We start from the raw sequence: 57671 nt of genomic DNA, 5'->3' as shown, positions 1-57671 counted from the left end.
AGCATGGCCGCGACGGCGCCGGGATCGGTGACGTCCGCCTGCATCGCCAGGGCGCGCTCCCCGAAGGGTGCGGCCACGGCGGCCGCCCCCTCGGCGCTCCGGCGGTAGTTCACCACCACCCGCGCGCCCTCCCGCCCGAAGGCGGCGGCGATGGCCGCCCCCAGCCCCCGCGGCCTGCGCCGGTGACGAGGACGACCTGCTCGCCGATCCTCACATACCACCGATGTAGTTGGGCCCGCCGCCGCCCTCCGGCGTGCGCCAGTCGATATTCTGGGTGGGGTCCTTGATGTCGCAGGTTTTGCAGTGGACGCAGTTCTGCGCGTTGATGACAAGCTGCACGGCGGCGTCGCCGGCCTCGGTCGTCGCACCCTGGCCCGTTGCCTCGGCATCCGGCGTGCCGCGCAGCTCTCGCTCCGCTTCCGGTCCAACCGCCTCATAGACGGCGGCGGGGCAGTAGCGGCTCTCGGGACTCCGGAACTGGTCCCAGTTCACGGGCTTCCAGCGCGTCGGCTCGCGCAGCACGAGGTGCGCGGGCTGGTTCTCCTCGTGGTTCGTGTTCGAGAGGAACACGGAGGAGAGGCGATCGAAGGTCAGCACGCCATCGGGCTTGGGATAGGTGATGCGCTTGCTCTCGGCAGCGGGCTTGAGCGTCTCGTGGTCGGCATGGTGCACCCAGGTCCAGGGAGCCTTGCCGCGGAAGACGTAGGTGTCGAGCGCCGCGGCGGCCATGCCGCCCCAAAAGCCGTATTTCGCAAAGCCCGGGCGGATGTTGCGCACGCTGTGCAGCTCGTCCCAGACCCAGGAGTTGCGGATGGCCTCGGGGTAGCTCTCCAGCACCGGCGGCGGGCTGCCGCTGGCGAGCGCGGCGGCCACGGCCTCGGCCGCCACCATGCCGCTCTTCATCGCGGTGTGCGTGCCCTTGATCTTCGGCACGTTGAGGAAGCCCGCCGTGTCGCCCACCAGCATGCCGCCGGGGAAGACGAGGCGCGGCACGGATTGCGCACCGCCCTCGTTCAGCGCGCGGGCGCCATAGGCGATGCGCTTGCCGCCCTCGAGGAAGCCGCGCACGGCCGGGTGGGTCTTGAAGCGCTGGAACTCGTCGAAGGGCGAGAGCCAGGGGTTCTTGTAATCGAGCCCGACGACGAAACCGATGGAGACGAGGTTCTCGCCGAGCATGTAGAGCCAGGAGCCGCCATAGGTGTCGCTCTTCAGCGGCCAGCCCGTGGAGTGCCACACCAGGCCCGGCGTGTGCTTCTCCTTCGGGATTTCCCACAGCTCCTTCATGCCGAGGGCGAAGGTCTGCGGCTGGCAGTCCTTGCGCAGGTCGTACATCTCGAACAGGCGCTTGGTTAGCGAGCCGCGGCAGCCCTCGGCGAAGATCGTGTAGGTGGCGCGGAGCTCCATGCCCGGCTGGTAGTCCGGCCCCTCCTCGCCCTCCTTCGTGATGCCCATCACGCCGGCGACCACGCCCTTCACCTGCCCCTCCTCGACCACGAGGTCGGAGGCGGCGAAGCCCGGGTAGATCTCGATGCCCATCGCCTCGGCGCGCGCGCCGAGCCAGCGGCAGACATTGCCGAGGGAGACGATATAGTTGCCGTGGTTGTCCATGGCCGGCGGCGTGGGCAGCTTGATGGCGCGCTTCTCGGTCAGCAGCATGAAGCGGTCGTCGCCGGCCGGCGTCATCAGCGCCGGCGGGTCGTCGCGCCAGTCCGGGAACAACTCGTCCAGCGCGCGCGGCTCCAGCACCGCGCCCGACAGGGTATGGGCGCCGATCTCGGAGCCCTTCTCCACGAGGCAGACGGTAGCGTCCGGCGCGGCCTGTTTCAGCCGGATGGCGGCCGCCAGCCCGGCCGGGCCACCGCCGACCACCAGGACGTCGAATTCCATGCTCTCGCGGTCTGACACGGGGGCTCCTCCTGAACTTGCCTCGGATGTAGCGCTGGCCTGGGCCGGCTGTAACCCCATGCCCCTGCATGGCATTGCACAGGGGTCATCGGGGAGGCGATACCAGGGGAATGGAGTTGGACGAGGCTGAGACCGCGGCCCTGCTCGCCGCGCTGGAGCTGCAGATCGCCTGGGGCGCCGACGAGGCGCTTGAGGAGGTGCCGCAGGACCGCACCCGCGCGCGGGCGGCCCCTATGGCGGCGCCCGCGGTGGCCGAGGTCGCGCGGCCGGCCATGCCCTCCCCGCCACCCTCCCCCGCCCGCCCGGCCGCCCCGCCTGCCGCAGCTTTCGCTCCTGCCGCCCTCCGCGCCGGCGAGCTGGCGGCGGGGGCCGACAGCCTGGAGGCGCTGCGGGAGGCGCTCGCCGCCCTCAACCACCCGCTGCGGGAGACGGCGGGGAACCTCGTCCTGGCCGATGGGGTTCCGGATTCGGGCCTCGTCCTCATCGGGGAGGCGCCGGGGGCGGACGAGGACCGGCAGGGCAAGCCCTTCGTCGGTGTCTCCGGCCGACTGCTGGACCGGATGCTTGCGAGCATCGGGGTGGAGCGGGCGCGGAATGCCTATCTGACCAATATCCTTCCCTGGCGGCCGCCGGGAAACCGCACCCCGACCGACGCGGAGATGACGGTCTTCACGCCCTTCGTTCTGCGCCACCTCTCCCTCGTGCGGCCGCGCCACATCGTTCTTCTGGGCGGCACCGCGGCCAAGGCGCTGCTGCGGCGGAACGAGGGGATCACCCGACTCCGCGGCCGCTGGCACAGCCTCGATGTGCCCGGGCTGGGACCGGTTCCGGCGCTCGCAACGCTGCACCCGGCCTATCTCCTGCGGCAGCCGGCGGCCAAGCGGGATGCCTGGACCGACCTTCGGCTGCTGCGCCGCGCCCTGGATGCTCCGCCGCCTGAAGCGGTTCATTGAACGGAACGTGAAGAGCGCACGACCGCCAAGCCATTGATTCTCGTCCGTCGGAGGCCGCCATCACGCGCTCGCGGGTTGTCCAGCTCGGCATCAGCCCTTAACGCCTGCGTCCTTATGCGAGCTTCCCCCCCCGGGCTCGATCGCCGTCCCCCCCGGCGAAGGCGCGCGGCGTGGCTGGCTTTGGTGATGGCGTTCGCCCTGTGCGCGCCAGTTGCCGAGGCCGCCCCGCATCGCGCATCGGAGAGCCATCCGCGCCGCGAGCAGGTCCTGCCGCGCGACCACCAGCGGGCGACCCGTGCCGCCGCACCGCGGCCAGGCCCCGCCCGCGCGGCCGGACGCCAGGCCCATGCGGCGGCCGAGGCGCCCCGGAAGGCGCGGCACGGCCGTGCCCAGGCCACGGCCCAGCCGGCATCGCGGGGTTCAAAGGCGCGCGGCGCCCGCACCGTACAGCGAGACACGCGGGGCCGCCCGCCGCTCCGCCTCGTCGAGGTCATCCCGCACGAGCCGGAGCCTATTACGCTCACCCGCCCCGCCGGGCGGCTGCGGGAGATGGTGACACCGCAGGAGATCGCCCTCTCCTTCGCGCGCACGCCGCTCGCGGCGGCAGCCCAGCCGCCCGCGCCCATGCGGCTGCCCCAGCCCCTTGCCCCTTCCGATGCGGCCCGGCTGCGGCGGATCTTCGAGCTGCAAGCGCGCGGCGAGATGGCTCAGGCCATGCGCGAGGCCGAGCGGCTAGAGGATCGCCGCCTGATCGGCCACGTGCTGGCGGACCGCTGGCGCTCCGGTGGGGTAGAACCGAGCACTGCCGAGCTGCGCGCCTGGCTCTCCGAGAACGCGGACTACCCGGACGCGCCGCGGCTGCACGCGATGCTGGTCGCCCGTCTGCCGCGCGGCGCGGAGGTGCCCCCCCTGCCCGGCGAGCCCGCGGCCGAGGCGGTGCCCGCCCCAGGCCAGGAGGTGCCGCCAGAGGAGCGCGAGCCGCCCACCGCCGCCCGCGCGCCGATGCTGCGCAACCCTGCCCTCGACCGCACAGTGCGGGAAATGGCCGCCCGTGGCGAGGTGGCGGAGGCGCTGCGGCACATCGCGAGCACCCGCGGCATGACGCCGTCCTATGCCGCGGCGCTCCAGACGGATGTGGCGCAGGCCCTCTTCACCTCCGGCAAGGATGCGGAGGCCTTCCGCGTCGCCTCCATGGCCGCCCGCGTGCCTGGGGCGCCGGCCCAGGCGGCCTATCTCGCCGGGCTCTCCGCCTGGGGGCTCGGGCAGTACGACGGGGCCCTGCCCTTCTTCGAGATGGCCGCGCGCAACGAGGCGGCGCCCGCCGTGCTGCGCTCCGCCGCCGCCTTCTGGACCGCCCGCGCCGCCGTCCGCTCCCGCCGGCCGCAGGGCTACGTGCCCTGGATGCTCCAGGCCTCCCAGGAGCCGCGCACCTTCTACGGGCTGGTCGCGCGCCGCGCCCTCGGCCTGCCCCCTGGCTTCGCCTGGGAGAGCGATGTGGCCGGGGAAGCCGAGGCCGCCGCGCTGGCCGAGACTGCCGGGGGCTGGCGCGCTCTCGCCCTCATCCAGATAGGCCAGAAGGCGCGCGCCGAAGCGGAGCTGCGCCGCCTCTGGTCGGTCGCGCAGGGCAATCCGGCACTCGCCCGCGGCATGCTGGCCGCGGCGACGGGTTCGGGCATGACGGAGCTGGCGACGATGCTCGCCTCCCAGGCCCAGGCCGCGGACGGGCGGCCGCGCGACTACGCCCGCTTCCCCGTGCCGCGGCTGGAGCCGCAGGGCGGCTGGCGGGCCGATCCCTCGCTCATCTACGGGCTGGCGCGGCAGGAATCGAACTTCGACCCCGATGCCGTCTCCCCGGCCGGAGCGCGCGGGCTGATGCAGGTGATGCCCGCCACCGCCGCCTATATCACCGGCGACGCGGCCCTGCGCGACGGGGGCAGCCGCCGTCTGCACGACCCCGGCTACAGCCTGGAGCTCGGGCAGCGCTACCTGCTCCAGCTCTCCGGCCAGGAGAACGTGCAGGGGAACCTCATTCGACTCCTCGCGGCCTACAATGCGGGGCCAGGCAATCTCTCGCGCTGGATGCCTGCCAACGGGCACCGCGACGACCCCTTCCTGTTCATGGAAAGCATCCCTTTCAACGAAACGCGCGCCTATGTGCAGCGCGTGCTCGCCTATTCCTGGATCTACGCCAGCCGCCTCGGCCTGCCCGCGCCGAGCCTCGACGCCCTGGCCGCCGGCAGCGCGCCGCGCTTCCTCGGCGTGGACGAACTGGCCCGGATGGTGGCGCGCGGGCGGGCTTCCTAAGGGCGGGCCTCGTTCTCGGCTGGTGACGCTGGGGAGGGAAAGAAGGAATTCTCCCCCTCCCCAGCCCCCTCACCATCATCTTTCTCTACCTGTTTGAACGGCTTCGTGGCCGGTGCGCCTCGGGTCACTCACCCGGGGCGACCGCACGCCCAGGAAGGGCGCTCAAGAACACCGCCCCCGATCATCGCATCCGCGACAGCCAAGCGGGGATCCAAGCGCCTCAGGCCCTTGGCGGGTGAGGTGCCGGAGAGGGCAGAGCCCTCTCCGGCGGCCACCAGAACCGGCCTCAGGTACCGACGCGCAGCGGTGCCCTCATCCGGCGCAGGCAGGCGAGGACCGAGAGGGCGGTGATGCGGCCGGTCTTGGGGTTCTCGCTCGGGATGTTCTCGATCAACATGGAGAAGCTGGCCGAGTCCGCCTCCACCTCGATGCGGTGGGTGTTGCGGGTCAGCGCCGGGTCCGCCCAGATCTCGAGTTCGGTCCGGTCCGGGCCGATCCCGGCGAGCGAGAGGGCCACGGCGACGTTGAGGTTCGCCGGAAAGCCGATCGCGGCTTCGCGCGGGGTGCCCTTGAAGACGCGCAGGGGTTCCGTGATGTCATCGATCGCGATGTTGTTCTCGACGAGGTAGGGGGCGCCGAGAAGGCCGCGCACGGGCTTTCGCGTCACCATCCTCACGGAGTGGATCACCCCTTCCGCCGCGGCGGCCACGGCGTCGAGGCCGAGCAGCGCGCCGGTGGGCACGGTGATCTGCCCGCCGTGCTCGCGCGCGAGGTCGATCAGGTGCCCTGCCCGCAGCAGCGCGCCGGCGCTCAGCACGACCACGCCCTTGCCAGAGCGCAGGAAGGGTTCTGCGATGGCCGGGAGGAGCGCGGCCGGCGCGGCTTCCACCACGATATCAGCCAGGGTTTCGAGGTCCTCGAGCGGCACGACGGGCACGTCCGCGGCCAGACGGGCGCGAGCGGCCCCGAGGTCGCGCGCGGAAACGGCGGCGAGCGTGCAGCCGGGCAGCCCCGCTTCCAGCGCGGCGACGACCGCCGTTCCCACCGCGCCCAGTCCGGCCACGGCGACGCGCAACGGTGCCCCTCTGCTCATCTGAATCCCTCTATTTCACCTAGTGCGACAAGAGCCCTCTTCGCCCACGGCCGCAACCCGCACCGGTCTTGTCATCGTCTTCCAATCCTTCGTTACCGAACAATCCCCGTTTCTCCGCGTTATGCGTGCGGAGGATTGCATGAACTTGCCCGGGCCGAACTTCGACGTGGTGGTGCTGGAAGACGACGACCTTGTGCGGGATGTCCTGACGGACATCATCGAGGCGGAAGGCTTTGCCGTTCGGCCGGCCACCACGGCCGACGATGCGCTGGAGCAGATTGCCTCCAGCGCGGGCTGCAGCCTGCTGCTGACAGATATCGACCTTGGCCCTGGCCCGTCCGGTTTCGACGCCGCACGCCTGGCGCAGGAGCAGCATCCTGACCTGCCGGTGATCTATCTCACCGGCCGGCCAGCGCATGGGAACGGGCGGGAGTTCGGGCCGAAGGAGCGTTTCCTCCGCAAGCCCTTCCGCACGCGGGAGCTGGTGGACGCCATGCGTAGCCTTGGGGTGAACCCACCCGGCGCGGAGCACGGCGTCCAGTAGGCACGCCCGCCGTCAGAGCATCGCGAGCGCGGTCTTGCGCCGCGGTGGCGGGAAGGCGGCGTCGAGGTCGCGCAGGTCTTCCTCCGAGAGCGATATCGCGGCGGCGGCCGCATTCTCGCGGACATGCGCAGGGTCGCCGGCCTTGGGAATGGCGATCACGCCTTTCCTCCGCAGCACGAAGGCCAGGGCGATCGCGGCCGCCCCGGTGCCGTGCCGCGCCGCGACCTTCAGCAGCGCCGGGTTGCACAGCAGGCGCCCGCCCTGCCCCACCGGCGAATAGGCCATAACCGGCATCTCCTTCTCCGCGCAGAAGGGAAGAAGGCTGTATTCCGGGCCGCGCGCATCGAGGTTGTACAGCACTTGATCGGTCGCGCAGTCCGGCAGCGCAGCGCCGAGTTCCTCAAGATCGTCCAGGTCGAGGTTTGAAACACCCCAACGGCGGATCTTGCCGGCGCGGATAAGCGCCTCGAAGGCCTCCACCGTCTCGGTGAGCGGCACGCCGCCGCGCCAGTGGAGAAGGTAGAGGTCGATCGTCTCCATCCCCAGGCGCCGTAGGCTCGCCTCGCAAGCCTTGGCCATGCGCGCGCGGGAGGCGTTCTGCGGATAGACCTTGCTGACGACGAAGGCCTCGTCTCGACGGCCCGCGAGCGCGTCGCGCACCACCTCCTCCGCGCCGCCGTCAGCGTACATCTCGGCCGTGTCGATCAGCTTCAGGCCGAGGTCGAGGCCGAGGCGCAGCGCGTCGGCTTCGGCCCGACGGTCGGCACCGCGCTCGCCCATGTGCCAGGTGCCCTGGCCAAGGGCGGGCACCTCCGTGCCGTCGGGAAAGCGGATCTGGCGCATGCGGGGGTCTCCGGGCGGTTCCTTGGTCACGCGATCGCGGGAAGCGGCGGCGCGGCTGCCGTGCGAATGTGGGGTCATGCTTCGTCTTTTCGCCCTCTTCCTCCTCGCCGCGGGGCCTGCCCTCGCGCAGGGGGCGCCGCCGGCCGTTGGAACGGAGAGCTTCGGGCCCTGGCTGCTTTCCTGCCGGCTCGACCGCATGACGGACCGCGCGGAGTGCCGGATGATGCACAACCGGCCGGTGCTGCCCGCCTCGCCGGGTCTGGCGCCCCTCGTGCTGGAGGTGGCGGAGCGCGGCGGGCGGCTGGTGCCGGTGGTGGCGGCGCGCGACCTCTCACTGGAGGGAGCGGCGCGCGGGGCGTTGGCGCTGGCCGGCACGGTGCAGTTGCGCTTCCCGCCCAACCGCCTCTTCGAACTGCCCTGCGCTCTGGAAGGGTTCTCCCTTGTCTGCGCCCCGCGTGAGGCGGACCTGGCCCGGGCCGCAGCGGAGTTGCCCGGAGCGGACCGCGTGCTGGTGCGGGTTGGAGGGATGCTGGTGCCCGAGGCTCAGACGATGGCGGAGCCGGTGGAGCTCCGGCTTTCCGACACCCCGGGCGCGCTGGCCCGCTTCCGCGCCCGCCAGCCCGAGGGCAGTGCGCCGCCGCCCGCCCCTTCCGGGTTGTTCGATCTGCTGGGGCGGGTGATGGGACTGCTGGGCGCGCCTGGCTGGCGCTGAGGCCAGCCCTTCGCCCCGGCAGTGCGGGCCGCTCAGGCCGTCGGCGGCTCGCGGCGCAGCAGCCAGGCGCCGAGCGCGACGGAGACGAGGAAGAGCGCCCCGCCAAGGACGAGTTGCGCCACGCGGTCCACCGCCACCCCGTTGCCCAGCAGGGCAAAGACGAGGGTTTGCGGCAGGTAGCCGATGGCCGAGCCGAGGACGAAGGGCGCCATCCGCACGCCCGAGAGCCCCGCGAGGAGGTTGAGGGCGAGATTGTTGCCGACCGGCAGCAGCCGCAGCGCGAGGGTGGCGCCGAAGGGGCTGGCCACCAGCCGGTCGTGGAGCGGGCGCAGGCGGCGCCCGAGGCGGCCTTCCAGCCGGCGCGCTGCCCAGTCGCGCCCGAGCAGCCGCGCCCAGCCGAAGGAGGCCGCGCAGCCGAGGACCTGCGCCACCAGCGCCAGCCCCGTGCCGACCGGCGCGCCGAAGGCGTAGCCACCGAGGAAGGCGACGCCCTGCCGTGGCAGCCCCGCCGCCGCCGCCGCCGCTCCCACCGCGAGGAAGACCGCCTCCCCCTGCAATCCCTGGCCGCGGATCCAGTGGTCCACCCAGACGGTGCCGGTCTCGCTGCCGGGCGCGAGGCCGAGAGTGCGGATGATCCAGCCTGCGAAGCCGAGGCCCAGCGCCAGAAGCGCCAGCCTTCCGGCCGCCGCAACCGCCGGGCGCGGGGGAGCCGCTGTGCTCACGCTGCGGGCGCTCCGGGATGCGTCGCGTCCTCGGGCAGCAGGCGCGGGCGTTTCCAGCGGCGCTGGAGCCACATCATGCCCAGCAGATCCACGATGCCCACTGCCAGGCGGTCCAGCGTGCCGTAGTTGGAGACGCCGCGAACGCGCGGGCGGTGCCCCACGGGCTCGCTGACGACCCGCCCTCCGCCGCGGAGCACAAGGGCCGGCAGGAAGCGGTGCATGTGGTCGAAATGAGGGAGGCTCAGGAACAGGTCCCGCGCGAAGACCTTCAGGCCGCAGCCGGTATCGGGCGTCGCGTCGCCCAGCAGCCGGGCGCGCACGCGGTTGGCGATGCGGCTGGTCAGGCGCTTCGTCGTTGTATCCTTGCGGGTCTTGCGCCAGCCCGCGACGAGCGCTCCCTTCCCTTCCGTCCGGGCGCGGGCCCAGAGACGGGGGATATCGGCCGGATCGTTCTGCCCGTCGCCGTCCAGGGTCGCGATCCAGGGGGCGCGGGCGGCGCGCACGCCGCTGACCACGGCCGCCGACTGCCCACAGGAGGTGGCGTGGCGCAGCAGCCGTACCGGCGCGGAGCGAGCGGCCTCGCGCACGGCCTCCGCGGTGCCGTCGGTGGAGCCGTCGTCCACATAGACGATCTCGTGCGGCACGCCCGCCAGGGCCGCGGTGATCTCGGCGACGAGCGGCACGATGTTGGGGGCCTCGTTCCGCACAGGTACGACGACACTGATCTCGGGGCTGATCGCGGGCGCGGAACCGGGCCCCTCGCCGGAGCGGCCGGGCTCGGCCAGCGGCCCGGGGAGCGCGGTCTCGGAGGGACCGGAAGCCGGGCTGCCGGGCAGGGAGGGAGGCAGGGACATCCGGCGGCCGGGGGTAGCAGGGGGCCGGAGGCGCGTCCAGCGCGGCGGTCCTGAAAGCCTCCCGGGCGCGGGCAAACCGTTTCGGAGACCGAGAGGTCTCATGGCACCCTTGCCCCGCATGGCCGTGCGTACTTCTTTGGGGTGCAGTAATCTGTTGGCCACCCTATTTGCCGGACATCATGCCTTTCGACGCCCAAGCTCCTTATCTCAGCACCGCGGCCGCGCCGGATGGCCGCTCACGCGCCGTGGCGACCTGGCTGCTGGTGGTGGCCGCGATGGTCTGGGTGATGGTGGCGCTCGGTGGTGCGACACGCCTCACGGGGTCGGGCCTCTCGATTATGGAATGGGCGCCCTTCCGGGGCACCCTGCCGCCGCTGAACGAGGCGGAGTGGAACCGGCTCTACGACCTCTACCGCACGATCCCGCAATATGAGCTGGTGAACCGCGGCTTCGGCCTGGAGGGCTTCAAGGGCATCTTCTGGCTTGAGTGGACCCACCGGCTCTGGGGGCGGCTGATCGGGCTCGTCTACGCGGCCGGCCTCGTCTGGTTCTGGCTGCGCGGGGGTATACCGCGGGGCTACGGCCGGCGGCTGCTGGTGCTTCTCGCGCTCGGCGGGCTGCAGGGCGCAGTGGGCTGGTTCATGGTTGCCTCCGGCTTCGAGGCGGACCGCACGGCCGTCTCGCCCTGGCGGCTGGTGATCCATCTCGGCCTCGCGCTGTTCCTATTCGGCGCGCTGCTCTGGACCGCGCTGTCGCTCCTCCACCCGCGCCGGGACGCGCCGGCGGAGGCCGCGTCGCTGCGGCCGCTGGCCCATGCGGCAGCGGGGCTGGTGGTGCTGGCCATGCTGGCGGGCGGCTTCGTCGCGGGCATCCGCGCCGGTCTCGACTACAACACCTTCCCGCTGATGGGCGGGCGGCTGGTGCCGGAAGGCTATGGAGCGCTGACCCCCTTCGGGCGCAACCTCGTGGAGAATGTCGCGGCGGTGCAGTTCAACCACCGCCTGCTGGCGAGCCTCGCGGGCCTCGTCTCCCTCGTGCTGGCGGGGCTGGCGCTGCGGCGGCTCCCGGCGGGCTGGGCGCGACACGCGGCGGTCGGCTTCGCGGGGGTGGTCATGCTGCAATACTGCCTCGGGGTCGCGACGCTGCTGAACGTCGTGCCGGTTTGGCTGGGTACGCTGCACCAGACGGTCGCGGTGGGTGTCCTGGCGGGTGCCCTCATCCTCCTGCACGGCCTGCGAAGGCCACGTCCGGATCGCGGGGAGTGACGGCCTCCCCTCCCGGCGACATCCCTCTTCGGGCCGTGCTCGATACCCTGCCCGCGGGAGTGGCGATCTTCGACGGCGCGGGAATGCTGCAGTACGCCAATCCCGGCTTCTGGGCCCAGGCCGGCCTGGGCACGGAAGCCCTCCCCCCGGGCACCTCCTCTGCCGAGGTGACCGCGCGGCTCGCCGAGGCCGGGGATTTCGGCCCCGTGGCCGGCGCCGCCCCGCCCATCCTTCACCATGCGCGGCCGCATCGTCAGCTCGTCAGGAGCGTCGGCGGGCGCCGGCACGAGGTGACGAGCACGCCCTTGCCGGGCGGTGGGTCGGTGCTTCTCTCCGTGGACATCACGGGCGTCCGCCGCTCTGAATCGGAGGCGGTGGAGCACGCGGCACTGCTGGAGGCGATCCTTGAGCGGCTCGACACTGGCGTCTCGGTCACGGACGGCGCCTCGCGGCTGACCTATTTCAACCGGGCCTATGAGGCCCTGATCGGCGCGGGGCCCGGGGGCGTCCGCCTCGGCATGACGCGCGCCGAACTGGTCGAGCGGCTGCGCCAAGCAGGCGAGCTGGACCGTATGGCGCCGGAGGACGTGGTCAACCTCACCCTCACAAAGGTGGAGGGCACGACCGTGTTCCGGCGGGAGCGGCCGGACGGCTCCACCCTCTGGATCCGCGCGCGCCCGGTGCCGGAGGGCGGCGTGCTCACCGAGGTCGGCGACGTCACCGCCCTTCGCCAGGCCGAGCAGGAGGCGCAGGACCGCGCGAAGCTACTCGATGGCGTGCTCTCCGCCCTGCCGCACGGCGTCCTCGTCTACGGGCCCGACAAGCGCGTGCGCATGGTGAACGACGCTTATCAGTCCATCATGGCGGGATCGGAGGTCACGGTCGGCGAGCACATGCGCGACATTGCGGCGCGGCGGATCGCGCAGGGCGAGTACGGCCCCGACGGCCGGGACGTGCCGCCCTTCCTCGTCGAGGACCGGCCCCTGCCGTCTGAGCTGACCGAGCGCAGGCGCTTGCGGCCCAATGGCACCATCATGACGGTCCGTATCGTGCCGCTGCCGGACGGCGGGCAGGTGGTGGTGATGACTGACGTCACCGCCCTGACCCATGCCGAGGAGCAGGCGGAGCGCCGCGCGGCGACGCTGCGCGCCATGCTGGACAACCAGCCCGACGGCGTGGCCCTCTTCGACGCCCAGGCCAACCTGATCGCGGCCAATGCGCTCGCCGCGCAGATGGCGGGGCTGACCGAGGAGCAGATGAAGCCCGGCCGGAACCTGCTGGAGCTTCGCGCCCTGCAGGTGGCGGCGAAGGAGTTCGGCCCGGACGCGAAGGACGCGCAGAGCTTCGTCGAATCCCGCGGGGAACGGTTGCTGGAGACGCGCAACCGCTACGTCCGCCGCCGGCCGGATGGCACGGTGCTGGAGGTGCGCACCGACCTCACTCCCGATGGCGGCTTCATCCGCACCTATCGCGACGTGACGGAGGAGCGGCGCGTGCGGGCCGAGCTGGAGGCCGCGCGCGACGCGGCCGAGGCGGCCTCCCGCACGAAATCGGGCTTCCTGGCCACGATGACGCATGAGCTGCGCACGCCGCTCCACGTGGTGATCGGCTTCTCCGAGGCGATCCTCGAGGAGAGCCGGCCGGAACTGATCCGCGCGCACGCCGCCGAGGTCCTGGCCGCGGGGCAGCAGCTTCTGAACTTGGTGGATGGGTTGCTGGAGGCGACGCGGATCGAGGCCGGCACGCTCTTCCTGCGCGAGGCGGTCTTCGACCCCGCGCCGATCCTGCGCGCCGCCAGCCTCGCCCGCCGCAAGGCGGTGAAGGAGGCGGGGATCGACCTTTGCCTCGACGTGCCGGAAGGGCTGCCGCCCATGCGCGGGGATGCTGCGCGACTGCGGCAGGTGCTCGACGCGCTGCTCTCCAACGCCGTGAAGTTCACCCCCGTGGGCGGGCGAGTGACGCTGGCCGCATCGCCGGCCGAGGGAGGTGGCTGCCTCATCACCCTCGCCGATACGGGCATCGGCATGACGCCCGAGAATATCCCCCGCGCCTTCGAGGCCTTCACGCAGCTCGAGGCGGGGCTGGACCGGCGCTACGCCGGTTCCGGCCTCGGCCTCTACCTCGCCCGCGCGCTGACGGGGGCGATGGGAATCGACCTGACCCTCGACAGCACGCCTGGCCTGGGTACCACCGTGACGCTGGCCGTGCCGCCGGCCGATGAGGTAACCGCATGAGCAACGACACGCCGCTCGACACCACCTCCCGCCTCTTCTTCCGCGAACTCGACGCCGGCGAGGCTGCCCGTGTCACCGCCGACGCCCTCTCCGGCGCCGAGGACGGCGAGCTGTTCCTCGAGTACCGCGAGAGCGAGATGCTGAGCCTGGAGGACGGGCGCATCCGCTCCGCGACCTTCGACACCCAGCGCGGCTTCGGCCTGCGTGCCGTGCGGGGCGCGGCAGCGGCCTATGCCCATGCGGGCGAGGTCACCGCCCCCGCCCTGAAGCGCGCCGCCGCCGCCGTGCGCGGCCTGCCCGGCGATGGCGCCATCCGCCTGGCCGAGCCGCCGCGCGCGACCAATGCCCGGCTTTACGACCCCGCCAACCCGCTGCACGCGATGGACTTCGCCGCCAAGGCCGCGCTGCTGGCCGAGATCGATGCCTTCGCCCGCGCGCGCGACCCGCGCGTGGTGCAGGTGATGGCCTCCCTCTACGGCGAATGGCAGGCGGTGCGGATCCTGCGGGGCGACGGGCGGGAGGTGGCGGACCTGCGCCCGCTCGTGCGGCTGAACGTCTCCGTGGTGGTGGAGGCCGACGGGCGGCGGGAAACCGGCAGCTACGGGATGGGCGGGCGCTTCGCCTATGACCGCGTGCTCGGCGCCGATTCCTGGAAGGCGGCGGTGGACGAGGCGCTGCGCCAGGCGGTGCTCAACCTCGGCAGCGTGCCCGCGCCGGCCGGGGAGATGGAGGTGGTGCTCGGCCCGGGCTGGCCGGGCATCCTGCTGCACGAGGCGATCGGGCACGGGCTGGAGGGCGACTTCAACCGCAAGGGCACCTCGGCCTTCGCGGGGCTGATGGGCCAGCGCGTGGCCTCCAAGGGCGTGACGGTGGTGGACGACGGCACCATCCCCGACCGCCGCGGGTCCCTCACCGTGGACGACGAGGGCACGCCGACGAGCCGTACGGTGATGATCGAGGACGGCATCCTCACCGGCTTCATCCAGGACCGGCAGAACGCGCGGCTGATGGGCGTGGCCCCGACCGGCAACGGGCGCCGGCAGAGCCACGCGCATGCCCCGATGCCGCGGATGACGAACACGGTGATGCTGGGCGGCGAGCACTCGCCGGAGGAGATCATCCGCAGCGTGAAGCGCGGCCTCTATGCCGTGAACTTCGGCGGCGGGCAGGTGGACATCACCTCCGGCAAGTTCGTCTTCTCCGCCTCGGAGGCCTACATGATCGAGGACGGTAGGATCGGCGCGCCGGTCAAGGGCGCGACGCTGATCGGCGACGGGCCGAGCGCGCTGACGCAGGTTTCCATGATCGGCAACGACATGGCGCTGGATGCGGGCATCGGCACCTGCGGCAAGCAGGGCCAGGGGGTGCCGGTGGGCGTCGGGCAGCCCACGCTGAAGATGCGCGGGCTGACGATCGGCGGCACGGCGGTCTGATGGCGGCGGGGGGGTTGGGCCTCGACCTCTCTCAATTCGTCCTCGCCACTCTTGTCATGGCGGCGGCGGCCGTCGTGCAACTCGCCGCCGGAGTAGGCGCCGCCCTCGTCGGCGCGCCCCTGCTGCTGCTGATCGAGCCGCGGCTGGTGCCGGCGGCCTTCTCGGCGGCGATGATGGCGCTTCTCTTTGGCCAATGGCGCTCCAACGCCGGCTCGGTGCCGCCTGGACTGCTTCTGCCGGCTGTCACGGGGGTCGTGCTGGGCACCGGGATCGGCATGATGCTGGCCGTCGCTTGGCCCGGCCTCGCCTCGCGCCGGGGATGCGGCGGGGTGATCCTCGCGGCGGCGGTGCTGACCATCCTCTCCCCCCAGGTCAGGCCGCGCGGGCGGGTGCTGGGCCTCGCCGGGCTCGTCTCGGGCGTCATGGGTGGACTGGCGGCGGTGCATGGGCCGCTCGTCGGCCTTGCCGTGTCGCGGCTGCGGCCCGAGGCGGCGCGGGGATTTCTCGGGCTGTTCTGGCTGATCGCGCAGGGCACGCTCCTGCTCATGGCCGTGCCGGCGGGGCGCGCGGACTGGGGCACGCCGCTGCTCGCGCTTCTCCTCCTGCCGGGGCTGGCCCTCGGCGCGGTCCTCTCCGGCCCGGCGCAGCGCTGGCTGGTGGGGCCGCGCCTGCGCGCCGGCATCCTCGGCCTGGCCGTAGTGACCGGCGGCCTGCTAGTGGCCGCGGGATGAACAGTCTTCGTCTCGCGCGCCCCGGGGAGGCGGAAGCGGTTCACGCCCTCGTCCAGCGGGCCTACGCGCCCTACGTGCCGCTGCTCGGCCGGCGGCCGGCGCCGATGGACGACGATTTCGCAGCCCGCATCGCGCTCGGGCAGGCGCATGTGCTGGAGCGGGATGGAACCATCGTGGCCCTCGCGGTGATCGAGGCGCGGGCGGACCACCTCTGGATTGACGACCTGGCGGTGGAGCCGGCGATGCATGGTCAGGGCATCGGCCAGCTCCTGCTCGCCTTCGCCGAGGCCGAGGCGCGGCGGCTGGGTCTGGGTGAGCTGCGGCTGCTGACGAACGAGCGGATGGTGCGGAACCGGGCGATCTACGCGCGCGCAGGGTTCGGCGAGACGGACCTCGTGGAGGAAGGCGGGCTGCGGCGGGTCTATATGGCGCGGCGGCTGGGCGCTTCCTCCTGAACTGCCGTCGCCCGTGCGTGCCTCCCAGACCCCAGGTCGTACCCTGGGTTTGAGGCCCCGCTCGCCGTCAGCCCGTTCCCCAGATTTGCCAGGCCGTTCCGAGCAGACCTGCCACGATGAGGGCGAGGCCGCAGGCCCGGTAGTAGCGCAGCGGCGAGGTAGCACGCGCCACGGCCTCGTCCGCTGCGGCACGTTCCTCGGGCGACCGGCCGCGGGCCGCCCGCGCCTCGAACACGGCTTGGCCCCAGGTGGGAGTGCGCTCGGAGAGTTCCGCCCGCGCGCAGGTCAGCGCAGTCAACAGGCCCAGGATGAGCACGCCTGGGAAGCCCAGGACGAGCACGACACCGAGACTGGCGGCGATCAGGGCGAAGATGCCGACCCAGGCGATGCCGTCGACGATGGTGCTGGCGGATCGGCGCATGCCGCAGCTTGGCATCGCGCCGCCCGTTTGTCCGCTCCTCCCTCCGAAGCCGGATGGCGGCTCCAGTCGCGTCAGAGCTCCGCTTCGCCAAACACCCGCGACACGTCCCCGCCCCATTCGGCGGCGTTGCGGCGCAACCAGTGGTCGGCCTGGGTCTCGCCGGAGGCGGCGATGCGTTCCAGCGGCTCGAGGAAGCGTTCCTCGCCCTGGCCACGAGCGCGCAGGCCCTCGTGGGCGATGGTGAGCACGTCGCGTGCCACCTCGCGCAGCGGGACGCCGCCGATCGCGGCATCAAGCGCTTGCATCGGCACGTCGGCACGGAGCGCGTGGAGCTGGGCGACGGACCAGGGGCGCACGAGGCTGGCGGCGGCCTTCAGCGCGGCGGCGTCGTAGAGCAGGCCCACCCAGAAGGCCGGCAGCGCGAGGACCATCTCGGCCGAGCCCATGTCGGCGCCGCGCATCTCGAGGAAGCGCTTGAGGCGGACATCGGTGAAGACGGTGGTCACGTGGTCGGCCCAGTCGCCCATGGTGGCGCGCACGGAAGGATCGGAGGGCAGGCCCTTGGCCATGAAGTCGCGGAAGGTGGTGCCCGTCGCGTCCACGAAGCGGCCGTCGCGCATGACGAAGTACATGGGTACGTCGAGCACGTGGTCGGCAAAGCGCTCGAAGCCGAAGCCGTCCTCGAAGGCGACGGCGGGGATGCCGGTGCGGTCGGGGTCGGTGCGGGTCCAGACCTGGCCGCGCAGCGTGCGGTACTCGGTCGCCTCGCCCTCCCGGAAGGGCGAATTGGCGAAGAGGGCGGTGGCCAGCGGCTGGAGCGCGAGGGAAACGCGGAGCTTCTGCACCATGTCCGCCTCGTCCCCGAAATCGAGGTTGGCCTGCACGGTCGCGGTGCGGAGCATCATGTCGAGACCCATGTCGCCCACGCGCGGCATGTAGTTCCGCATGATCGCGTAGCGGGTCTTCGGCATCCAGGGCATGGCGTCGCGCGTGGCGAGCGGGTGGAAGCCGAGGCCGGCGAAGCCGATGCCGAGCGGCTCCGCCACCTCGCGCAGGTCGCGCAGGTGGTCGGCCAGTTCGGACTCGGTTTCCTGGATGGTGGCGACGGGGGCCCCGGAGAGCTCGAACTGGCCGCCGGGCTCGAGGCTGACGCTCGCCTCTCCACGCTTGAGGCCGATGATCTTGCCCCCGTCCTCGATCCGCTCCCAGCCCTTCGCGGTCAGCCCTTCCAGCAGGGCGGCGATGCCGGCGGGCTCGTAGGCGGGGGGAAGGAGGGTTTCGCGATGGAAGCCGATCTTCTCGTGCTCGGTGCCGACGCGCCAGGCTGTGCGGGGCTTGCTGCCGGCGGCGAACCAGCCGGCCAGGTCACGCGCGGATTCGATCGGCGTGAGATCGGCCTCGCCAGGGTTAGACATTCTGCGTTCTGCTCGTCCATCGGGTGGGCCAGGTTGCCACGGGCCGCCTGGACCATCCCAGCGCCGAGACCGCCGCCCCGTTCCTGAATTCTGGCCCTGGGCATTCCCGCCCTGGGATTCGGGAGCCGAGGCCGTTCCCCGCAACAAAGGGATGCGGCGGCGGGGCGTCAAGTTCCCACCCCGTGAACCCTCCGTGCGCCCCGGCTTCACAAGGGGGCTGAAGCGGGGATGGACACCCGCCGCGATCCGTCGGAAGGAGGGCGCGTGGCGCCCCATACCGACATCAGGCGGGACGGGCTGGTTGGGTGGCTGCCCACCTCGCTCGTGCCCTACGCGCTGCTGATGCGGCTGGACCGGCCGATCGGCTCCTGGCTGCTTTTCCTGCCGGGCCTCTGGGCCTTCGCCGCTGCCGCGCCCTCCTGGGGGCGCGGGATCTGGCTCACCTTCCTGTTCGGCCTCGGGGCGGTGGTCATGCGCGGCGCGGGCTGCGTGGTGAACGACCTTTGGGACCGTGACCTCGACCGGCAGGTGGCGCGCACCGCGGCGCGGCCGCTCGCCTCGGGGGCGATTTCCACGCGGCAGGCGCTCGCCTTCCTCGCGCTGCTCTGCTTGATCGGGCTCATCATCCTGCTGCAGCTCTCCCCGGCGGCCATCCTGCTCGGCGTCGCCTCGCTGGTGCCGATCGTGCTCTATCCGCTGGCCAAGCGCGTGACGGACTGGCCGCAGGCGGTGCTGGGGGTGGTCTTCACCTGGGCGGCGCCGATGGGCTGGGCGGCGGCCACGGGGGGGCTTTCGGCGCCGGGCCTGCTTCTCTGGGCAGCAGGCTTCGGCTGGACCCTCGCCTACGACACGATCTACGCCCACCAGGACCGCGAGGATGACGCGCTGGTCGGCATCCGCTCATCTGCCCTCACTCTCGGGGAGAGGACGCGGCCCTTCCTGATGGTGGCCTTCGCGGGCTGCATCGCCCTGGTGGCGACGGCCGGGGTGCGGGCGGGGCTGAACCCGATCTTCCTGGTCGGCCTCGCGATGCCGGTCGCGCATTTTGCCTGGCAGTGGCGGGTAATCGACATCCACGACCCCGCGCTCTGCCTCCGGCTCTTCAAGTCCAACCGGGATGCGGGGCTGCTGATCGCCCTCGCCCTCCTGCTGGGACGGCTGTGAGCGGGGACGGGTCCTCGCCCGAGGCCTTCGTCGCCGCCCATACGGCCATTGCCCGCGCGCCGCTGGTGCCGGAGATCCCGCTCCACCTCGCGACCGAGCTGACGCCTCTCTGGCAGGCAACCGAGGAGTGGCTGGGCGAGCGGGGCATCGAGCCGCCCTTCTGGGCCTTTGCCTGGCCGGGCAGCCAGGCGCTGGCGCGCTGGGTGCTGGACGATCCCGCCCGCGTCGCGGGGCGCCGGGTGCTCGATTTCGCGGCGGGCGGCGGGCTGGCGGCGATCGCCGCGGCGCTCTCGGGCGCGGCGGGCGTGGAGGCGGCGGAGATCGATCCCCTCGCCCATGCCGCCATCCGCCTGAACGCGGCGCTGAGCGGCGCGGCAGTGGCCGAGGCGCCCGGGGATGTCGTGGGCAGCGCCTGCCGCTGGGACGTCATCCTCGCGGGGGATGTCTGCTACGAGGCGCCAATGACGCGGCATATCCTGCCCTGGCTGCGCGGCATGGCAGGCGCGGGCGCTACCGTCATCCTCGCTGATCCCGGCCGCGCCTATGCCCCGCGCGAGCGGCTGGAGCCGGTGGCGCATTACCGCGTGCCCGTCACGCGCGAGCTGGAGGACAGCGAGGAGCGCGAAGTTACCCTCCAGCGGCTGCTTCCCTGAGAGGCGTGGAGCACGGTCCCGGTAAATCGCCACACGACCGAAACCCTGCCGTCATGGGCCGGTTCTCCCCCTGTCCGCGCCTTCGTAGCGCCTCCGATGTGAATGGTTTCGCCATGTCCCAGCGTGTCCTGATCGTCGAGGACGAGGTCCTGATCGCTCTCGATCTGGCCTCGGCCCTGGAGGACATGGGCCATGAGGTCGTCGCGACTGCCGGGGACTCCGCCGAGGCGCTTCTCTCCGCGCGGGACGGCTTGGACATCGCCCTCGTGGACCTGAACCTGCGCGACGGCCCGACCGGCCCCTCCCTCGGCGAGACGCTGGCTCGGGACTGGGGGGCGACAGTGATTTATCTCACCGCCAATCCCGGGCAGGTGCCGCAGGGCTGCGCCGGGCCGGTGGGCATCCTGCCCAAGCCCTTCAGCGACACCGCCCTGGCCGCCACGCTCCGCTTCGCCGTCTCCCTGCGAGAGGGCAAATGTGCCCGCCCGCCCGAGGACCTCCGCCTACTGGGCCGTGCGGCGGTGGAGTGCCGCGGCCGGTAGCCAGGCTTCCAGTTCCAGCCCGCCGGGCTGCCAGTGGCGAACGATCTTGCCACTGAGCTGGCCCTCAACGCTGAGGGTCGCGAGGCGGCTGCCGAATCCCTCCCTCTCCGGCGGGCCGGGCACGGGCGGGCCACCGGTCTCCTGCCAGCGCACCCTGATCCTGTCCTTCCCGTCTGGCCCCGCCTCCGTCCAGAAGCGGAGGAGGATCTGGCCGCCCGGAACCGAGAGCGCGCCGTATTTCGCGGCATTCGTCGCCAGCTCGTGAAAGAGCAGCGCGAGCGGGGTCGCGGCGGCGTCGTCGAAGGTCTGATCTGTGCCTTCGATGAGGATGCGATCGGTTGCCTCCTCCACCGCTCCATCAGCCGGGCTCGGGGGGGCTTCGGCCGATCCGCCGGGCACGGTGGCATAGGGCGAGAGCAGGTCCCGCAGGAAGGAGAAGAGCGTCGTCGGGCCAATGACGGGCCTGCTGGCGTCGCTGTGCGGGCGCGCGAACTCGTGCGCCCGCGCCAGGGCTCCGATCCGCCCGCGCAGATCCGCCGCGAAGCGCGTGGCCTCGGGATGGCCGCGGGCAGAAAGGGAAGTGAGCGAGAGGATCACGGCGAAGATGTTCTTGATGCGGTGGCTCAGCTCGTGGCTGAGCATCTCCCGCTCCTCCGCAGCCCGACGCATCTCCTGAATATCGGTGCAGGTGCCGAACCAGCGGCTGACACGCCCGCGTGCGTCGCGCACCGGCACGGCGCGGCCGAGGAACCAGCGCCAGCTGCCATCTGCCAGGCGCAGGCGGTACTCGACCTCGTAGGGCTCGCCGCTGAGGAGGGAGTGGCGCCAGCGCTCCCAGGTATGGGCACGGTCATCCGGGTGGACGATGGTGGCCCAGCCCTCCCCCTCGCTCTCGCCGGGTGGCAGGCCGGTGACCTCGTACCAACGGCGGTTGAAGTAGTCGTGGTCGCCATTGGGAAGGGTGGACCAGACCATTTGCGGCAGGGTGTCGGCGATAGCCCGGAAGCGGGCGTCACTCTCGCGCAGCGCCGCCTCCGTCTCCTTCTGCTCCGAGATGTCGAGCGCGACGCCGGCCAGCCGGTTGGCCCGCCCGCCAGCATCCCGCAGCACACGGCCGCGCAGCTGCACCCAGGTGACGTCCCCGCCCGGTGGCCAGGTCCGGTACGCAAGGTTGAGCGGCGCCCGCCCGGCCAGGGCTGCGACGAGCGCGCGGTCGAGCGCGGGCCGGTCCTCGGGTACCACATGGGCCAGCAGCTCCGGTCCCGTCGCGCCGCGCTCCCCGAGGGCGGGGTCCATGCCATGGAGGACGCAGGCGCGGGCATCGGCGCGGATGAGGCCGGTGCCGGCATCCCAATCCCAGGCACCAGCGATGCCGGAGGCCTCGAGCGCAAGGGCCAGTCTCTGCTCGGCCCAATTGGGGCGGGCAGCAGGCGTATCAGATGGCACGGATGATCCGGGGCGCATGTAACCAAGGCTTGTGCCACGACACGCGCTTCCACACCACCGCGCGAGCGGCGCTCACCCCGCTTCGAGCAGCGCCACCGGCAGCCGGCCCAGCAGCGCCTGGAGAGGCAGGGACCCGCCTTCCGGCGCCGCCTCCCCGCCCAGCGCGTCGCGGAAGCGAAGGCTGGCCAGTGCGGGCGGGAGGGCGAGCGAGGTTTCTGCCCATGCCTCGGCCGGGATGAGCGGCAGGCCCCCCTCCCCCAGCAGCTTCGCGGGCAGGCGGGTGACGACCGTGATGCAGGCTGCCTCGCCCTCGCGCCGGGCAAAGGCGAGCACATGGGCCGCGAGCGGCCCCTGGGCCTCCAGCGGGATGTACTCGCCCGTCGCGAAGAGAGCCGGCTGGCGGGCGCGCAGCGCGAGAGTCCGGGCGATGACCGCAGCCTTCACCCGCCCGTCCTTCCAGTGTGAGAGAAGGTCGGCTGGCGCCTCGCCCGCATCCAGCGCGGCCTCGCGCGCGGGGAAGTCCACGGGGCGGCGGTTATCGGGATCCACGAGGGAGAAGTCCCAGAACTCCGTGCCCTGGTAGAGGTCGGGGATGCCGGGCGCGGTGCAGCGGATGAGGGTCTGGGCAAGACCGTTCGCCGCGCCGGCCGGGGAGAGGCGGGCAACGAGGGCGGCCACCTCCTCCCGCAGGCGGGAGGGCCGGTCCATGGCCAGCATGGCCGTGATGAAGTCCCGGCAGGCGGCCTCGTAGGGCTCGTTCGGCACCGCCCATTCGGAGCGGCGCTTGCCCTCGCGCAGCGCCTTTTCCTGCCAAGCGGCGAGGCGCTTCACGAGGGCTGCGACGCCCTCCTCGTCCGCGGGGTCGAGATCAAGCGGCCAGGCGCCGATGAGCGACTGGTAGAGCATGATCTCGTCGGTGGCGTCCGGCGCGGGCTCGCCGTCCACCTCCTTCTTCAGCACCGTGTTCAGCCGCGTCCAGCGCGTGAGCGTCGCGGCCCATTCATCCGGGATCTCGGAGAGGACGGCCAGGCGCGCGCGGGTATCCTCGCCGCGCTTGTGGTCGTGGGTGGCCGTCGCCAGCAGTTCGCGTGGGAAGAATTTGGCGCGCTCGCGGCAGGTGGCGTGGAAGGCGGCGGGGGTGATCGCGAAATGCGAGGGCTCGGAGCCGACCTCGTTGCGCGAGATGAGGCGGCCGTAGCGGTAGAAGGCGGTGTCCTCCACGGACTTCGCCGCGACGGGGGCCGAGAGCTGCTGGAAGCGAACGGCGGCGCGCAGCCGCTCCCGGCGCTGGGCATGTGGCAGGTGGCGCGGCGGGTCGCCGCCGAGCCAGGAGTCCAGCAGGTCGAGCAACGGGCGCTCGGTGGCGCGCACGGTGCGGCGGGCGCCAGCCATGGCCCAGTCGAGCAGGCGGCGATCGGCCTCGTTGCGCCCGGCGATGCCGACATAGGAGCGGTAGGCCGGGAAGTGCACAAGCACCTCCGTCAGCGCGCGCCTGATGGCCGTCGGCGTGAAGTCGCGGGTCTTGAGGTCGCGGGCGGCGATGCGACGGAGCGCGGCGGCGGTGCCGTTGAGTTCGCTGGCCAGATTGTAGCGCAGGATCTGCCGCCGGGCCTCGCGCGCCTCCTCCCCGAAATCGACGGGGCGGCCGGTCTGATCGTGCCAGAGGGCAGCGAGAGGATCGGCGCCCTCAGGGTCGTGCAGGACGGCGGAGACCTCGTCCATGAAGTTGTAGCCGGTGGTGCCGTCCACCATCCAGTCGCGCCGCAGCTTCTCATGCGGCGCGAGGATCTTCTCGATGAGCAGCAGCGGCTCACCGCGCGGCACACCCTCGGGGCGGCGGGATTCGAGCGCCTGCAGGCGCCGGCGCAGCTTGCGGCAGTAGCCGCGGGGATCGGCCAGGCCGTCCACGTGGTCCACGCGCACGCCGTCGATGAGCCCATTTTCGTAGAGCTTCAAGATAAGGGCGTGCGTCGCCTCGAAGACAGGCGGGCGCTCGACCTGGAGACCGCCGAGGGAGGTGACGTCGAAGAAGCGGCGCCAGTTGATCTCGTCCGTCGCAGCGCGCCACCAGGCGAGGCGGTAGTGCTGCGCCTCCAGCAGCGCGTGCAGGCGGGCGCGGCCTTCCTCATCCTTCGGGTCGTGGGCGGCAATGGCCGCGTCGATCTGCGCGCGGCCCTCGGGCGTCGCGGCGTGGCGCGCGAGCATGTCGAGCGCGAGGCCCGAGGCGGCGCGCGCGGCCTCCGCGTCGTCGCTCGCCGAAAGGGCGCGGAAGGTCTGGGCGAGGCCCGTCAGCATCGCCTCTCCGGTCGCGGAGAGGATCGCCGCGTAGGTCGGCGGCGCGATGGGGAAGCGGTGCTCGAAGTATTCCGCGTAGATCTTGCCGCTCTCGGGCTCGAAATGCAGCGCGAGGTCGCCGGATTCGAGGACGGTGCCGTATGGCGCGCCGAGGAAGGGCGCGAGCATGCGGTTCGTCAGGTCCGGATCCGGCGGGTTCCAGTCGATGTCGAAGAACTTGGCGAAGGGAGATTGCGGCCCCCATTCGAGCACGTCGAGCCACCAGCCGTTGTCGGCGCCGCCGACGCCCATGTGGTTGGGCACGATGTCGAGGATGAGGCCCATGTTGTGGGCGCGCAGCGCGGCGACGAGACGTTCCAACGCCTCCTCCCCGCCGAGCTCCGGGTTGATGCGGTTCGGATCCACGATGTCGTAGCCGTGGGTGGAGCCGGGCCGCGCCTTGAGGATGGGAGAGGCGTAGAGATGGCTGATGCCGAGCTTCGCGAAATAGGGAACCAGCGGCACGGCCGCGTCGAGCGGGAAATCCTTGTGGAACTGCAGCCGGGCGGTGGCGCGCGGCGTGCCGGGGACAGAACCAATAGCGGGCATCAGCGGGCCACTTTCATCGGAATTGGGCAAAGGAGGCGATTCGGGCGGCGGTGTCGTGCTCGTCGAGCAGGGTCGCGGCCTCGCCGGGCAGGCGGCGGCGCCAGTTCGGGTGGGCGCCGGTGGTGCCGGGCAGGTTCGGCGCCTCCTCCAGCGCCAGCGCGTCCTCCAGCGGCAGCAGGGCGAGGGCGCAGGCGGCGGAGGCGACGTGCCGGGCGGCGGCCGTCGCGACCTCCGCGCCGTCGTCCTCCGCGGGCATCGGCCCTTCGGCCGCGCCGCTCTCGCACATGGCGTCCCAGAGGCGGGTGCGGTCCTCGGCGCGCTCGGCGTATTGGGGCGCGCCGTCCGCGCCCTCGCCCAGCAGGCCGAGCTTCACGCGCCAGTCGATGTCGCGCCCGCGCCACCAGCCGGCGACGGTCGGCAGGTCGTGGGTGGTGGTAACGGCGACGGCGCCGGGCGACCAGCTGGTCGGGGGCGTGAAGCTGCGGTCTTTCGCCTGCTCGAAGTAGAGGACGCGCAGGCCCATCACGCCGGTCTCGTCCAGGCGCTCGCGGAAGCCCTCGGGCAGGGTGCCGAGGTCCTCGCCGACGACGATCGCCTTGTGGCGCTGCGATTCGAGCGAGACGAGGCGCATCATGTCCTCCACGGGGAAGTGGAGATAGGCGCCCTCCGCCGCATCCCCGCCCTGGGGGACGAGCCAGAGGCGGGCGAGGCCCATGGCGTGGTCGATCCGCACGCCGCCCGCGTGGCGCATGGCGGCGCGCAGCATCTCCAGGAAGGCGGTGTAGCCGTTGTCCCGCAGCCCGCGCGGCGAGAAGGCGGAGATGCCCCAGGACTGGCCAAGCGGCGAGAAGATGTCGGGCGGCGCGCCGACGCCGACGCCGGCCAGGATCTGCCCCTGGCGCGACCAGCCGTGGCTGCCGCCGCCGTCGGTGCCGACGGCGAGGTCCGCAATGAGGCCGATCCCTGCGCCCGCCTTCTTGAAGGCGGCCTGCGCGGCGCCGAGGCCGCGGTCGGCGATCCATTGCAGGAAGGCGTGGAAGGTGACCTCCTTCGCATGCTCCCCGGCAAAGCGCTCCACGCCCGGGGCCTGCGGGCGGCGGCACTCCTCCGGCCAGTCCTTCCAGTGCCAGAGGGCGGGATCGCGGCCGTAGAGATGCGCGTGCAGCGCCTCAAAGCGCGCGTGGCTCTCCAGTGCCTCGCCGCCCTCCTCGCGGAAGCGGTCGAAGGCGGCGTCACCGGGAAAGCGGTCGAACATCGCGCGGAAGAGGGAGAGGCGCAGCCGCGCGGCCGCGGGCCAGTCCACGAGATCGAGGGATTCGAGGCGCGCGAACTCGTCGGCCAGGCCTGTACTGGCCAGCGCCGCGCGCAGCGCCTCGGCCCCGAGGCTCGCGGGATCGGCGTGCAGCACGTTCAGGAACAGGCGCGAGGAGGGCGCGTAGGGCGAGAAGCGCTCAGGGTCGGCCGAGAACTGCGCGTGGACGGGCGAGATGGCGATGGCGTCCGCGCCCCGGCGCGCCGCGCTGCCGGCAAGCTGGGCGAGGCCGGTGAAGTCGCCGATGCCGGCATCGCCGGTGCGGCGCGGGGAGTAGAGCTGCACCGCGAGGCCCCAGGGGCGCGTGCCCTGCACGATGGCGTGGCCGCGGCGCGGGCAGACCGCGAGGACTGTCCGCTGTCCGCCGATCTCCAACTGGTGGTAGCCGGGTTCCTCCACGGAGGGCAGGGTGCAGAGGCCGTCCCTCTGCCCGGCGCGCCCCTCGCGGATCTCGCCGTTTTCCAGTTGCAGGCGGAACTCCGGCTCGCCGGACAGGCCAAGCAGCACGGGGCGGCCAGCGAGCGCGGTGCAGAGCGGCGGCAGGCCGCGCTGGCTTTCACGCAGGCGCTCGCGGCTCTCGCGGATCGCGGCGTCGCCGTCGGCGGGAAGGCCGAGGGCAGCGAGGATGGCGCGCATCGCCTCCGGCCCGACCTCGTGCTGCTTGTCGTTCACGTCGCGCCATTCCACCGCAATCCCGGCGTCGCGGGCGAGATCGCGAAGGTCGTGGTCGTTCATTCGGGGGGATCCAGGAGTGCGATGGTCGTGCGCGGGGGGAGCGTGCCGGCGGCGAGCGACGCCGCATCGCCGGGCGCGCTCTCGAACACGGTTCGCGCGCCCTTCGCGTTAACATGGGCTGCATCGGCACCGAGATTAGTCGCGATGGTGAGAAGCGAGCCGTCGCCCATGCGCCAGCGCGCGACGACCGCGGCCTCGCCCACCGCTTCCGCGCCCTCGGCCATGGCACCCTTCAGACGCGGGATGATTTCCGCGCGGCGGATCGCCAGCAGCGCCTTGTGGCGGGCGAGGATGGCGGCATGGGGCGGACGCTCGACCTCCGCAGGATCGGGGCGGGAGGCCTCGAAGGTGGCGGGGTCGTTCGGGTCGGGGATGCGGGCGCGCGCGGCCTCGTCCCGGAAAGCGGAGAAATGCGCGAACTCCTTGCGCCTTCCCTCCTTCACCGCCTTCGCCAGCTCGGGGTCCTCAAAGCCCGTGAAGAAGAGGAAAGGGGCGGTCGCGCCCCATTCCTCACCCATGAAGAGCATCGGGATCTGCGGGCAGAGAAGAAGGAGCGCGGTCGCGGCCTTCAGCGCGTCGCGGTCCGCAAGGGCGAAGAGGCGCTCGCCCATCGCGCGGTTGCCGACCTGGTCATGGTTCTGCAGGAAGAGCACGAAGGCGGTGGGCGGCAGGTGGGCGGAGGGCTCGCCGCGGCCGCGCCCGAGATGTGGCATTGTCTCGCCCTGGAAGAGGAAACCCTCGGCCAGCACCCGGGCGAGTTTCTTCGCGCCCTCGCCGTGGAAGTCCTCGTAGTAGCCCTCGCTCTCACCGGTCAGGAGCGGGTGGAGCGTGTTGTGGCCGTCGTCGTTCCACTGCGCGTCGTAGAGGCCGGGCGTGAGCTTGGAGGCGGTGTTGCCCTCGTTCTCGAGCACGAGATGGACCTCGCGCCCCGTGATCTCCGAACGGAGGCGGCGCGCCAGCACGTCCAGCCAGCCCTGGTCGGCGATGGCGTGCACGGCATCCAGCCGCAGCCCATCGATGCGGTAGTCGCGCAGCCACATCAGCGCGCATTCCTCGAAGAAGGCGCGCACCTCGGGGCGGGCGAAGTCGATGGAAGCGCCCCAGGGCGTGTGGATGCCCTCGTCGAAGAACTCCTTCGCATAGGCGTGCAGGTAGGCGCCGTCCGGCCCAAAATGGTTGAACACGCAGTCGAGGAAAACCGAGAGGCCGAGGCCGTGCGCCTCGTCCACCAGCGCCTTCAACTCATCCGGCGTGCCGTAGGAGGGATCGGGGGTGAAGGGCTGCACCCCGTCGTAGCCCCAGTTCCGATCGCCGGAGAAGGCGTTGACGGGCATCAGCTCCACCGCCGTCACGCCAAGGTCGCGCAGGCGGGGCAGCATGGCGCGGATGCCGGCATAGCCACCGCAGGTGCCGGCATGAAGTTCGTAGAGCACCGTCTCGTGCCAGGGGCGGCCGCGCCAGTCCTCGTTGCGCCAGCGGTAGGCCGCGTGGTCCACCAGCACGGAGGCGCCGTGCACGCTCTCGGCCTGGGCACGGGCGGCAGGGTCGGGCACCAGCAGGTCGGGCGAGGTGCGGAAGCGGTAGCGGTCCCCGGCGCGAGCCGGGGCCTCGGCGGTGAACCAGCCGCCGGGAGCGGGTTGCATCGGGACGGGGTCGCGGCCCTCGATTTCCAGGGAGACGCTCCTGCTGGAGGGCGCCCAAAGGCGGAAAGTCGCGCCTCCTTCGTGGAGGATCGGTCCCCAGAGGGACGGTGCGGCGTTCGTCATGTCCGGTCCAGGCGGCTCCACAGCAGGACCAACGAGCGCGCCGCGACGGGCACGGTTTCCTCATTCTCTCGCAACATCCGCTCCTTGGCCTCGGGATCGGCGCTGTCGAGCAGGAGGCACCAGGTCCGGGACACGCCCGGCAGCACGAAGGGCTGGTCGGCGCTGTCGGCGTTCATCAACAGCAGCACCGTGTCCGCGCCGCCCTCCGCCACGCCGTCGGCGCGCAGCATGGCGAATGTTTTCGCCACCGGGTCGTTCCAGGCTTCGGGCGTCATGGGCTGGCCGTCCTGGCCGAACCACTGCGTGTCCGACAGGCCCGGCACCGGCTCGGACCGACCGTGCGGGAAGCGTGCGGGGCGCAGCGGGGCCAAGCGGTGGCGCAGCCGTGTCAGGCGGGCGGTGAAGCGCGCCATGAGTTGCGCCGCTTGCGTCTCCGCGCGTTCCCAATCAACCCAGGAGGTCTCATTGTCCTGGCAATAAGCGTTGTTGTTGCCGCGCTGGGTACGGTTCATCTCGTCGCCCGCCAGGATCATCGGCGTGCCCACGGAGAAGAGCACCGTGGCCAGCATGGCGCGCTTCAGCCGGCCGCGGATCTCGAGGATCGCGGGGTCGTCGGCCTCCCCCTCCACGCCCCAGTTGTGGGAGTGGTTGTCGCTGTGGCCGTCACGGTTGTCCTCGCCATTCGCCTCGTTGTGGCGGTGGTCGTAGGAGACAATGTCCTCCAGCGTGCTGCCGTCGTGCGAGGCGATGTAGTTTACGCTCGCCCAGGGCTTGCGGCGCCTCCGGTCGAACAGTTCCGCCGATCCCGTCAGGCGTGCCGCGAGGTCGGAGCGCATGCCCTGGTCGCCCTTCCAGAAGCGGCGCACACCGTCGCGGAACTTGTCGTTCCACTCGGCGAAGCCCGGAGGGTGGTTGCCCAACTGGTAGCCGCCCGGTCCGATGTCCCAGGGTTCGGAGATGAGCTTCACGCGCGAGAGGACGGGGTCCTGGCGCACAGCGTCGAAGAAGCCGGAGCCGGGATCGAAGCCCGACACCTCCCGGCCGAGGACGCTGCCAAGGTCGAAGCGGAAGCCGTCCACGTGGAAGCTCTCGACGTAGTAGCGAAGGCTGTCCATGACCATCTGCAGCACGCGCGGATGCGACATGTTCACGGTGTTGCCCGTGCCAGTGTCGTTGATGCAGACGCGCGGGTTGTCCGGCAGCAGGCGGTAGTAGGAGGCGTTGTCGAGGCCGCGCCAGGAGAGGGTGGGGCCCATCTCCGATCCCTCGCAGGTGTGATTGTAGACGACGTCGAGGATCACCTCGATCCCGGCCTCGTGCAATCGACGCACAGCGGCGCGGATCTCGTTCAGCGCGCCGGTCGCGAGATAGGCGGGCTCGGGCGCGAAAAAGGAGAGGGTGGAGTAGCCCCAGTAGTTCGTGAGCCCCTTCTCCACGAGAAAGCGATCCTGCAGGAAGGCGTGCACGGGTAGCAGCTCCACCGCCGTCACGCCGATGCGCAGCAGGTGGTCGATGACCGCGGGGTGGCCCAGCGCCTGGAAGGTGCCGCGCACCGGTCCGGGGACCGCGTGGTGCTGCCAGGTAAGACCCTTGAGATGCGCCTCGTAGATGATGGTGTCAGACCAGGGGCGCTCGGGCCGCCGCTCGTTTCCCCAGTCATAGGCACGGTCGTCCACCACCAAGCCCTTGGGCATGGCGGCGGCGCTGTCGCGGCGGTCCATCGTCAGGTCGGCGCGCTGGTTGCCGACGCGATAGCCGAAGAGCGCGTCGGACCAGGTGACGTTGCCGACGAGCTGCCTGGCATAGGGATCGAGCAGCAGCTTCGTCGGGTTGAAGCGGTGGCCGCGCGCGGGGTCATAAGGCCCGTGCGCGCGGTAGGCATAGACGGTGCCCGGTTCCGCATCCGGCAGGTAGCCGTGCCAGATTTCGTCAGTGCATTCCGGCAGGTCGTAACGCGCGATCTCCCGCCGGCCATTGGTGTTGAACAGGCAGAGCTCGATCCTCTCCGCATGGGCGGAGAAGACCGCGAAGTTCACGCCCAGGCCGTCCCAGGTGGCGCCGAGGGGAAAGGGCCTCCCGGGTTCGAGGCACGGGGGCTCCGTCGGCATGGGCGGGGGTGGTCCTTAGGGCGAGAGGATCAGGGTGGCCAACGGCGGCAGCGAGAGGATGAGGAATGCGGGCTGGCCGTGCGAGCCCTCCTCGGTGGCGTCCACCCCGCCATAGTTCCCGATGCCGGAACCGCCATAGGAGGCGGCGTCCGTGTTCAGGACCTCCCGCCAATGGCCGCCCTGGGGCACACCGATCCGGTAGCCATCCCGCGGGACAGGCGTCATGTTGCAGACCACGAGCGCGGGCGTGCCGTCGGCACCGAGCCGGAGGAAGGCGAAGACGCTGTTCGTGTTGTCGTCCCCCACCACCCAGGCGAAGCCCTGCGGATCAGCGTCGCGCTGGTGCAGCGCGGGAAGTGCGCGATAGGTCCGGTTGAGGTCGCGCACCAGCTCCTGCACGCCGCGGTGGCGCGGATCGTCCAGCAGGTGCCACGGAAGCTGTGCGTCGTGGTTCCACTCGGTCGGCTGAGCCAGCTCGATGCCCATGAAGAGAAGCTTCTTGCCGGGATGCGTCCACATGAAGGCGAGATAGGCGCGAAGATTGGCGCGCTTCTGCCAGTCGTCGCCGCGCATCTTGCCCAGCAGCGATCCCTTCCCATGCACGACCTCGTCGTGGGAGAGCGGGAGCACGAAGTTCTCCGAGAAGGCATAGACAAGGCTGAAGGTCATCTCGCCGTGGTGCCAGCGGCGATTGATCGGATCCTCCTCCATGTAGTGGAGAGTATCGTGCATCCAGCCCATGTTCCACTTGTAGTGGAAGCCGAGGCCGCCCTCCGACACGGGCTTCGAGACGCCGGGCCAAGCCGTGCTCTCCTCGGCCACCATGATGGCGCCGGGGCAGCGATGACGGACGGCCTCGTTGAGTTCCTTCAGGAAGGCTACGGCCTCAAGGTTCTCGCGGCCCCCGAAGACGTTGGGCACCCATTCGCCGTGGTTGCGGGAGTAGTCGCGGTAGAGCATCGAGGCTACCGCGTCCACCCGCAGGCCGTCCACGTGATAGTGCTCAAGCCAGTGCAGCGCGGAGGCGATGAGGAAGCCGCGCACCTCCGTGCGGCCGAAATTGTAGATGAGGGTGTTCCAGTCCTTGTGGAAGCCCTCCCGCGGGTCCGCGTGCTCGTAGAGCGCCGTGCCGTCGAACTGCGCGAGGCCGTGCGGGTCCGAGGGGAAGTGCGCGGGCACCCAGTCGAGGATGACGCCGATCCCGGCCTCGTGGCAGCGGTCCACGAAGCGCGCGAAACCCTCGGGCGTGCCAAAGCGCGCGGTGGGCGCGAAGAGGCCGAGCGGCTGGTAGCCCCAGGAGCCGCCGAAGGGGTGCTCCATGATCGGCAGCAGCTCGACATGGGTAAAGCCCATGCCCTTCACATAGGGGATCAGCCGAGAGGAGAGCCCATCCCAATCGCCGGCATGGCCGTCATCGGCACGCCACCAGGAGCCAGGATGCACCTCGTAGATGGCTATCGGTGCGGCCACGTCCTGGGCGGCACCGCGGCGCTCCATCCAGGCGCCGTCCCGCCAGCCATAGGGCACGGGGTTGGACACGATTGAGGCAGTGCCGGGGGCGAGCTCGGCCCGCGCCGCGATCGGATCCGCCTTGAGCGGCAGCACGCCGCCATGCGGGCCGAGGATCTCGTACTTGTAGTGCTCTCCGGGCACGAGGCGCGGGATGAAGATCTCCCAGATGCCCGAGGCGCCGCGCAGGCGCATGGGGTGGCGCCGCCCGTCCCATGAGTTGAAGCCGCCGACGACGGAGACGCGGCGCGCGTTGGGCGCCCAGACGGCAAAGCGCACGCCGGGCACGCCGTCCACGCTCATCGCCTGCGCGCCAAAGACGCGGCCCATCTCGTGGTGCCGCCCCTCGCCGAAGAGGTAGATGTCCATGTCGCCGAGCAGGGGACCGAAGGCGTAGGGGTCCTCCGTCTCCTGCACGCCGCCGCGCCAGTCGATGCGGAGCGTGTAGGGGCCGGGCGGGATCTCGCCCTCGAAGAAGCCGTGGTCGTGGACCTGCGCCAGTTCGACGGGCGCCCCCGCCTCCGGCACGGCCTCGACGCTCAGCGCACCCGGTTGGAAGGTCCGCACCACGCCGCCGTGCCGGCCGAGCACGGCGAAGGGGTCGCCGTGGCGGCCCTCGACGATGGCCTGGATAGCGCCTTGGGTCTCGCTCATGCAGTCACCAGTCGGTCGGCCAGCGCGGAGAGCCCGCGCAGCGGGATGGAAAGCCAGGCGGGGCGGTTCGCCGCCTCGTAGCGCAGCTCGTAGGAGGCCTTCTCCAGCAGGAACAGGTCGAGCAGCGCGTCGCGCGTGGCGGCGGGCGCCCATTGCACGGGGGATGCCGCCTCGGCCTCGTGATAGGCCTCCTGGAAGGCTGCGCCGGCCTCGGTGCGGAAGCGGGCGAGCAGGGTCTCGCGCCGGTCCGGCAGCGCCGTGCTCAGCGCCGAAGAGGCCGCAGCGGCCGCGTAGTCGAGCGACCGCAGCAGGCCCGCGACGTCGCGCAACGGGCTGCCCTTGGCGCGGCGCTCCTCCAGCGTGCGCGCGGGCTCGCCTTCGAAGTCCACGATGACGGCGTCGCCCTGCGCGACCAGCACCTGGCCGAGGTGGAAGTCACCGTGCACGCGCGTCATCAGCGCGCCATCGGCCGATTGCGCGAGCTTGCGCGCAGCCTCCTTGAGTGCATCGCGGCGGGCGAGCAGGCCCTCCGCCATGGCCTTGTCCTCGCCGGTGAGATCAGCCTTCTCCAGCAGGTCCAGCGCGGGATCGAGCTGCGCTATGGCGCCCTCCGCCCAGGCCGTGCGGGAGGCCTCGCCGGCCACTTCCGGGGAGAAGGCGGGATTGTCGCTCGGTGCGGCCAGCGCCGCGTGCAGTTCGCCCAGGCGCTTGCCTAGGGCCGAGATGAAGGAGAGGTAGCCGGCCAGCGCGTCCGTCTCGTCATCCGTCTGGTCGGCGGCGCGGGAGAGCCAGTCGAGGGTCCAGCCCCAGCCGTCGCCCTGGTTGCGGACGAAGCCCTGCACGAGCATCAGCGTGACGGGCACGCCGTCCGCCCCCGTGCGCACGACTTCGCCCAGCAGCGGCGCGATGTTCTCGAAGCCCGCCTCGGTCAGGTGGCGCGTGACCTCGGCCTCCGGGTGAATGCCGGTCACCAGCTTGCGCAGGATTTTCAGCACCGCCTGCTCGCCGACGATGATGGAGGAGTTGGACTGCTCGCCCGGCAGGCGGCGCACCTCGGGCTTCTCGCCGAGGTCCATTGCGTTCAGCCGCTCGCTGCCGATGAAGCGGACGGGACCGTCCTCGGTCTGCGCCTCCGCGCCCTGGCGCAGCGCGCCGAGCACGCGATGCACGAAGTAGTCGGAGGCGAAGGCGTCGGTCAGGTAGCCGACGCGCCGGCCCTGCCGCACGCGGGAAAGCGCGAGCTGGTAGGCGAGCGGGCCGGGCGTCTCGTCCTCCTCCATGGCGGCCAGCGGCACCGCGTAGCGCTCCGTGCGGCCCGGCAGCGTCACCTCGATTTCGGCCAGTAGCGTGTGGATGCCACCCGGGATGGGCGCGAGCGCGCGCAGCTTCGCCGATTGCAGCGTCTCGCTCTTCGAGGCGAACCAGCGGCGCTTAGGCAGCCAAGCAGGCAGCACCTCGCGCTCGATCTCGCCCTTCTGGGCCGGGCCCATGGAGGTCGCGGTGGTGGGGAAGACGATGGTGCGGAGGTCGGGCAAGGGTTCGGGCGCCTTCACATGCCAGGGCGGCAGGGCCTGCTCCGTCGCGAGGACGAACCAGTAGAAGCCGTAGGGCGGCAGGGTGAGGAGGTAGGTGAGCTGTCCGATGGCCGGGAAGGCGGTGCCGCCGAGCATCTCCACGGGCACGCGGCCCGCGTGCTGCGCGAGGTCCAGCTCCACCGCCTGGGCGGAGCGCGAGAGATTGAAGACGCAGAGGATGGATTCACCCCCTTCCATCTCTCGCAGATAGGCGAGCACCTTGCGGTTGCCGGGATAGAGCAGGCGCATGGAGCCGCGCCCGAAGGCCTGGCTGCGCTTGCGCGTGGCGAGCATGCGCCGCATCCAGTTCAGCAGGCTGTGCGCGTCGCGCGCCTGCGCCTCCACGTTCACGGCCTGGAAGCCGTAGAGCGGGTCCTGGATGACCGGCAGCACGAGCCCCGCGGGATCGGCCTTGGAGAAGCCACCGTTGCGGTCGGGCGACCACTGCATCGGCGTGCGCACGCCGTCACGGTCGCCGAGATAGATGTTGTCGCCCATACCAATCTCGTCGCCGTAGTAGATGACGGGCGTGCCGGGCATGGACATCAGCAACCCGTTCATCAGCTCGATGCGGCGGCGGTCACGCTCCAGCAAGGGCGCGAGACGGCGGCGGATACCGAGGTTGATGCGCGCGCGGCGGTCAGCCGCGTAGGTGTTCCAGAGGTAGTCGCGCTCCTTGTCCGTGACCATCTCGAGCGTCAGCTCGTCATGGTTGCGGAGGAAGATCGCCCATTGGCAGCCCTCGGGGATGTCCGGGGTCTGGCGCAGGATATCGGTGATCGGGAAGCGATCCTCCTGCGCGATCGCCATGTACATGCGCGGCATCAGGGGGAAGTGGAAGGCCATGTGGCATTCGTCGCCCTCCCCGAAATACTGCTGCGTGTCCTCGGGCCACATATTGGCTTCCGCCAGCAGCATCTTGCCGACGCCAGCATAGCCGCGCTCCAGCTCGCCGCGGATCAGCTTCAGGACGTCGTGCGTCTCGGGCAGGTTCTCGTTGGTGGTGCCGTCGCGCTCGATCAGATAGGGCACGGCGTCGAGCCGCAGCCCGTCCACACCGGCGTCGAGCCAGAAGCGCATGACGCCGAGGACGCGGTCCACCACCTCCGGGTTGTCGAAGTTGAGGTCGGGCTGGTGGGAAAAGAAGCGGTGCCAGAAGTACTGGCCCGCCACGGGATCCCAGGTCCAGTTCGACTTCTCGGTGTCGAGGAAGATGATGCGCGTGCCCTGGTAGATCTCGTCCGTGTCGGACCAGACATAGAAGTTCCGCTCGGGCGAGCCCTTGGGCGCGTTGCGCGCGGCCTGGAACCAGGGGTGCTCGTTGCTCGTGTGGTTGATGACGAGTTCGGTGATGACGCGCAGCCCGCGGCGATGCGCCTCCTCGATGAAGCGCCTGGCGTCCTCCACCGAGCCGTAGTCCGGATGGACGCCGGTGTATTCGGCGATGTCGTAGCCGTCGTCGCGCCGCGGGCTCGGGTAGAAGGGCAGCAGCCAGAGCGTGTCGACGCCCAGTTCCGCAATGTAGTCGAGCTTGGCCATCAGCCCCGGGAAATCGCCGACGCCGTCGTCGTTCGCGTCGAAGAAGGACTTCACATGGAGCTGGTAGATGACGGCATCGCGGTACCACTGGGGATCCCGCGGGTCGGCCTGATGGTTCGGCAGGGCTTCTGTCTTGGGGGCAGCATCGTCGGGCATGGGTGTTTCTCTCAGGCGCCGAAGGGGCGCACGCGCCAGATGGCGAAGGGCAGGTCGGCGGGATCAAGGCGCATCGCCTGGGCCTTGCCGTAGAGGGCAAAGCGGTTGCCGCGCATCAGGTCCTCCACCTCCAGCCCCTCGTGGTCGGGCAGGCCAAAGCGCCAGAGCGGCAGCTCGTAGCCCGTCTCCTGCACCGTGGAGGGGTCCATCGAGACGGCGACAAGGACCACGTTGGAGCGGTCCGGCGTCGCCTTCTCGTAGAAGAGCACGTTGTCGTTCCAGGCGGTAAGGAAGGTGACGCCGAGATGCGTCTGCAGCGCCGGGTTGGCGCGGCGGATGAGGTTCAGGCGCGTGACCTCGTCCACGATGTCACCCGGGCGGCGGTTCGGCCAGACGCGGATCTGGTACTTCTCGCTGTCGAGATACTCCTCCTTGCCCGGCAGCGGCGTCGCCTCGCAGAGCTCGAAGCCCTGATAGACGCCCCAGAGGCCCGACAGGGTGGAGGCCAGCGCCGCGCGCACGAGGTGCATCGGCCGCCCGCCGGTCTGCAGGTGGCGTGGGTTGATGTCGGGCGTGTTGACGAAGAAGTTCGGGCGAAAGAAGTCGCGCGGCGCTGTGGTGCTCAGCTCCGTCAGGTACTCCGCCATCTCCGCCTTCGTCTCGCGCCAGGTGAAGTAGGTGTAGGACTGCGTGAAGCCGGCCTTTGCCAGGCGGTACATCACCTTCGGCCGCGTGAAGGCCTCGGATAGGAACAGCACGTCCGGGTGGTCGGCGCGGATCTCGCCGATCATCCACTCCCAGAAAGGAAGCGGCTTCGTGTGCGGGTTGTCCACCCGGAAGATCTTTACGCCCTGATCCACCCAGAACTTCACGGCCTGGTAGAGCGCGACCCAGAGGGAGGGCTTGGCGCCCTCCGCGTAGAAGTCGACGTTGACGATGTCCTCGTACTTCTTCGGCGGGTTCTCGGCGTATTTGATCGTGCCGTCCGGGCGCCAGTCGAACCACTCCGGGTGCTCCTTCAGCCACGGGTGGTCCGGGGCGCACTGGATGGCGAAGTCGAGCGCGAGTTCAAGGTTGTGCGCATAGGCAGCGTCGCGCAGGCGGTGAAAGTCCTCGATGGTGCCGAGCGCGGGGTGCAGCGCGTCGTGCCCACCGTCCTCAGAGCCGATGGCGTAGGGGCTGCCCACGTCGTCCGGTCCTGGCGTCAGGGTGTTGTTGCGGCCCTTGCGGTTCTTGCGCCCGATCGGGTGGATGGGCGGGAAGTAGAGCACGTCGAAGCCCATGGCCTTCACGCGCGGAAGCTGGCGAATCACGTCGTCCAGCGTGCCGTGGCGATCCTCGCTGCCGGACTGGCTACGCGGGAAGATCTCGTACCAGCTGGCGAAGCGGGCGGCGATGCGCTCCGCCTCCACGCCGCCGGGCGGGTTCTGGCGCACGCGGTGGGGGCGGTCGTCAGCCAGCGCCATCAGCCCCGCCGTCTCAGGCGAGAGGAGGAGGGCGAGGCGCTCCGACTCAGATGCGGTCTCCAGCGTCTTGGCAAGAAGGTTCAGCGGGCGCTTGGTCGCGCCGATGCGGCCGGCGGCCTTCACGACCAGCCGCCTTCCCTCCTCCAGCTCCAGCGAGACCGGCACGCCCGCCGCGTGCTTCTTCGAGAGCTCGTCGCGATAGCCGGCGAAGACGTCGAGCCAGGCCTCCACCGCGAAGACGTAGCGGCCCATCCGCTCCAGCGGGAAGCTCGCGGTCCAGCGGTCATTGCCGAGCGGCCGCATCCGCACCTCGCGCCAGCCCTTCTCGTCGGCCGTGCGCCAGAGAAGGGCGACGCCGAAGGTGGCGTGGGTGTCGGCAACGATGTCGGCCTCCACCGTCACCACCTCGCCCATCGTGCGCTTCACCGGGAAGCGGCCGCCATCGACCAGCGGCGTCACCGCCTCGATCCCGATGCGCGGGATGGCGACGCCCTGCTCAGGCGGCATGCGGGAGGCGGGCAGGCGGATCACGGGGCTGGCGCGGCCGGCCTGCATCACCCGCACCTCGCCCGGGGACAGGGCGAGGTGGACGCCCGGCACCAGCGGCTGCCCGTCGGCGCCAAGGAAGGGCGCGGGACCGCCGCCGATGCCCGGCAGCACCGTCTCGGGCGCAAGCGTCGTCGCGGCATGGCGGTCGGTGTTGGCGATCACGAGCGTGGCCGAGCTCGCCATGCGCGGATCCTCCGCCGCACGAACCGCCGCCAGAACCGGGGCGCCGGGCCCGCTCAGCGGGCGCATCGGGGCGCCGGACAGCGGCGCGAGGGCGGCGGCGAGCGCCGTCGCCTCCCGCACCTCGGCGGAGAGGTCGTAGGGCGCGTTCTCGCGCAGCCACGCCCAATCGCCCGGGCGGTCCTGGGCTGGGTTGGAAGGGCGGCGCGCGCCGTACTCGAAGCCCTGCGGCACGAGCAGCGCGTCGCAGAGCGTGGCGGCAAGGCGCAGCGAGAGGGCGGCGGCGCGCGTGCGCGCCGCCTCGTCGCCCTCATCCATCGCGGCACGGGTCTCGAAGGGCGCCTCCGGGAAGCCGATGAGGGGGCCGCCCAGAGCTTCGCGCTCGGCCATGAACCAGGCGTCGCGTCCGTTCCACCAGGCGAGCGAGGAGGCCAGGCACCCGAAGCCCGCCCCGCGCAGCGCCGCCGCCTCGTGCCAGGGCATGCCCGTGTTCCAGGCGATGAAGCCCGCGCCGCTGGCGGCACCGATCAGCCGCCCCCAGACTGCCTTCGGCAGTTCGGCCGGCCGGACGGCGCGGAAGCCGGAGACGCCGGCCGAGACCCAGTCTGCCAGCCGGGAGGTCCAGAAGCCCAGCGCTCCCTCCTGCGACAGGTCGAGGCGCGCGAGGCCAAGCCGGACGGCACCGCCGCGAGGGTCGGGCAACTGGGCCTCTACGTCGTGGAACCAGTCGGGGTGGATGGCGACGAGCGCGCCGTCGTTCGCGACGTGCAGCGGCTCGAGGTCGAGCCAGAGTTCCAACCCCGCCGTGCGGCAGGCGGCAGCGATGGCGGCGATGGCGGCGGTGCCGTCTGTTCCGGCTTCCAGCAACGGGTGGGGACGGTCGTGGTCCGCTACCTCCAGCAGGTGGCCCGAGCGGCCGGGAGAGAGCGGCGGCGGCAGGCAGATGCCCCCGAAGCCGAGGGCCGCCACCCTCTCCAGCTCGGGCCCCCATTCCGAAAGCGGGCCGAGCAGGAGCGGGTTCACGTGGTACAGGGCGATGGGGCGCATGGCCGAGCAACGGTCTGTGGCGCTCATGGTTCCCAGCTCCGGCATCTCGGAAAGGCCGAAGGGGGATCGCAGCCCGCGCCCGCCCGGCCAAGCATATTGCGGCGCAATAAGGCGTGAGCCGCACAGTGATTGCCGCCGGCGGCCCTATCCGGTACGCCGTCCGGCGCCTGCGGCGGCCTTCGCCTCGTCCGTCGCGGCGGCCAGGGCGGCGGCCAGCGCGTCGCGGCCGAAGGGCTTGTCCAGCCGGGGCACCTCGGGCGCCTCGCCAGCCGTCAGGTCGGCGTAGCCGGTGGCGAGGATCACGGGCAGGCCCGGATGCAACGCGGCGAGCCGCGCGGCCAGTTCCGCCCCGGTCATGCCGGGCATGGCGTGGTCGGTGATCACGAGGTCCGGCAGCGGGCCGGCGGCAAGCGCCTCCAGCGCGGCGGCAGCTGATTCCACTTCGCGCGCGGTGTGGCCGAGATCCGCAAGAAGCGCGGCATTGCTCGCCAGGACCAGCGGATCGTCGTCCACCAGCAGCACCGAAAGGCGCCGCGCGGCCGGCAGCGCGGGGAGGAGCGCGACCGGCGCCGGCGCGGCCTCGGAGCCGGGCTCGGCGCGCGGCAGCCAGATCTCGGCCGTGGTTCCCTGGCCCGGCGCGCTCACCAATCGCAGCGCTCCGCCCGATTGGGCGCAGAGGCCGTGGACCATGGAGAGGCCGAGGCCGGTGCCGCGCCCAACCCCCTTGGTGGTGAAGAAGGGCTCGGTGGCGCGCGCGAGGGTCTCGGCGTCCATCCCCGCCCCGTCATCGGAGACGAGGATGACGAGGCAGTCGCCGCCCGGCGGCGTGTCGCCGGCCCCCGCGAGGCCCCCGCGCGGCCCGGCGGGGGCGTTGCGCGCCGTCACCCTCACGCACCCGCCCGGGCAGCGCTCCGGGGCCATGGCGTCGCGCGCGTTGACGCAGAGGTTCAGGATGGCGAGCTCCAGCTGGTTCGGGTCGGCCAGCACCCACCAGAGGTCGTCGGGCAGCTCAATCTCGAGCGGCGTCGCGGGGCCGATGCTTCGGGCGAGGATGTCGCGGAGCGCGAGGATGAGGGCCGCCGTGTCCACCGCGCCCATTCGCAGCTCCTGCCGCCGCGCGAAGGCGAGCATGCGGCGGGTGAGCGCGGCCCCCCGCTCGGCAGCGCCCGCCATGCCCTCCAGCAGGCGCCGCGCGCCGGGATCGGCCCGCACGGCCTCTCGCTTGCCCAGCAGCGCCGCGCCCGAGGCGACGACCTGGAGAAGATTGTTGAAGTCGTGCGCCACCCCGCCGGTCAGCTGGCCCAGGGCCTCCATCTTGTGGGCATGGGCGAGCTGGGCCTGGGCAGCCTCGGCGGCCGCCACCGCCTCCCTCACCCGCTCCTCCAGCACGGCTTGGGCGGTCCGCCGCCCGGTGATGTCGGCATAGACGCCGACGCAGCGGACGCCGCCCGGCAGCTGCGGGTTGGGCGATGTCCCAGGAGAGGCCCCAAGTGAGTTCCCGGCGAGAAGGCGCCCGGTGGCCGAGATCCAGCGCTCGCCCGCGGGGACGAGCACACGGTGCTCGACCGTCACCGCCCCACCGCCGACGAGCATCCGCTTCCAGGCCGCGCGCGCCCCGGCCCGGTCCTCCGGATGGATCGCCGCCTCCCAGGAGGCGAGATCGCCGCAGCCATCGGCGGGCGCAGGCTGGCCGAGAAGCGCGAAGTGGCCGGGCGAGAAGACGCCCCGGCCGGAGGCGACCTCCACGTCGAAGGCGACCAGCCCGCCCGCCTCCACGGCCAGGCGAAGGCGCTCCTCGGCGGCAGCGAGGGCCGCGCGGTTCTCGGCCAGGCGCGCCTCGGCCCGGCGCAGGGCCGAGAGGTCCACGTGCACGCCCCTGAAGCGCAGGGCGCGGCCAAGCGCGTCCCGCTGCACCTCGGCCAGCGCCGAGATCCAGCGCGTCTCGCCCTCGGGGGTCGCAACCCGGTACTCGGAGAGGTAGTCGGGACCGCCGCCCCAGACCGCCGCCATGAAGTCCTCGGTCACACGCGCCCGGTCCTCGGGGTGGATCCGTTCCACCCAGGCCTCGTGCGGCTCGTCCGCGGCCTCGGGCGGCAGGCCATGCACCGCGAGGTATTCGGGGGAGCGGAAGTTGGTGAAGCGCACCCCGCCGTCCGGCCGGTGCTCCACCGCCACCTCGAACCCGCCCACCCGCGCCAAGCGCTGGGTGCGGGCAAGCTGCGCCTCCCGCTCGCGCAGCGCCCCGTCGCGCGCGGCGATCGTGTTGGCGGCGCGGGACAGCGCCGCGCCCACCATGTTCGCCTCGCGCAGCGAGGTCTGGATGGGCGGGACCGGGCGGCCCTGGCCGAGCACCGTGGCGGCCTCGGCAAGCTCGCCCATCGCGCGGGCGATCCGGCGGGCGGCGATAAGGGCGAGAAGCACGGCGCAGGCGAGCAGCAGCGCCCCCACCGCGACCAGCGCCCAGACGGCGCGGCGCACCGGCGCATCCACCTGCTCGGCCGCGAGGCTGGCGCCCACGTCCCAGCCGACGGCGGTGCGGGCATGGGTGAAGACGATCGGCACCCCGTCCGCCCGCTGGCCTCGCCAGACGGTGCTCGCTCCTTCGCGAAACCGCGGCCCAGCATCGGTGCCGAGGGCAGCCTCTGACACCGTGGTGCCCGCGACGATGCGGTGGCTCCGATCCACCACCAGGACACGCCATCCCGGATCGGGCAGGGAGAGGCGCAGGCGCTCCATCAGGAGGTCCGCGCGGAAGGTAGCGCCGATGAGCAGGCGCCTGCCCGCCCCGTCGGTGACGGGGAGCAACACGCCGTAGATCTGCGCCCCATTGGAGAATCCGGTGAAGAGGTCCGTCACGACAAGGCCGCTACCGCCAGCGGCGACCAGCTCCAGCCAGCCCGGGCGCGGCGGGGATTGGCCCTCCTCATGCCCGCGCGGGATGGCGGTGTGCAGGAGGAGGTTTCCCCCTGCGTCGCGCAATGTGACCTGGGAGCCGATGTCGCGCCCGACCGCGAGCATGTGCTCGCGCACCGCATCGAGGTTCCCGGCCTGGAAGGCGGTGGTGCCGGCGATGGCGCGAAGCGTGGAGGAGAGGGATTCGAATTCTGAATCGACCACCCTGGCCAGCCCCTCCGCGCGGGCGACGAGGGAGCGCTCGACGATGCCGCGCTGCGCCTCGGCGAAGCGCCAGAGCACGAGGCCGGCGAAGGCCAGGACGGGCAGCACCGCCGCGAGCGTGAGCAACAGCAGCCGCGCGCGCACCCCGAGGGCACGCGCCGGCCTGCCGGCGGCCTTGGTCAGAGCCGGAACAGGATTCCCCTGAAGCATCGATGCGAACCTGCACCGGAGGCGGGGCGGGCGCCAGCGCCAGATCCCCTCCGATGACCCTGCGCACGCGCGCTTGATGAAGGGGCCGGCGCGGCGCTCAGGCTGGTTCCTGGCGCGGGGCCAGCCTCACGACCGCCTCCATCCCCATTGCGGCGGCCAGTGCCTCCACCCGGCGCTGCACGCCCTCCCCCGCGAAGACGCCGCTTCCCTCGACAAGCCAGAGCGTGAGCCGCTGCCCGCTGATGGCGAGCGAGGTGCCCGCCAGCAGCGCGAGCGTGCCGCCCGAGAGGGTATAGGCGAGGCGCAGGGCGGCCGCGATCCGCTCCGCCCGCTGCTGCACCGCGGGGCCGAGCAGGGCACGGGCGGGCGCGACCACCGCCGGGTCGGCGGCGTCGTAGCGGAGCGCGGTGACGAGGGCGAGGAAGGCGCGGGCATGGTGGTCGAGCCCCACGCCGGGCTGGCGCAGCACGCGGAGGAAGGCCTGCTCCGCACGGTAATCCGGGTGGTCATGGCTGCCGACGTCCGAGAGCTGGCAGGCGGTGCGGCGCAGCGCCGCCTCGACCGGTCCCTCCTCGGGAAAGAGGGGCGCGGTCCAGGCCGTGAGGGCCGCAGGTAGGGCGGGATCCCGGCCGAAGCGGGCGGCGAGTTCCGTGCCCACCGCGAGCAGCGGGTCCTGGGCCCGCGTGTCGTCGCTCAGCAGGCGGGAGTACCAGCCCTCCCGCAGCCCGTTCGCCGAGAATACCACCCGCCGCGCGCCGGTCAGGCGCAGCAGGCGGCGCAGCGCGACGGCGGCATAGGGCAGGTCCGCCGCCCGCTTGGCCGGCGCGCCCGGCAGGCGGCCCGAACGCTCCCCCGCCGCGATCACGGCGGCGCAGAGGTCGCGTGCCTCGTCCCGCCGGAGCACGTAGTGATGCACGATCGAGAGCGGGTAGCCCGTCTGGACGATGTGGATCTTCGCCAGTGCCCGCCAGGCGCCGCCGACGAGATAGAGGTCCCTCCCCTGCCCGCGCCCGAGCCAGGGCACGGCCGAGAGCGCGGCTTCGGCGATGGCGCGCGCGCGGGTGGGGTCATTACCGGACTGCTCGGCCAGACGGATGACGCCGAGCGGCAGGCTCACCGAGGCGGCGGGGCGGCCGGCGGAGAGGTCCACCAGTTCCAGGCTGCCGCCGCCGATATCGCCGAGAATGCCGTCCGCCCCGGGCACGCCGAGCAGCACGCCGTCCGAGGACATCGCCGCCTCCTCCTCGCCGGAGAGAATGCGGAGCGGCACGCCGGGCATGCGCGCGCGGAGCGCATCGGCGAAGGCGGGGCCATTGGCGGCGTCGCGCATGGCGGCGGTGGCCAGCACCTCGATCGGGCTCGCCCCCATGGCGCGGGCGATGGCGAGATAGCGGCCCATGATGGTCAGCGCGCCCTCGACCGCCTCGGCGTTGAGCCGGCCCGTCGAGTGCAGGCCGCGGCCGAGCCCGAGCACGGCCTTCTCGTTGAAGATCGTCGAGGGATTGCGCCCCCGGCCCTCAAAGATGACGAGGCGAACCGAGTTGGACCCGAGATCGACCACCCCGGCGCGTGCCGGAGGCTCGTCGCTCCCGGCGCGTGCCGGCAATACGGCGCCCGCGCCCGCTGTCGGGGGCGCGGCAGCCGCACGTGGCGGGACCGCCTCGGCGCCCGAGGGCGGGAGGCGGGATGCTTCAATTGTTGCCAAGCGTGTCAGTCCTGCGCGACGCGGTCCGGCCGGCGCCGAGCGGGGGCGCGCGGGCGCGGTGCCCGGTGCAACGCGCTACCGCGCCCGGAGAGGGAGGGATTGGTCATGAAATACTCGTGCGCCGAGAGCGGCTGCGCGCCCGCCGCGCTGGCTAGGCTCGCGACGCGCCGGTAGGAGCCGTCGGGGTGGAGTTCCCAGGATTGGTCCCGGTCCTTGAGGTTCACCACCATGATCTGGTCGAGCACCTGGGCGTGCACGGTGGGGTTCTCTACCGGCACCATGGTCTCCACCCGCCAGTCCATGTTGCGGGCCATCCAGTCCGCGCTGCTGATGAAGACGCGGGCGCGGCGGCTGGGCAGGCGGTGGCCGTTGGCGAAGACGCAGATGCGGGAATGCTCCAGGAAGCGGCCGACGATGGACTTCACCCGGATGTTCTCGGACAGGCCGGCGACGCCGGGGCGCAGGCAGCAGATGCCGCGGATGATGCAGTCGACCTTCACCCCGGCCATGCTGGCCCGGTAGAGCGCGTCGATCAGCCCCTCGTCCACCAGGGAGTTCAGCTTCAGCCAGATGCCGGAGGGTCGGCCCTCGCGGGCATTCACGATCTCCTGCTCGATGAGGCCCATCAGCGTGGGGCGCAGCGTGAGCGGGGCGAAGGCGAGGCTCTCCATCGTCTCGGGCCGCGCGTAGCCGGTCATGTAGTTGAACAGCCGCGCAGCGTCCCTCGTGAGGCCAGGATCGGCGGTGAAGAAGGAGAGGTCCGTGTAGATGCGCGCGGTGACGGGATGGTAGTTCCCCGTCCCGAAATGCGCATAGGAGCGGAGCGAGCCGCTCTCCCGCCGCACGACGAGGCTGACCTTGGCGTGGGTCTTGAGGTCCACGAAGCCGTAGACGACCTGCACCCCCGCCGATTCCAGCTCGCGCGCGAGAGCGATGTTGCGCTCCTCGTCGAAGCGGGCCTTCAGCTCCACCATGGCGGTGACGGACTTGCCCGAATCCGCGGCCTCGATCAGGGCGCGCGCGATTGGGCTGTCGCGGCTCGTGCGGTACAGGGTCTGCTTGATCGCCACCACCGCCGGGTCGCGCGCGGCCTGGCGGAGGAACTGCACGACCACGTCGAAGGATTCGTAGGGGTGGTGGACGACGATGTCCTTTGCCCGGATCGCCGCGAAACAGTCCCCACCAAAGTCGAGGATCCGCTCGGGGAAGCGCGGCGTGTAGGGCTTGAACAGCAGGTCCGGCCGGTCATCCAGGATGAGCTGGGTGAGGTCCGAGAGGCCGAGCAGCCCCTCCAGCGTGAAGATCTCCCCCTGCGGCGCGTCCAGCTCCTCGGCCACGAGGTCCACGAGGTCGGGCGGCGTGTCGGAGGTGATGGAAAGGCGGATGGCGCGGCCGCGACGGCGGCGCTTCAGCGCGCTCTCGTAGGAGCGGACGAGATCCTCGGCCTCCTCCTCGAACTCCACGTCGGTGTCGCGGATGAGGCGGAAGAGGCCGCGTTCCGCGAGGATGAAGCCAGGGAAGAGGCGGCGGAGGTTGAGGAGGATCACCTCCTCCAGCAGCACGAAGCGGGCAGGCTCGCGCGCGCCCTCCACCCTCGGTCCCGCGGGCAGGCGGATGAATCGCTCGATCTGTGGCGGCAGGGGAAGGATCGCGCGCATGGTGCCGCCGTCCTCCTCCCGAACGAGCTTCATGATGAGGCAGAGGGCGAGGTTCGCGAGAAAGGGGAAGGGGTGCGCGGGGTCGATGGCCAGCGGCGTCACCACCGGGAATACACGCTCCATGAACCAGTTGGACAGCCATTCCCGGTCGGCGGCCGAGAGGTCGGCGGGGTCGCTCAGCAGGATCCCAGCCTCGGCCAGCTGGCCGCGCAGGCTGAGCCAGCCCTCCTGCTGGCGGGTGAGCAGCCGGCCGGCGCGCTCGTGGACGGCCGCGAGCTGCTGGCTGGGCGTGAGACCGTCCGGCGAGATGGCGGCGATGGCCGCCCGCTCCTGCCCCGCCAGGCCCGCCACGCGGACGGAGTAGAACTCGTCCAGGTTGGCCGAGGAGATGGCGACGAAGCGCAGGCGCTCGAGCAGCGGGTGGGCGGGGTTGGCCGCCTCCTCCAGCACGCGCTCGTTGAAGGCTAGCCAGGAGAGTTCCCGGTTGATGAAGCGCCCGGGATCGGTCAGCGCGGGCTCGGGCGCCACCGCGGGGTCCGGGGCCGCTTCGGCGGTGGCGGGCGCGGGCGTGCCGCGGAGCGAGGCCGCCTCGGCACGTGGCGTCCGGGGCACGGAGCCCCTGGGGGCCTCGGGCCGGGTCGGGTCGGTCTTGGCGGTGTCCTGATTGGCGTCCATGACCCTAACGCTACAGCAAGGTTCCCATGGAAGCGGAGGGTGCGTCCGGGGTTGCCACGAAATCGTCACCGGAGCCGTCGCCGATCTCGTCGCCGCTCCCGTCCAACAGGCCGGCGAGCGCGGAGCGGGCCAGGGCTCGGGTGACGCCGCCCCCGCCGGCCAGCGCGGCGCGGTCGAGCCGGGCGGCGGCCTCGGCCAGCACCGCGGCCTCCCGGGGCAGGCGGGCGAGGAGCCAGTCCTGTACGGCGGGCTCCACCCGTAGCTGGCGCCGCTCGAAATGGCGGGCCAGCAGGGTGCGCAGCAGCGCGTCCGTCGGCTGCCCGAGTGCGGCCGAGGCGGTGGCGCGCAGCCGGCTGGCGAGGTCCGGCAGGGCCACGGGCCAGCGGGAGGGCGGCTCCCGGCCGGCCATCAGCAGCAGGTGCCCGCCCGCGGCGCAGGCGTTGATGAGGTGGAACAGCGCCGGCTCCTCCGCCGCGCAGTCGGCGTCGTCGAGGGCGGTGGGCGCGCCTTCGGGCACGCCGCGCAGAAGCGGCCCCGAGAGGCGGCGCAGACCGAGCCGGCGGGAAGCCTGAGCGAGCAGGGCCGATTTCCCGCTGCCCTCCGGCCCGTGCAGCGCGAGGCGCCCGGCCGGCCAGCTCGTGGGATCGCCGAGCCAGGTGCGGGCGACGGCGTTGGAGGAATCCGGGACCGGGTCGATCTCGATCTCGGCGCGCGGGATAAGCGGCAGGGGAAGCTGCCGGGCTGAGGGGAATGGGGCCATGAGGTGGGCGCTCAGCCCCCGGTCCGGGGCGGGTCGAGGTAGAGGGGACTCTCGAGATAGCGGCGCAGCCAGTAACGGGCGAGCACCCCGATCATGGCCGCGATCGGCACCGCCAGCAGCACGCCGAGGAAGCCGAAAGCCACGCCGCCGGCGAAGAGGGCGAAGATCACCCAGACCGCGTGAAGCTCCACCCGGTCTCCCAGCAGGCGAGGGTAGATGATGTAGCCCTCCACGATCTGGCCGGTGAGGAAGATGCCGACCACCATGCCCACGCCGCGCAGGGTGCCGAACTGGCCGATGGCCAGCAGGATGGCCGTCGCCATGCCGGTGAGGGAGCCGACATAGGGGATGAAGGTGAACATCCCCGCGAGCAGCCCGACCAGCAGCCCGAGTTCCAGCCCGACCGCCGAGAGCGCGAGGGCGTAGTAGACGGCGAGCAGGGCGCAGCAGAGCAGCTGCCCGCGAAGCCATGCCGAGAGCACGCGGTCCGTATCGCGCGCGAGCTGGCGCAGCACGGCGGCGTTGCGGCGGGGCAGCCAGGTCTCGATCCGCGCCATCAGCCGCGGCCAGTCCCGCAGCAGGTAGAAGCCGACCACGGGGGTGACCACGGCGAAGGTGAAGACGCTGAACAGCGCGTAGCCGCCGCCGATGAGGCGCGTGGCCGAGGTGCCGAGCCAGACGAGGATCGATCCCACCTGCGACACCGCGAGATCCTGCAGGCGCGGGTCCAGTTCCATGGGCGCGATGGCGTTCTCGGCCGCCGCCAGCAGGTCCTGCACCATCATGCCGATGCGCGTGACATAGGAGGGCAGGCGCGCCAGCAGCACGCCGATCTGGGAGATGAGCAGCGGGTAGAGCAGCAGCAGGGCGAGGAGCGCCAGCGCCATCAGCCCGGTGATCAGCAGCCCGGCCCCTAGCCAGCGCGGCACCCCGATCCGGGCGAGGCGCGCGGCCACGGGGTCGAGGAAATAGGCGATGCAGACCGCCAGCACGAAGGGCGTGAGGATCGCCGAGAAGAACCAGAGGCAGAAGACGGCGGCCGAGAGCAGCCCGAAGACGAGCCCCATCCGCTGCGCACGCGTCGCGCTGCGCGGCCCCGGTGAGGGCGGCAGGGGCCCTCGCGCGGGCGGGCGGGCGGGGGCCGCGGTGGCTGGCGGGCCACCGGACTTCCCCTCGTCCAGCGGCATCATGCCGGCAGGGACCGCGAGGCATCGCGCACATAGGCGGCGCCGGAGGCGATGGTGGTGCCCGCGACGCAGCCGATGAGGGCGGGCATCAGCCACCCGCCATCGAACCCGTACCCGCGCAGGAACAGCGCCGCCGCGGCGAGCGCGATCTGCATCGCCGTATTCAGCTTCGAGACGAAGAGCGGCCGGATGGCGGGCCGCACGCCCATGAGGGCGAGGACCATCAGCCCGCCCACGATCAGCACGTCGCGGAACACGACGAGGATGGCGAGCCAGTCCGGCAGCACGCCGATGATGGCCAGCGTGACATAGACGGAGACGAGCAGCGCCTTGTCGGCCATGGGATCGAGGATGGAGCCGAGGAAGGAGCGCGCGTTCCGCACGCGTGCCAGCCAGCCGTCCACCGCGTCCGAAACCCCGGCGCCGATGAAGAGGAGGAAGGCGATGTCCAGGCGGTGCTGGATGATCAGCCACACCACCACCGGCACGATGCAGAGCCGGGCGAGGGTAATGACGTTGGGAAGGGTGAAGAGCGCGCTCTCGGAGGGGTGGATGGCGGCCTGCCCCGCCTCCACACGGGCCTCCGGTCGCCCGGAGCGCCCGTCGAGCTCGCCGTCAGGCCCCTCCGGCAAGGCCGACTCGCCAGGCCGGGCCCGTGGTGGGAACGGGCAGCCCGTTGGCCGCGGGCGGCTGGCTGGGCGCCAGCAGGATTCCGCCCTGTGCCAGCTCCGGCGCCGCGACGCCCGGCGGGCTGCGCAGCCCGATCCGCAGCCGCGCGCCGTCCACGGCGATCGCGAGGACATCGACGCTGCCGACTGAAGGCTGGGCCAGCAGGCGCTGGCGCAGCGTCAGGTACTCGGCGAAGGAGCCGAATCGGGCACCAGCCTCAAGATAGGCCGTCAGCGGCATGACGGGCGGCACGCCCGGCGGCAGGGCGGCGGGCGAGGCCGGGGCCGGTCCGCCGAGCGGCGGCACCGTGCCACCCCCCGATGCCGCGGGCACGGAGCCGCCGGAATTCGTGCCGGCGCCGCGGAAGCGGACCGTGTAGCGGCCGGAATAGCCGTTGAGGGTGGTGCGCTCCTGCTCCACCACCATGCTCGTCACCAGCGACTCGATCTGGGAGGCCGAGGCGTTGGGATTGGCCCCCGTGGCCGCGGCGTAGCGCTGGTAGGCCAGGCGCTGGGCATTGGCGATCGCCCGTTCCCGCGCCAGCACGGCGTTGGCGGCGGTGGCTTCGGCGGGCACGCCGCGCTGCACGGCCGGATCGTCCTGCGCGCGCGCCGGGGCTCCTGGCAGGAGCAGCGCCGCCAGGGCCAGGGCCAGGGCTCCGGCCGCCCGCAGGCCGAATTCCCGCAAGCGGCGGATTGCGCCCGTGCCCGGGACATGATGGGTAGCGCGACCGTCTGAACTGGGCATAAGCCGCCTCCCGTGGAGCGCATCCTGCTTCGCCCCTGGGGATAGCCGATCAAGGACCGCCATGACCAGACTGACCTACCGCGACGCCGGCGTGGACATCGAGGCCGGCGACGCGCTGGTGGACCGGATCAAGCCGCTCGCCCGTTCCACGGACCGCACCGGGACCATGGGCGGGCTCGGCGGCTTCGGGGCGCTGTTCGACCTCCGCGCCGCCGGGTTCCAGGACCCCGTCCTCGTCTCCTCGACCGATGGCGTGGGCACGAAGCTGCGGCTGGCGATCGATGCGCGCCACCACGGGACGGTCGGCATCGACCTCGTGGCCATGTGCGTGAACGACCTCGTGGTGCAGGGCGCCGAGCCGCTCTTCTTCCTCGACTACTTCGCGACCGGCGCGCTCGACGTGGCGCAGGCGGCCGAGGTGGTCTCGGGAATCGCCGAGGGCTGCCGGCAGGCCGGCTGCGCGCTGGTGGGCGGCGAGACCGCGGAGATGCCGGGCATGTACCACAAGGGCGACTACGACCTCGCGGGCTTCTCGGTCGGCGCGGCGGAGCGGGGCGCGCTGCTGCCGGCGGGCGACGTGGGGCCGGGGGACATCGTGCTCGGCCTCGGCGCCTCGGGCGTGCACTCCAACGGCTTCTCCCTCGTCCGCCGCATCCTGGAGGCCGGGAACGCTGGCCTGGGCGACCCCGCACCCTTCGCGGCCGGCCGCAGCCTCGGCGAGGCGCTGCTGGAGCCGACGCGCATCTATGTGAAGCCGGTGCTGGCGCTGCACCGCGCCGGACTGATCAAGGCGGCGGCCCATATCACCGGCGGCGGCCTGCCCGGCAACCTGCCTCGCGTGCTGCCCGAGGGCACGGCCGCCGTGGTGGAGGCCGGCTCCTGGCCCGTGCCGCCCGTCTTTGCCTGGCTGGCCCGCACGGGCGGCGTGGCGCCGGAGGAGATGCTGCGCGTTTTCAACTGCGGCATCGGCATGGCCCTGGTGGTCGAGCCGGGCAAGGTGGAGGCGGCCGTCGCGATGCTCGCCGAGCACGGCGAGACCGCCCACCGCATCGGCTGGATCGAGGCCGGCGCGGGCGAGGCCGAGGTGCGGATGGAGGGGCTTTCCGCCGCATGGCCGAACTGAAGCGGCGCGTCGCGGTGCTCATCTCCGGCCGCGGCAGCAACCTCGGCGCGCTGATCGAGGCGGCGCGCCACCCCGCCTATCCCGCCGAGCTGGCCCTTGTCCTCTCCAATCGCGCCGACGCCGCCGGGCTGGAGCGCGCGCGGGCGGCGGGCATCGCGACGGCGGTGGTCGAGAGCCGCCCCTTCGGCCGCGACCGCGCGGGCTTCGAGGCGGCAATGGGCGCCAAGCTGACGGAGGCCGGGATCGAACTGATCGCGCTGGCCGGCTTCATGCGCGTGCTGACGGAGGATTTCGTCACCGCCTGGTCGGGGCGGATGCTCAACATCCACCCAAGCCTGCTGCCCGCCTTCCCCGGCCTCGACACCCATGCGCGGGCGATCGCGGCGGGGGTGCGGCTGCACGGCTGCACCGTGCATTTCGTGACCCCGGGCGTGGACGAGGGGCCGATCATCGCCCAGTCCGCCGTGCCCATCCTGCCCAGGGACGACGAGGCGGCGCTGGCCGCGCGGGTCCTGGCTGAAGAGCACCGGCTCTACCCCGCGGCTCTCGCCTGGGCGGCCTCCGGCGCCGCTCGGCTGGAGGCTGGGCACGCGGTCATCGAGGCGCCGATGGCCGAGGGCGCCCTCGCCAACCCCTTGCCGGTGCTGCCCGCGCTCCCTACAGAAATGCCATGAACGCCGCCCCGCCCGATCCCCGGCGGGCGGCCCAGCACGGGGCACCGACCATGGCCGAGGCCAAGCAGACGATCGACTTCGAGGAAGTGCGGGCGAAGGACATCATCGCCGACCGCCAGACGGGCTGGGCCCAGTTCACCCGCGCGACGAGCTGGGCGATCGGCATCGTCGTGGTGATCCTGATCCTGCTGAAGCTCTTCTTCGGCTGAGAAGCCTGCCGCGCCTCTAACGGCGCGGCATCGCGAGGCCGCCCAGTCCGAGACTGCGGCCCATCTCGCCGAGATCGACCCGCCGGTAGCCCTCCGGCACGCGGAAGCGGGCGGGGTCCTGGCGCGCGTACTCCACTCGCGTTGCCTCCAGTCCCTCGCCACGCTCGTTCACACCGCGAAGCAGCACGCCATCGGCGGTCAGGCAGGCGGTGCCGCGCTGGCCGCTCTCGTCGAAGCGGTAGTTGGTGCAGCGCTGCCCGGCCTGGGTGGCGCTGCCGGCGCCCGTCAGGCGCGCGGATTCCACCATGCGGAGGTAGCGCATCGCCTCGTCCTGCCGGACCGGGCTGGGCGTCACGACACGCATCGAATCCATCACCATCTCGGTTCGCCCGGTGCGGCGGTCGGCCAGCCCCCAGGCGGGCATGGAGGGGGCTTCAACACGCAGCCGCCCCTCCGAGGCGAGGGCGGCCACCGTGAACTCGCGCGGCGTCTGGGGAGAGGCATTGCCGAGCACCCGGTAGGTCACCACCACATCCCGCGTCGGGAAGCTCGGCGGGCGGTTCTGGGCCTGGGTCTGGGCTGCGGCCGTGCCCGCCGCGAGGGTGGCCAGGGAAAGAACGGTCGCGGCGAGGGCGGGCAGCGATCGGCACATCGGGTGGCCTCCAGTTGGGGCATGATGGGAGAGAAGGGCCTGGGTCAGCCGCCCGGCAAGGGCGGATCAAGCCTCCGTGTTGCGCGGTCCCCTCCCCTGCGGTCAGGCCCAGATCGGGCAGCCCTCCACCGGATCGGCCTCCGGGCGGGGAACGGCGGCGATGTTGGCGGCCACCTCGGCGGCCTCCGCGGGATCGCCCCGGCGGATGTCGTAGTCGCCCCCGCCAGGATAGGCGCCGACGATCTCGAAGTCCTCGCTCGCCCATTCCCGGCAATGGCCGACGCCGGCCGGGATCACCATGGCGTCGCCGGCGCGCAGCGTGAGGGTCTCCCCATCCGGGCCGCCGAAGCGCACCCGCGCCTCGCCCCGCGAGACGCCGAGCGCCTCATGCGCGATGCTGTGGAAGTGGTGATAGTCGAACACGCCGTTCGTCCAGGCGTTGGACCAGCCGTGGCGCGCGAAGTGCTGGGTGATCGCTTCGGCGTCGGCGTTCAGCGCGCCGCGCCACACCAGCAGCGGCAGCCCCGAGTTGGGGAGGCCGCCGGAGGGGGCGAAGCGATGCCTCTCAGTCATCTGCCCCCGCACGCGCCAGCACCTCGCGCTTGCCGACATGGTTGGCGGGGCCGACCACGCCGTCGCGCTCCATCTGCTCGATGAGCTTGGCGGCGCGGTTGTAGCCGATGTTGAGGTGGCGCTGGACGAAGCTCGTGCTCGCCTTGCCCTCGCGCGAGACAAGGGCAACGGCCTGCTCGTAGAGGCCCTTCTCGCCGCCGCCGGCATCCAGCGCCGCCATGGCGCCGCCGCCCTCCTCGTCGTCATCGACCTCGGTGACCTCGTCGATATAGGCGGGCTCGCCCTGCTCGCGCAGGAACTCCACCACGCGCTCCACCTCCTCGTCGGAGACGAAGGGACCGTGCACGCGGTTCACCCGCCCGCCGCCAGCCATGTGCAACATGTCGCCCTGGCCGAGCAGCTGCTCCGCCCCCTGCTCGCCGAGGATGGTGCGGCTGTCGATCTTGGAGGTGACGGAGAAGGAGATACGCGTCGGGAAGTTCGCCTTGATGGTGCCGGTGATAACGTCCACCGAGGGGCGCTGCGTTGCCATGATGACGTGGATGCCGGCGGCGCGCGCCATCTGCGCGAGCCGCTGCACCGCGCCCTCGATCTCCTTGCCCGCCACGATCATCAGGTCCGCCATCTCGTCGATGACGACGACGATCATGGGCAGCGATTCGAGCGCCAGCGGCTGCTCCTCGAAGACGGGCTTGCCCGTCTCGGGGTCGAAACCGGTCTGCACGCGGCGCGTCAGCTGCTCGCCGCGCGAGGAGGCGGCCGTGACCTTCTCGTTGTAGCCGCCGATGTTGCGGACGCCGAGCTGGCTCATCGCCTTGTAGCGGCGTTCCATCTCGCGGACCGTCCACTTCAGCGCGCCGATCGCCTTGGGTGGGTCCGTCACCACCGGGGCAAGAAGGTGCGGGATGCGGTCATAGACCGAGAGCTCCAGCATCTTCGGGTCGATCATGATGAAGCGGCACTCGTTCGGCCCGAAGCGGTAGAGCAGCGAGAGGATCATCGTGTTGATCCCGACCGACTTGCCCGAGCCGGTGGTGCCCGCGATCAGCAGGTGCGGCATGCGCGCGAGATCGGCGACAACTGGCGCGCCGCCAATGTCCTTGCCGAGCGCCAGCGGCAGCTTGCCGGGGTTACGCGCCCAGTCCTCGGCCTCCATCATCTCGGAGAAGTAGACCGTCTCGCGCTTGGCGTTCGGCAGCTCGATGCCGATGACGTTGCGGCCGGGGACGGTCGCGATGCGGACGGCGAGCACGGACATGCTGCGCGCGATGTCGTCGGCCAGGCCGATGACGCGGGCAGATTTCGTGCCCGGCGCCGGTTCCAGCTCGTAAAGGGTGACCACCGGGCCCGGGCGGATATCGGCGATGCGGCCGCGCACGCCGTAGTCGTCGAGCACGGATTCGAGCATCCGCGCATTCTCCTCCAGGAACTCCTGGGAGGGGCCGCTCTCCCGTCGCGGCGGCGCGGGCTTCAGGAGGGAGAGGGGCGGCAGGCGGAAGCGGCCGTCATCGCCCTTCTTCACGGACTCGGAAATGGGCAGGCGGCGCGGGGGCAGCACGCGGTCGGCAATGCGGGGCGCGTCGCCCGCGGGGCGGCGGGGCGCCTCGGGCTCGGGCGCGGACTCCGCCTCAGCGGCCGGCTGCTCGGCCTGCGGGCGCTCTGGCTGAGGCCGCGGGGCGCGGCGGGCCGGGCGCGGGGCCTCGGCCGCGGCATCGGCCGCGCGCAGCATGGCGGAAAGCTGGGGCGAGGGCTGCGGCCGGCGCCGCACGAGTTCAACAAGCCGCTGCGGGGCGCCGAGGAGGCGAGCGAACAGGCCGGGCTTCTCCTCGGCCAGCTCACGACGCATGGTCAGGCGGTCACGGGTCTGCCGTGCCTCGGCCGCGCGGGCGCGTGCCAGGTTGCGGCGCCGCAGAATGTTCCCGGCCAGCCCCGAGCCCCGGCGCGCCGCAGCTCCGCCCGCCCGGCGCCAGGAGGAGAGCGGGATGGCAAGGGCAAGAAAGGTCGCGGCGAGGGCCAGCACGAGGATGCCGATATTGCCCAGCACCTCGCCGAGCGGGCCGAACAGCGCGCCCACGGTATCGTCCACCGCCTGCTGAACGAGCGGCCCCATGGCGCCGCCGGGCGTGCCGCCCGGGAAGGGCGCGGGCAGCGGGCTGGCCGCGAAGGCGGCGGCCAGCAGCGGCAGCCCCGCCAGCAGCGCCGCCACCCGACCGGCGAAGGGCGAGAGGCCGCGATGGGTGGAGAGCCGCATCGCCCAGGTCATGAGGCAGAGGGCCGGCAGCAGCCCGGCCCAGCCGAAGCCCTGCAGCAGCACGTCGGAGACAAGGGCGCCGAAGGGACCAGCAAGGTTGGTCGGCGCGCGCGAGGTGGCAGTGGAGAGGGACGGATCGGCCGGATTATGGCTGGCCAGCGCCACCAGCACCGCGAGGCCCAGCAGCCCCGCGATCATCCCCATGAGTTGTCCGCCCCGCCGCCTCAGCGCCGCCTTCACAGCGGGCGAGGCAAAGCGGCGCAGCCCGGCCGCGGTGCCGAAAGGGTTCATGGACGGGGCCGCGCTGCTCACGGGGCTGGCGGATCGGTCGGCGGAGGCGCGCGGCATGGTCTTCCCGGCTTCGATTGATGCAGCCGGGAAAGACTACACGCTAAACACTTGTTTGGGCTACACAGTTTGCGCCAAATCAGGATCGCTCACAAAAAAGGCGGGAGCGCCGGCCGCCCTGGCCGACACCCCCGCCCGAAGAGCGATGCGGTCGAAGGGGCAGCTTCCGCCGCCCGACCCGTGGTCAGTAGCGGTACTGCTCGGCCTTGAAGGGACCGGCCTCCGGCACGCCGATATAACCGGCCTGTTGCGGGGTGAGCTTCGTCAGCTTCGCGCCGACCTTCTCGAGGTGCAGGAAGGCCACTTTCTCGTCGAGGTGCTTGGGCAGGGTATAGACCTGCTTCCCGTAAGCCGCGCCGTTCGTCCAGAGCTCAATCTGCGCAAGCGTCTGGTTGGTGAAGGACGCCGACATCACGAAGGAGGGGTGACCGGTCGCGTTGCCGAGGTTCACCAGCCGCCCCTCGGAGAGAAGGGTGATGCGCTTGCCGTCGGGGAACTCGATCTCGTCCACCTGCGGCTTGATGTTCGTCCACTTGAGGTTGCGCAGCGACGAAACCTGAATCTCGCTGTCGAAGTGGCCGATGTTCGAGACAACGGCACGGTTCTTCATGGCGCGCATGTGCTCGATCGTGATGACGTCCACGTTGCCGGTCGCCGTCACGAAGATGTCGGCGCGCGGGGCGGCGTCCTCCATCGTCACGACCTCGTAGCCCTCCATCGCGGCCTGGAGCGCGCAGATCGGATCGACCTCCGTCACCATCACGCGGCAGCCGGCATTGCGGAGGGAAGCGGCGGAGCCCTTGCCGACGTCACCGAAGCCGGCGACGCAGGCGACCTTGCCGGCCATCATCAGGTCCGTGCCGCGGCGGAGCGCGTCCACCAGCGACTCACGGCAGCCGTAAAGGTTGTCGAACTTCGACTTGGTGACGCTGTCGTTCACGTTGATGGCGGGGAAGAGGAGCTTGCCCTCCTTCGCCATGGTGTAGAGGCGGTGAACGCCCGTCGTCGTCTCCTCCGACACGCCCTTCAGCGCGGCGGCCAGCTTGGCGAACCAGCCGGGCTTCTCGGACAGGGTGCGCTTGATGAGGGCGAAGAAGACCGTCTCCTCATCGTTCGTCGCGCCGTCCAGGAACTTCGTGTCTCCTTGTTCGGCGCGCAGACCGTAATGGACGAGCAGCGTCATGTCGCCGCCATCGTCGAGCAGCAGGTTCGGCTCGCCACCATCGGCCCACTCAAGAGTGCGGCGGACGTAGTTCCAGTAGTCCTCCAGGCTCTCGCCCTTGATGGCGAAGACCGGCGTGCCGGTGGCGGCGATGGCTGCCGCGGCGTGGTCCTGAGTGGAGAAGATGTTGCAGGACGACCAGCGGACATCGGCGCCGAGCGCCTTCAGCGTCTCGATCAGCACCGCCGTCTGGATTGTCATGTGCAGGCAGCCGGCGATGCGGGCGCCCTTCAGCGGCTGGCTGGTACCGTACTCGCGGCGGGTGGCCATCAGGCCGGGCATCTCGTCCTCGGCCATCTCAATCTCCTTGCGGCCCCAGGCGGCAAGGGAGAGGTCGGCGACGACGTAATCGGCTTTGGGGGGAAGCGTATCGGGCATGGGGGGCGTGGCCTTTCGGGATTGGCCGTCGCCTATCACAGGCGCGGCGCCGAAGCCAGGGGGCGCCGAACCATATCAGGATATCTTTATATAATGGCGAGGGGATGAGGCCCCTCCCCAGCGTCAGCGCCGGCGGCGTACCAAGCCCAGCCCGAACAGGCCTGCGCCAAAAAGAGCCAGGCTTGCGGGTTCGGGCACCGAGGTGGCGGCGCTGGGCATCATCGTGGCGGTCAGGGTGCCGAAGAAGGAGCAGGCACCAGTCCAGCCGCAGGAACCGCCGTTATCCGTGTTGTAGAAGCCACGCACGGTGGTCGTGCCGTCCTGGTCGAGATCCGGGTCGATGATA

At 71.8% G+C, this 57671-nt stretch carries 43 protein-coding genes (1 of these 43 running past the window's edge); 15 read left to right on the top strand and 28 right to left on the bottom strand.

The annotated features are described in order from the left end of the window. A protein-coding gene (locus D9599_RS13895) for a 3-oxoacyl-ACP reductase (protein WP_198381833.1) crosses the window boundary here: on the bottom strand, positions 1 to 221 show its 5' portion. Its footprint begins 550 nt before the window's first position; only the first 221 of its 771 coding nucleotides appear in the window; its start codon is at positions 219 to 221; its stop codon lies beyond the left edge, outside the window. Next, the gene (locus D9599_RS13890; protein ID WP_232480508.1) at positions 211 to 1887 is read right to left on the bottom strand and encodes an electron transfer flavoprotein-ubiquinone oxidoreductase; all 1677 of its coding nucleotides are present in this window, start codon (positions 1885 to 1887) and stop codon (positions 211 to 213) included. Before D9599_RS13890 ends, D9599_RS13895 begins: the two co-directional genes overlap by 11 nt. A gap of 128 nt (positions 1888 to 2015) precedes the next feature. Here D9599_RS13890 and D9599_RS13885 point away from each other — a divergent pair, with 128 nt between their 5' ends. Both D9599_RS13885 and D9599_RS13880 read left to right on the top strand, forming a co-directional pair. Continuing rightward, entirely contained in the window at positions 2016 to 2858 is an 843-nt protein-coding gene (locus D9599_RS13885; RefSeq protein ID WP_198381831.1) for a uracil-DNA glycosylase, read from the top strand. A gap of 186 nt (positions 2859 to 3044) precedes the next feature. Next, positions 3045 to 5162, top strand: a complete 2118-nt coding sequence (locus D9599_RS13880) for a lytic transglycosylase domain-containing protein (protein ID WP_232480493.1) — start codon at positions 3045 to 3047, stop codon at positions 5160 to 5162. A 286-nt stretch (positions 5163 to 5448) separates the two neighbouring features. Here D9599_RS13880 and D9599_RS13875 read toward each other — a convergent pair whose 3' ends face one another. Beyond that, positions 5449 to 6255 carry an aspartate dehydrogenase gene (locus D9599_RS13875; protein WP_198381830.1) on the bottom strand — a complete coding sequence of 269 codons (807 nt, stop codon included), beginning with the start codon at positions 6253 to 6255 and terminating at the stop codon, positions 5449 to 5451. Positions 6256 to 6394: 139 nt separating this feature from the next. On the opposite strand from D9599_RS13875, the gene D9599_RS13870 reads away from it, so the two are divergent. Next, positions 6395 to 6799, top strand: a complete 405-nt coding sequence (locus tag D9599_RS13870) for a response regulator (RefSeq protein WP_198381829.1) — start codon at positions 6395 to 6397, stop codon at positions 6797 to 6799. A gap of 12 nt (positions 6800 to 6811) precedes the next feature. On the opposite strand, the gene D9599_RS13865 is transcribed toward D9599_RS13870, so the two are convergent. Continuing rightward, positions 6812 to 7642 carry an aldo/keto reductase gene (locus D9599_RS13865; RefSeq protein WP_198381921.1) on the bottom strand — a complete coding sequence of 277 codons (831 nt, stop codon included), beginning with the start codon at positions 7640 to 7642 and terminating at the stop codon, positions 6812 to 6814. Positions 7643 to 7718: 76 nt separating this feature from the next. On the opposite strand from D9599_RS13865, the gene D9599_RS13860 reads away from it, so the two are divergent. Beyond that, positions 7719 to 8354: a hypothetical protein gene (locus D9599_RS13860; protein WP_198381828.1), complete on the top strand. Its 636-nt coding sequence runs from the start codon at positions 7719 to 7721 to the stop codon at positions 8352 to 8354. 32 nt (positions 8355 to 8386) lie between these two features. On the opposite strand, the gene D9599_RS13855 is transcribed toward D9599_RS13860, so the two are convergent. Both D9599_RS13855 and D9599_RS13850 read right to left on the bottom strand, forming a co-directional pair. Then, the gene (locus D9599_RS13855) at positions 8387 to 9076 is read right to left on the bottom strand and encodes a VTT domain-containing protein (protein WP_198381827.1); all 690 of its coding nucleotides are present in this window, start codon (positions 9074 to 9076) and stop codon (positions 8387 to 8389) included. Continuing rightward, a complete protein-coding gene (locus D9599_RS13850) occupies positions 9073 to 9930 on the bottom strand; it encodes a glycosyltransferase family 2 protein (protein ID WP_198381826.1) in 858 nt (285 codons plus the stop codon). The genes D9599_RS13855 and D9599_RS13850 overlap by 4 nt, the downstream gene beginning before the upstream one ends. Positions 9931 to 10109: 179 nt before the next feature. Between D9599_RS13850 and D9599_RS13845 the strand changes: the two genes are divergently transcribed. From D9599_RS13845 to D9599_RS13825, 5 genes are read left to right on the top strand one after another with little or no spacing between them, the layout of a single operon-like run. Next, complete coding sequence (locus tag D9599_RS13845; protein WP_198381825.1) at positions 10110 to 11195, top strand: COX15/CtaA family protein; 1086 nt, start codon at positions 10110 to 10112, stop codon at positions 11193 to 11195. After that, a complete protein-coding gene (locus tag D9599_RS13840) occupies positions 11192 to 13429 on the top strand; it encodes a PAS domain-containing sensor histidine kinase (protein WP_198381824.1) in 2238 nt (745 codons plus the stop codon). Before D9599_RS13845 ends, D9599_RS13840 begins: the two co-directional genes overlap by 4 nt. Further along, on the top strand, positions 13426 to 14862 hold the full coding sequence (gene tldD, locus D9599_RS13835) for a metalloprotease TldD (RefSeq protein WP_198381823.1): 1437 nt from the start codon (positions 13426 to 13428) through the stop codon (positions 14860 to 14862). Before D9599_RS13840 ends, tldD begins: the two co-directional genes overlap by 4 nt. Beyond that, positions 14862 to 15593, top strand: a complete 732-nt coding sequence (locus D9599_RS13830; protein WP_198381822.1) for a TSUP family transporter — start codon at positions 14862 to 14864, stop codon at positions 15591 to 15593. Before tldD ends, D9599_RS13830 begins: the two co-directional genes overlap by 1 nt. Beyond that, positions 15590 to 16048, top strand: a complete 459-nt coding sequence (locus D9599_RS13825) for a GNAT family N-acetyltransferase (RefSeq protein ID WP_198381821.1) — start codon at positions 15590 to 15592, stop codon at positions 16046 to 16048. The genes D9599_RS13830 and D9599_RS13825 overlap by 4 nt, the downstream gene beginning before the upstream one ends. A gap of 67 nt (positions 16049 to 16115) precedes the next feature. Here the strand turns inward: D9599_RS13825 and D9599_RS13820 are convergent, their stop codons facing one another. Further along, entirely contained in the window at positions 16116 to 16469 is a 354-nt protein-coding gene (locus D9599_RS13820) for a hypothetical protein (protein WP_198381820.1), read from the bottom strand. Between the two features lie 71 nt (positions 16470 to 16540). Next, positions 16541 to 17884: a glutamate--cysteine ligase gene (locus D9599_RS13815; RefSeq protein ID WP_198381819.1), complete on the bottom strand. Its 1344-nt coding sequence runs from the start codon at positions 17882 to 17884 to the stop codon at positions 16541 to 16543. A gap of 228 nt (positions 17885 to 18112) precedes the next feature. Between D9599_RS13815 and ubiA the strand changes: the two genes are divergently transcribed. The 3 genes from ubiA (at position 18113) to D9599_RS13800 (ending at position 20243) form a co-directional block, all read left to right on the top strand. Beyond that, positions 18113 to 19048, top strand: a complete 936-nt coding sequence (gene ubiA, locus D9599_RS13810; protein WP_198381818.1) for a 4-hydroxybenzoate octaprenyltransferase — start codon at positions 18113 to 18115, stop codon at positions 19046 to 19048. Beyond that, positions 19045 to 19701, top strand: coding sequence for a methyltransferase (locus D9599_RS13805; RefSeq protein ID WP_198381817.1), 657 nt, complete (start codon positions 19045 to 19047; stop codon positions 19699 to 19701). Before ubiA ends, D9599_RS13805 begins: the two co-directional genes overlap by 4 nt. Before the next feature lie 113 nt (positions 19702 to 19814). Next, a complete protein-coding gene (locus D9599_RS13800; protein WP_198381816.1) occupies positions 19815 to 20243 on the top strand; it encodes a response regulator in 429 nt (142 codons plus the stop codon). On the opposite strand, the gene D9599_RS13795 is transcribed toward D9599_RS13800, so the two are convergent. The 15 genes from D9599_RS13795 to D9599_RS31365 all read right to left on the bottom strand — a co-directional run bounded on the left by D9599_RS13795 (position 20205) and on the right by D9599_RS31365 (position 49895). Next, positions 20205 to 21689: a sensor histidine kinase gene (locus tag D9599_RS13795; RefSeq protein ID WP_198381815.1), complete on the bottom strand. Its 1485-nt coding sequence runs from the start codon at positions 21687 to 21689 to the stop codon at positions 20205 to 20207. The two genes, D9599_RS13800 and D9599_RS13795, sit on opposite strands and share 39 nt — an antisense overlap. Before the next feature lie 72 nt (positions 21690 to 21761). Beyond that, on the bottom strand, positions 21762 to 24572 hold the full coding sequence (gene treY / locus D9599_RS13790) for a malto-oligosyltrehalose synthase (RefSeq protein WP_198381814.1): 2811 nt from the start codon (positions 24570 to 24572) through the stop codon (positions 21762 to 21764). 13 nt (positions 24573 to 24585) lie between these two features. Next, positions 24586 to 26619: a 4-alpha-glucanotransferase gene (gene malQ / locus D9599_RS13785; RefSeq protein WP_198381813.1), complete on the bottom strand. Its 2034-nt coding sequence runs from the start codon at positions 26617 to 26619 to the stop codon at positions 24586 to 24588. Next, the gene (gene treZ / locus D9599_RS13780; RefSeq protein WP_198381812.1) at positions 26616 to 28385 is read right to left on the bottom strand and encodes a malto-oligosyltrehalose trehalohydrolase; all 1770 of its coding nucleotides are present in this window, start codon (positions 28383 to 28385) and stop codon (positions 26616 to 26618) included. Before treZ ends, malQ begins: the two co-directional genes overlap by 4 nt. Further along, positions 28382 to 30493, bottom strand: coding sequence for a glycogen debranching protein GlgX (glgX, locus tag D9599_RS13775; RefSeq protein WP_198381811.1), 2112 nt, complete (start codon positions 30491 to 30493; stop codon positions 28382 to 28384). The genes treZ and glgX overlap by 4 nt, the downstream gene beginning before the upstream one ends. A 15-nt stretch (positions 30494 to 30508) precedes the next feature. Beyond that, positions 30509 to 32656: a 1,4-alpha-glucan branching protein GlgB gene (glgB, locus tag D9599_RS13770; RefSeq protein WP_198381810.1), complete on the bottom strand. Its 2148-nt coding sequence runs from the start codon at positions 32654 to 32656 to the stop codon at positions 30509 to 30511. Then, complete coding sequence (gene treS / locus D9599_RS13765; RefSeq protein WP_198381809.1) at positions 32653 to 35925, bottom strand: maltose alpha-D-glucosyltransferase; 3273 nt, start codon at positions 35923 to 35925, stop codon at positions 32653 to 32655. The genes glgB and treS overlap by 4 nt, the downstream gene beginning before the upstream one ends. Before the next feature lie 11 nt (positions 35926 to 35936). Then, positions 35937 to 39194 (bottom strand): alpha-1,4-glucan--maltose-1-phosphate maltosyltransferase, encoded by a 3258-nt coding sequence (locus tag D9599_RS13760; protein ID WP_232480492.1) that lies wholly within the window; start codon positions 39192 to 39194, stop codon positions 35937 to 35939. Between the two features lie 117 nt (positions 39195 to 39311). Then, positions 39312 to 42494 (bottom strand): PAS domain-containing protein, encoded by a 3183-nt coding sequence (locus D9599_RS13755; RefSeq protein ID WP_198381808.1) that lies wholly within the window; start codon positions 42492 to 42494, stop codon positions 39312 to 39314. Between the two features lie 97 nt (positions 42495 to 42591). Further along, positions 42592 to 44100, bottom strand: coding sequence for a Ppx/GppA family phosphatase (locus tag D9599_RS13750; RefSeq protein ID WP_232480503.1), 1509 nt, complete (start codon positions 44098 to 44100; stop codon positions 42592 to 42594). A 104-nt stretch (positions 44101 to 44204) separates the two neighbouring features. Further along, on the bottom strand, positions 44205 to 46532 hold the full coding sequence (locus tag D9599_RS13745) for an RNA degradosome polyphosphate kinase (RefSeq protein WP_198381807.1): 2328 nt from the start codon (positions 46530 to 46532) through the stop codon (positions 44205 to 44207). A 10-nt stretch (positions 46533 to 46542) separates the two neighbouring features. After that, positions 46543 to 47292 carry a chromosomal replication initiator DnaA gene (locus D9599_RS13740; protein ID WP_198381806.1) on the bottom strand — a complete coding sequence of 250 codons (750 nt, stop codon included), beginning with the start codon at positions 47290 to 47292 and terminating at the stop codon, positions 46543 to 46545. Positions 47293 to 47303: 11 nt separating this feature from the next. Continuing rightward, complete coding sequence (locus D9599_RS13735; protein WP_232480491.1) at positions 47304 to 48482, bottom strand: AI-2E family transporter; 1179 nt, start codon at positions 48480 to 48482, stop codon at positions 47304 to 47306. After that, positions 48479 to 49111, bottom strand: coding sequence for a CDP-alcohol phosphatidyltransferase family protein (locus D9599_RS13730; RefSeq protein WP_232480490.1), 633 nt, complete (start codon positions 49109 to 49111; stop codon positions 48479 to 48481). Before D9599_RS13730 ends, D9599_RS13735 begins: the two co-directional genes overlap by 4 nt. Next, positions 49095 to 49895: a hypothetical protein gene (locus D9599_RS31365; RefSeq protein WP_232480489.1), complete on the bottom strand. Its 801-nt coding sequence runs from the start codon at positions 49893 to 49895 to the stop codon at positions 49095 to 49097. The genes D9599_RS13730 and D9599_RS31365 overlap by 17 nt, the downstream gene beginning before the upstream one ends. A 61-nt stretch (positions 49896 to 49956) precedes the next feature. Between D9599_RS31365 and purM the strand changes: the two genes are divergently transcribed. Genes purM through D9599_RS13715 form a run of 3 tightly spaced genes read left to right on the top strand, consistent with a single transcriptional unit; the run spans position 49957 to position 51901 of the window. After that, complete coding sequence (gene purM / locus D9599_RS13725) at positions 49957 to 51018, top strand: phosphoribosylformylglycinamidine cyclo-ligase (protein ID WP_198381804.1); 1062 nt, start codon at positions 49957 to 49959, stop codon at positions 51016 to 51018. Continuing rightward, a complete protein-coding gene (gene purN, locus D9599_RS13720) occupies positions 51006 to 51692 on the top strand; it encodes a phosphoribosylglycinamide formyltransferase (protein WP_198381803.1) in 687 nt (228 codons plus the stop codon). Before purM ends, purN begins: the two co-directional genes overlap by 13 nt. After that, positions 51689 to 51901, top strand: coding sequence for a preprotein translocase subunit SecE (locus tag D9599_RS13715; RefSeq protein ID WP_232480488.1), 213 nt, complete (start codon positions 51689 to 51691; stop codon positions 51899 to 51901). The genes purN and D9599_RS13715 overlap by 4 nt, the downstream gene beginning before the upstream one ends. Positions 51902 to 51917: 16 nt before the next feature. Here D9599_RS13715 and D9599_RS13710 read toward each other — a convergent pair whose 3' ends face one another. From D9599_RS13710 to D9599_RS13690, 5 genes are all read right to left on the bottom strand, one after another. Beyond that, positions 51918 to 52553 carry a hypothetical protein gene (locus D9599_RS13710; RefSeq protein ID WP_198381802.1) on the bottom strand — a complete coding sequence of 212 codons (636 nt, stop codon included), beginning with the start codon at positions 52551 to 52553 and terminating at the stop codon, positions 51918 to 51920. 102 nt (positions 52554 to 52655) lie between these two features. Further along, the gene (locus D9599_RS13705) at positions 52656 to 53126 is read right to left on the bottom strand and encodes a cupin domain-containing protein (RefSeq protein WP_198381801.1); all 471 of its coding nucleotides are present in this window, start codon (positions 53124 to 53126) and stop codon (positions 52656 to 52658) included. After that, on the bottom strand, positions 53119 to 55725 hold the full coding sequence (locus tag D9599_RS13700) for a DNA translocase FtsK 4TM domain-containing protein (protein ID WP_198381800.1): 2607 nt from the start codon (positions 55723 to 55725) through the stop codon (positions 53119 to 53121). The genes D9599_RS13705 and D9599_RS13700 overlap by 8 nt, the downstream gene beginning before the upstream one ends. A gap of 184 nt (positions 55726 to 55909) precedes the next feature. Further along, positions 55910 to 57325 carry an adenosylhomocysteinase gene (ahcY, locus tag D9599_RS13695; protein WP_198381799.1) on the bottom strand — a complete coding sequence of 472 codons (1416 nt, stop codon included), beginning with the start codon at positions 57323 to 57325 and terminating at the stop codon, positions 55910 to 55912. A 123-nt stretch (positions 57326 to 57448) separates the two neighbouring features. Further along, positions 57449 to 57671, bottom strand: a 223-nt coding sequence (locus D9599_RS13690; RefSeq protein ID WP_198381798.1) for a PEP-CTERM sorting domain-containing protein, incomplete at its 5' end; no start/stop codon positions are given.

This window comes from Roseomonas sp. KE2513 (assembly GCF_016107305.1).
In the GTDB taxonomy this organism is placed as follows: domain Bacteria; phylum Pseudomonadota; class Alphaproteobacteria; order Acetobacterales; family Acetobacteraceae; genus Roseomonas.
Note: the sequence above shows the minus strand (reverse complement) of the source record. Positions and strands in the feature narration are given on the sequence as shown.

Bases quoted from the DNA above. Each gene is read 5' to 3' on its own strand.
- tldD (WP_198381823.1), top strand. From the start codon at position 13,426: ATGAGCAACGACACGCCGCTCGACACCACCTCCCGCCTCTTCTTCCGC.
- D9599_RS13735 (WP_232480491.1), bottom strand. From the start codon at position 48,482: ATGATGCCGCTGGACGAGGGGAAGTCCGGTGGCCCGCCAGCCACCGCG.
- D9599_RS13825 (WP_198381821.1), top strand. From the start codon at position 15,590: ATGAACAGTCTTCGTCTCGCGCGCCCCGGGGAGGCGGAAGCGGTTCAC.
- D9599_RS13700 (WP_198381800.1), bottom strand. From the start codon at position 55,725: ATGCCGCGCGCCTCCGCCGACCGATCCGCCAGCCCCGTGAGCAGCGCG.
- ubiA (WP_198381818.1), top strand. From the start codon at position 18,113: ATGGACACCCGCCGCGATCCGTCGGAAGGAGGGCGCGTGGCGCCCCAT.
- D9599_RS13875 (WP_198381830.1), bottom strand. From the start codon at position 6,255: ATGAGCAGAGGGGCACCGTTGCGCGTCGCCGTGGCCGGACTGGGCGCG.
- treZ (WP_198381812.1), bottom strand. From the start codon at position 28,385: ATGACGAACGCCGCACCGTCCCTCTGGGGACCGATCCTCCACGAAGGA.
- D9599_RS13745 (WP_198381807.1), bottom strand. From the start codon at position 46,532: ATGGACGCCAATCAGGACACCGCCAAGACCGACCCGACCCGGCCCGAG.
- D9599_RS13885 (WP_198381831.1), top strand. From the start codon at position 2,016: ATGGAGTTGGACGAGGCTGAGACCGCGGCCCTGCTCGCCGCGCTGGAG.
- D9599_RS13865 (WP_198381921.1), bottom strand. From the start codon at position 7,642: ATGCGCCAGATCCGCTTTCCCGACGGCACGGAGGTGCCCGCCCTTGGC.
- treY (WP_198381814.1), bottom strand. From the start codon at position 24,572: ATGCCCGCTATTGGTTCTGTCCCCGGCACGCCGCGCGCCACCGCCCGG.
- malQ (WP_198381813.1), bottom strand. From the start codon at position 26,619: ATGAACGACCACGACCTTCGCGATCTCGCCCGCGACGCCGGGATTGCG.
- glgB (WP_198381810.1), bottom strand. From the start codon at position 32,656: ATGAGCGAGACCCAAGGCGCTATCCAGGCCATCGTCGAGGGCCGCCAC.
- D9599_RS13830 (WP_198381822.1), top strand. From the start codon at position 14,862: ATGGCGGCGGGGGGGTTGGGCCTCGACCTCTCTCAATTCGTCCTCGCC.
- purM (WP_198381804.1), top strand. From the start codon at position 49,957: ATGACCAGACTGACCTACCGCGACGCCGGCGTGGACATCGAGGCCGGC.
- D9599_RS13860 (WP_198381828.1), top strand. From the start codon at position 7,719: ATGCTTCGTCTTTTCGCCCTCTTCCTCCTCGCCGCGGGGCCTGCCCTC.
- ahcY (WP_198381799.1), bottom strand. From the start codon at position 57,325: ATGCCCGATACGCTTCCCCCCAAAGCCGATTACGTCGTCGCCGACCTC.
- purN (WP_198381803.1), top strand. From the start codon at position 51,006: ATGGCCGAACTGAAGCGGCGCGTCGCGGTGCTCATCTCCGGCCGCGGC.
- D9599_RS13755 (WP_198381808.1), bottom strand. From the start codon at position 42,494: ATGCTTCAGGGGAATCCTGTTCCGGCTCTGACCAAGGCCGCCGGCAGG.
- D9599_RS13815 (WP_198381819.1), bottom strand. From the start codon at position 17,884: ATGTCTAACCCTGGCGAGGCCGATCTCACGCCGATCGAATCCGCGCGT.
- glgX (WP_198381811.1), bottom strand. From the start codon at position 30,493: ATGCCGACGGAGCCCCCGTGCCTCGAACCCGGGAGGCCCTTTCCCCTC.
- D9599_RS13880 (WP_232480493.1), top strand. From the start codon at position 3,045: ATGGCGTTCGCCCTGTGCGCGCCAGTTGCCGAGGCCGCCCCGCATCGC.
- D9599_RS13890 (WP_232480508.1), bottom strand. From the start codon at position 1,887: ATGGAATTCGACGTCCTGGTGGTCGGCGGTGGCCCGGCCGGGCTGGCG.
- D9599_RS13845 (WP_198381825.1), top strand. From the start codon at position 10,110: ATGCCTTTCGACGCCCAAGCTCCTTATCTCAGCACCGCGGCCGCGCCG.
- D9599_RS13820 (WP_198381820.1), bottom strand. From the start codon at position 16,469: ATGCGCCGATCCGCCAGCACCATCGTCGACGGCATCGCCTGGGTCGGC.
- D9599_RS13705 (WP_198381801.1), bottom strand. From the start codon at position 53,126: ATGACTGAGAGGCATCGCTTCGCCCCCTCCGGCGGCCTCCCCAACTCG.
- D9599_RS13850 (WP_198381826.1), bottom strand. From the start codon at position 9,930: ATGTCCCTGCCTCCCTCCCTGCCCGGCAGCCCGGCTTCCGGTCCCTCC.
- D9599_RS13740 (WP_198381806.1), bottom strand. From the start codon at position 47,292: ATGGCCCCATTCCCCTCAGCCCGGCAGCTTCCCCTGCCGCTTATCCCG.
- D9599_RS13710 (WP_198381802.1), bottom strand. From the start codon at position 52,553: ATGTGCCGATCGCTGCCCGCCCTCGCCGCGACCGTTCTTTCCCTGGCC.
- D9599_RS31365 (WP_232480489.1), bottom strand. From the start codon at position 49,895: ATGCCCAGTTCAGACGGTCGCGCTACCCATCATGTCCCGGGCACGGGC.
- treS (WP_198381809.1), bottom strand. From the start codon at position 35,925: ATGCCCGACGATGCTGCCCCCAAGACAGAAGCCCTGCCGAACCATCAG.
- D9599_RS13800 (WP_198381816.1), top strand. From the start codon at position 19,815: ATGTCCCAGCGTGTCCTGATCGTCGAGGACGAGGTCCTGATCGCTCTC.
- D9599_RS13870 (WP_198381829.1), top strand. From the start codon at position 6,395: ATGAACTTGCCCGGGCCGAACTTCGACGTGGTGGTGCTGGAAGACGAC.
- D9599_RS13715 (WP_232480488.1), top strand. From the start codon at position 51,689: ATGAACGCCGCCCCGCCCGATCCCCGGCGGGCGGCCCAGCACGGGGCA.
- D9599_RS13760 (WP_232480492.1), bottom strand. From the start codon at position 39,194: ATGAGCGCCACAGACCGTTGCTCGGCCATGCGCCCCATCGCCCTGTAC.